Source organism: Pseudomonas sp. C2B4 (assembly GCF_013359695.1).
GTDB lineage: Bacteria > Pseudomonadota > Gammaproteobacteria > Pseudomonadales > Pseudomonadaceae > Aquipseudomonas.
Genome location: NZ_JABFMU010000038.1, coordinates 1 through 54,395 on the forward strand (window position 1 = coordinate 1; position 54,395 = coordinate 54,395).

Annotated in this window: 59 protein-coding genes, 2 tRNA genes and 2 pseudogenes (1 of these 63 running past the window's edge); 36 read left to right on the top strand and 27 right to left on the bottom strand. The window is 57.9% G+C overall.

Annotated features, from left to right (window positions below; all coding sequences use genetic code 11):
• Positions 1-245: 245 nt before the first annotated feature.
• Genes aldA through HNQ83_RS21200 form a run of 4 tightly spaced genes read right to left on the bottom strand, consistent with a single transcriptional unit; the run spans position 246 to position 5,011 of the window.
• Positions 246-1,679: an aldehyde dehydrogenase gene (aldA, locus tag HNQ83_RS21185; protein ID WP_175390739.1), complete on the bottom strand. Its 1,434-nt coding sequence runs from the start codon at positions 1,677-1,679 to the stop codon at positions 246-248.
• A gap of 19 nt (positions 1,680-1,698) precedes the next feature.
• On the bottom strand, positions 1,699-2,499 hold the full coding sequence (locus HNQ83_RS21190) for an aldolase/citrate lyase family protein (protein ID WP_175390740.1): 801 nt from the start codon (positions 2,497-2,499) through the stop codon (positions 1,699-1,701).
• Between the two features lie 14 nt (positions 2,500-2,513).
• Positions 2,514-3,698: an L-rhamnonate dehydratase gene (rhmD, locus tag HNQ83_RS21195; protein WP_175390741.1), complete on the bottom strand. Its 1,185-nt coding sequence runs from the start codon at positions 3,696-3,698 to the stop codon at positions 2,514-2,516.
• A 17-nt stretch (positions 3,699-3,715) separates the two neighbouring features.
• A complete protein-coding gene (locus tag HNQ83_RS21200) occupies positions 3,716-5,011 on the bottom strand; it encodes an MFS transporter (RefSeq protein ID WP_175390742.1) in 1,296 nt (431 codons plus the stop codon).
• Between the two features lie 126 nt (positions 5,012-5,137).
• Between HNQ83_RS21200 and HNQ83_RS21205 the strand changes: the two genes are divergently transcribed.
• From HNQ83_RS21205 to HNQ83_RS21225, 5 genes are all read left to right on the top strand, one after another.
• The gene (locus tag HNQ83_RS21205; protein WP_175390743.1) at positions 5,138-6,079 is read left to right on the top strand and encodes a LysR family transcriptional regulator; all 942 of its coding nucleotides are present in this window, start codon (positions 5,138-5,140) and stop codon (positions 6,077-6,079) included.
• Between the two features lie 186 nt (positions 6,080-6,265).
• A complete protein-coding gene (locus tag HNQ83_RS21210; protein ID WP_175390744.1) occupies positions 6,266-9,097 on the top strand; it encodes a xanthine dehydrogenase family protein molybdopterin-binding subunit in 2,832 nt (943 codons plus the stop codon).
• Entirely contained in the window at positions 9,090-9,629 is a 540-nt protein-coding gene (locus tag HNQ83_RS21215; protein ID WP_175390745.1) for a (2Fe-2S)-binding protein, read from the top strand. The genes HNQ83_RS21210 and HNQ83_RS21215 overlap by 8 nt, the downstream gene beginning before the upstream one ends.
• 2 nt (positions 9,630-9,631) lie before the next feature.
• On the top strand, positions 9,632-10,867 hold the full coding sequence (locus HNQ83_RS21220) for a cytochrome c (RefSeq protein WP_175390746.1): 1,236 nt from the start codon (positions 9,632-9,634) through the stop codon (positions 10,865-10,867).
• Between the two features lies 1 nt (position 10,868).
• On the top strand, positions 10,869-11,840 hold the full coding sequence (locus tag HNQ83_RS21225; protein ID WP_175390747.1) for an XdhC family protein: 972 nt from the start codon (positions 10,869-10,871) through the stop codon (positions 11,838-11,840).
• 118 nt (positions 11,841-11,958) lie between these two features.
• Here the strand turns inward: HNQ83_RS21225 and HNQ83_RS21230 are convergent, their stop codons facing one another.
• Positions 11,959-13,242, bottom strand: a complete 1,284-nt coding sequence (locus HNQ83_RS21230; RefSeq protein ID WP_175390748.1) for an FAD-binding oxidoreductase — start codon at positions 13,240-13,242, stop codon at positions 11,959-11,961.
• A gap of 183 nt (positions 13,243-13,425) precedes the next feature.
• On the opposite strand from HNQ83_RS21230, the gene HNQ83_RS21235 reads away from it, so the two are divergent.
• Positions 13,426-13,502: transfer RNA gene (locus HNQ83_RS21235), tRNA-Val, on the top strand.
• A gap of 90 nt (positions 13,503-13,592) precedes the next feature.
• Here HNQ83_RS21235 and HNQ83_RS21240 read toward each other — a convergent pair.
• Entirely contained in the window at positions 13,593-13,985 is a 393-nt protein-coding gene (locus HNQ83_RS21240; RefSeq protein WP_256669107.1) for a tyrosine-type recombinase/integrase, read from the bottom strand.
• A gap of 171 nt (positions 13,986-14,156) precedes the next feature.
• On the opposite strand from HNQ83_RS21240, the gene HNQ83_RS21245 reads away from it, so the two are divergent.
• Both HNQ83_RS21245 and HNQ83_RS21250 read left to right on the top strand, forming a co-directional pair.
• Positions 14,157-15,587 carry a hypothetical protein gene (locus HNQ83_RS21245; RefSeq protein ID WP_175390749.1) on the top strand — a complete coding sequence of 477 codons (1,431 nt, stop codon included), beginning with the start codon at positions 14,157-14,159 and terminating at the stop codon, positions 15,585-15,587.
• Positions 15,588-16,100: 513 nt separating this feature from the next.
• On the top strand, positions 16,101-16,295 hold the full coding sequence (locus HNQ83_RS21250) for a hypothetical protein (RefSeq protein WP_175390750.1): 195 nt from the start codon (positions 16,101-16,103) through the stop codon (positions 16,293-16,295).
• A 63-nt stretch (positions 16,296-16,358) separates the two neighbouring features.
• Here the strand turns inward: HNQ83_RS21250 and HNQ83_RS21255 are convergent, their stop codons facing one another.
• Positions 16,359-17,111 carry a carbonic anhydrase gene (locus HNQ83_RS21255; RefSeq protein WP_175390751.1) on the bottom strand — a complete coding sequence of 251 codons (753 nt, stop codon included), beginning with the start codon at positions 17,109-17,111 and terminating at the stop codon, positions 16,359-16,361.
• 195 nt (positions 17,112-17,306) lie between these two features.
• Between HNQ83_RS21255 and HNQ83_RS21260 the strand changes: the two genes are divergently transcribed.
• Positions 17,307-17,762, top strand: a complete 456-nt coding sequence (locus HNQ83_RS21260) for a DUF2214 family protein (RefSeq protein ID WP_175390752.1) — start codon at positions 17,307-17,309, stop codon at positions 17,760-17,762.
• A gap of 80 nt (positions 17,763-17,842) precedes the next feature.
• On the opposite strand, the gene csrA is transcribed toward HNQ83_RS21260, so the two are convergent.
• On the bottom strand, positions 17,843-18,043 hold the full coding sequence (gene csrA / locus HNQ83_RS21265; RefSeq protein ID WP_128608931.1) for a carbon storage regulator CsrA: 201 nt from the start codon (positions 18,041-18,043) through the stop codon (positions 17,843-17,845).
• Positions 18,044-18,293: 250 nt separating this feature from the next.
• Here csrA and HNQ83_RS21270 point away from each other — a divergent pair, with 250 nt between their 5' ends.
• A complete protein-coding gene (locus tag HNQ83_RS21270; protein WP_175390753.1) occupies positions 18,294-18,659 on the top strand; it encodes an SPOR domain-containing protein in 366 nt (121 codons plus the stop codon).
• Positions 18,660-18,779: 120 nt separating this feature from the next.
• Here the strand turns inward: HNQ83_RS21270 and HNQ83_RS21275 are convergent, their stop codons facing one another.
• From HNQ83_RS21275 to HNQ83_RS21285, 3 genes are all read right to left on the bottom strand, one after another.
• Complete coding sequence (locus HNQ83_RS21275; RefSeq protein WP_175390754.1) at positions 18,780-19,469, bottom strand: endonuclease; 690 nt, start codon at positions 19,467-19,469, stop codon at positions 18,780-18,782.
• A 4-nt stretch (positions 19,470-19,473) separates the two neighbouring features.
• Positions 19,474-19,743, bottom strand: coding sequence for a DUF1654 domain-containing protein (locus tag HNQ83_RS21280; RefSeq protein ID WP_175390755.1), 270 nt, complete (start codon positions 19,741-19,743; stop codon positions 19,474-19,476).
• Between the two features lie 184 nt (positions 19,744-19,927).
• The gene (locus tag HNQ83_RS21285; protein ID WP_175390756.1) at positions 19,928-21,016 is read right to left on the bottom strand and encodes an asparaginase; all 1,089 of its coding nucleotides are present in this window, start codon (positions 21,014-21,016) and stop codon (positions 19,928-19,930) included.
• 314 nt (positions 21,017-21,330) lie between these two features.
• Here HNQ83_RS21285 and HNQ83_RS21290 point away from each other — a divergent pair, with 314 nt between their 5' ends.
• From HNQ83_RS21290 to HNQ83_RS21325, 8 genes are all read left to right on the top strand, one after another.
• Positions 21,331-21,771, top strand: coding sequence for a hypothetical protein (locus tag HNQ83_RS21290; RefSeq protein ID WP_175390757.1), 441 nt, complete (start codon positions 21,331-21,333; stop codon positions 21,769-21,771).
• A 199-nt stretch (positions 21,772-21,970) separates the two neighbouring features.
• Complete coding sequence (locus tag HNQ83_RS21295; protein WP_175390758.1) at positions 21,971-22,924, top strand: sugar ABC transporter substrate-binding protein; 954 nt, start codon at positions 21,971-21,973, stop codon at positions 22,922-22,924.
• A gap of 55 nt (positions 22,925-22,979) precedes the next feature.
• On the top strand, positions 22,980-24,533 hold the full coding sequence (locus tag HNQ83_RS21300; RefSeq protein ID WP_175390759.1) for a sugar ABC transporter ATP-binding protein: 1,554 nt from the start codon (positions 22,980-22,982) through the stop codon (positions 24,531-24,533).
• Positions 24,530-25,507 carry an ABC transporter permease gene (locus HNQ83_RS21305; protein WP_175390760.1) on the top strand — a complete coding sequence of 326 codons (978 nt, stop codon included), beginning with the start codon at positions 24,530-24,532 and terminating at the stop codon, positions 25,505-25,507. The genes HNQ83_RS21300 and HNQ83_RS21305 overlap by 4 nt, the downstream gene beginning before the upstream one ends.
• Positions 25,508-25,510: 3 nt before the next feature.
• Positions 25,511-26,530, top strand: coding sequence for a LacI family DNA-binding transcriptional regulator (locus tag HNQ83_RS21310; RefSeq protein WP_175390761.1), 1,020 nt, complete (start codon positions 25,511-25,513; stop codon positions 26,528-26,530).
• Between the two features lie 24 nt (positions 26,531-26,554).
• Positions 26,555-27,472, top strand: coding sequence for a ribokinase (rbsK, locus tag HNQ83_RS21315; RefSeq protein ID WP_175390762.1), 918 nt, complete (start codon positions 26,555-26,557; stop codon positions 27,470-27,472).
• Entirely contained in the window at positions 27,469-27,873 is a 405-nt protein-coding gene (gene rbsD, locus HNQ83_RS21320; RefSeq protein WP_175390763.1) for a D-ribose pyranase, read from the top strand. The genes rbsK and rbsD overlap by 4 nt, the downstream gene beginning before the upstream one ends.
• A gap of 97 nt (positions 27,874-27,970) precedes the next feature.
• Positions 27,971-28,939 carry a nucleoside hydrolase gene (locus HNQ83_RS21325; protein ID WP_372241921.1) on the top strand — a complete coding sequence of 323 codons (969 nt, stop codon included), beginning with the start codon at positions 27,971-27,973 and terminating at the stop codon, positions 28,937-28,939.
• Positions 28,940-28,972: 33 nt separating this feature from the next.
• On the opposite strand, the gene HNQ83_RS21330 is transcribed toward HNQ83_RS21325, so the two are convergent.
• Positions 28,973-29,185 carry a hypothetical protein gene (locus tag HNQ83_RS21330; RefSeq protein ID WP_175390764.1) on the bottom strand — a complete coding sequence of 71 codons (213 nt, stop codon included), beginning with the start codon at positions 29,183-29,185 and terminating at the stop codon, positions 28,973-28,975.
• A gap of 133 nt (positions 29,186-29,318) precedes the next feature.
• Between HNQ83_RS21330 and HNQ83_RS21335 the strand changes: the two genes are divergently transcribed.
• Together HNQ83_RS21335 and HNQ83_RS21340 are read left to right on the top strand one after the other, a co-directional pair.
• Positions 29,319-29,624, top strand: coding sequence for a hypothetical protein (locus HNQ83_RS21335; protein ID WP_096512525.1), 306 nt, complete (start codon positions 29,319-29,321; stop codon positions 29,622-29,624).
• A 168-nt stretch (positions 29,625-29,792) separates the two neighbouring features.
• Positions 29,793-30,113 (top strand): I78 family peptidase inhibitor, encoded by a 321-nt coding sequence (locus tag HNQ83_RS21340; RefSeq protein ID WP_175390765.1) that lies wholly within the window; start codon positions 29,793-29,795, stop codon positions 30,111-30,113.
• A 71-nt stretch (positions 30,114-30,184) separates the two neighbouring features.
• On the opposite strand, the gene HNQ83_RS21345 is transcribed toward HNQ83_RS21340, so the two are convergent.
• Positions 30,185-30,397, bottom strand: coding sequence for a cold-shock protein (locus HNQ83_RS21345; protein ID WP_003179963.1), 213 nt, complete (start codon positions 30,395-30,397; stop codon positions 30,185-30,187).
• A 292-nt stretch (positions 30,398-30,689) separates the two neighbouring features.
• A complete protein-coding gene (locus HNQ83_RS21350; protein ID WP_175390766.1) occupies positions 30,690-30,992 on the bottom strand; it encodes a hypothetical protein in 303 nt (100 codons plus the stop codon).
• A 374-nt stretch (positions 30,993-31,366) separates the two neighbouring features.
• Between HNQ83_RS21350 and thrS the strand changes: the two genes are divergently transcribed.
• The 9 genes from thrS to HNQ83_RS21395 all read left to right on the top strand — a co-directional run bounded on the left by thrS (position 31,367) and on the right by HNQ83_RS21395 (position 38,823).
• A complete protein-coding gene (gene thrS, locus HNQ83_RS21355; protein ID WP_175390767.1) occupies positions 31,367-33,289 on the top strand; it encodes a threonine--tRNA ligase in 1,923 nt (640 codons plus the stop codon).
• Positions 33,289-33,840 carry a translation initiation factor IF-3 gene (infC, locus tag HNQ83_RS21360; RefSeq protein ID WP_175390795.1) on the top strand — a complete coding sequence of 184 codons (552 nt, stop codon included), beginning with the start codon at positions 33,289-33,291 and terminating at the stop codon, positions 33,838-33,840. Before thrS ends, infC begins: the two co-directional genes overlap by 1 nt.
• 60 nt (positions 33,841-33,900) lie before the next feature.
• Positions 33,901-34,095, top strand: a complete 195-nt coding sequence (rpmI, locus tag HNQ83_RS21365; protein ID WP_002553160.1) for a 50S ribosomal protein L35 — start codon at positions 33,901-33,903, stop codon at positions 34,093-34,095.
• A gap of 28 nt (positions 34,096-34,123) precedes the next feature.
• Positions 34,124-34,480, top strand: a complete 357-nt coding sequence (gene rplT / locus HNQ83_RS21370; RefSeq protein WP_007905879.1) for a 50S ribosomal protein L20 — start codon at positions 34,124-34,126, stop codon at positions 34,478-34,480.
• 109 nt (positions 34,481-34,589) lie between these two features.
• Positions 34,590-35,606 carry a phenylalanine--tRNA ligase subunit alpha gene (pheS, locus tag HNQ83_RS21375; protein WP_007940232.1) on the top strand — a complete coding sequence of 339 codons (1,017 nt, stop codon included), beginning with the start codon at positions 34,590-34,592 and terminating at the stop codon, positions 35,604-35,606.
• 26 nt (positions 35,607-35,632) lie between these two features.
• Complete coding sequence (gene pheT / locus HNQ83_RS21380) at positions 35,633-38,014, top strand: phenylalanine--tRNA ligase subunit beta (protein ID WP_175390768.1); 2,382 nt, start codon at positions 35,633-35,635, stop codon at positions 38,012-38,014.
• Between the two features lie 3 nt (positions 38,015-38,017).
• Positions 38,018-38,320 (top strand): integration host factor subunit alpha, encoded by a 303-nt coding sequence (ihfA, locus tag HNQ83_RS21385; RefSeq protein ID WP_002553164.1) that lies wholly within the window; start codon positions 38,018-38,020, stop codon positions 38,318-38,320.
• Entirely contained in the window at positions 38,301-38,657 is a 357-nt protein-coding gene (locus tag HNQ83_RS21390) for a MerR family transcriptional regulator (protein ID WP_003179985.1), read from the top strand. The genes ihfA and HNQ83_RS21390 overlap by 20 nt, the downstream gene beginning before the upstream one ends.
• Before the next feature lie 89 nt (positions 38,658-38,746).
• Positions 38,747-38,823 (top strand) — tRNA-Pro (locus HNQ83_RS21395).
• Between the two features lie 69 nt (positions 38,824-38,892).
• On the opposite strand, the pseudogene HNQ83_RS31480 reads toward HNQ83_RS21395, so the two are convergent.
• The 6 genes and pseudogenes from HNQ83_RS31480 to HNQ83_RS21425 all read right to left on the bottom strand — a co-directional run bounded on the left by HNQ83_RS31480 (position 38,893) and on the right by HNQ83_RS21425 (position 42,858).
• Positions 38,893-40,089: pseudogene (locus HNQ83_RS31480) on the bottom strand (tyrosine-type recombinase/integrase).
• A 306-nt stretch (positions 40,090-40,395) separates the two neighbouring features.
• Positions 40,396-40,551 (bottom strand): hypothetical protein, encoded by a 156-nt coding sequence (locus tag HNQ83_RS21405; RefSeq protein WP_175390769.1) that lies wholly within the window; start codon positions 40,549-40,551, stop codon positions 40,396-40,398.
• Positions 40,552-40,864: 313 nt separating this feature from the next.
• Entirely contained in the window at positions 40,865-41,431 is a 567-nt protein-coding gene (locus tag HNQ83_RS21410) for a hypothetical protein (protein WP_175390770.1), read from the bottom strand.
• A gap of 73 nt (positions 41,432-41,504) precedes the next feature.
• Positions 41,505-41,951 carry a hypothetical protein gene (locus HNQ83_RS21415; RefSeq protein WP_175390771.1) on the bottom strand — a complete coding sequence of 149 codons (447 nt, stop codon included), beginning with the start codon at positions 41,949-41,951 and terminating at the stop codon, positions 41,505-41,507.
• Positions 41,952-42,107: 156 nt separating this feature from the next.
• Positions 42,108-42,455, bottom strand: a complete 348-nt coding sequence (locus tag HNQ83_RS21420) for a hypothetical protein (RefSeq protein ID WP_175390772.1) — start codon at positions 42,453-42,455, stop codon at positions 42,108-42,110.
• Positions 42,456-42,573: 118 nt separating this feature from the next.
• Entirely contained in the window at positions 42,574-42,858 is a 285-nt protein-coding gene (locus tag HNQ83_RS21425; protein ID WP_175390738.1) for a hypothetical protein, read from the bottom strand.
• Between HNQ83_RS21425 and HNQ83_RS31710 the strand changes: the two genes are divergently transcribed.
• From HNQ83_RS31710 to HNQ83_RS21450, 5 genes and pseudogenes are all read left to right on the top strand, one after another.
• Entirely contained in the window at positions 42,818-42,937 is a 120-nt protein-coding gene (locus HNQ83_RS31710) for a tail fiber assembly protein (RefSeq protein ID WP_175390773.1), read from the top strand. The genes HNQ83_RS21425 and HNQ83_RS31710 overlap by 41 nt on opposite strands.
• Positions 42,938-43,102: 165 nt before the next feature.
• Positions 43,103-44,176: an acyltransferase family protein gene (locus tag HNQ83_RS21435; protein WP_372241922.1), complete on the top strand. Its 1,074-nt coding sequence runs from the start codon at positions 43,103-43,105 to the stop codon at positions 44,174-44,176.
• Between the two features lie 90 nt (positions 44,177-44,266).
• Positions 44,267-44,800, top strand: a pseudogene (locus HNQ83_RS21440) (glycoside hydrolase family 19 protein).
• Between the two features lie 89 nt (positions 44,801-44,889).
• Positions 44,890-45,315 carry a DUF2514 family protein gene (locus HNQ83_RS21445; protein ID WP_372241923.1) on the top strand — a complete coding sequence of 142 codons (426 nt, stop codon included), beginning with the start codon at positions 44,890-44,892 and terminating at the stop codon, positions 45,313-45,315.
• A gap of 93 nt (positions 45,316-45,408) precedes the next feature.
• Complete coding sequence (locus tag HNQ83_RS21450) at positions 45,409-46,602, top strand: acyltransferase family protein (RefSeq protein WP_175390775.1); 1,194 nt, start codon at positions 45,409-45,411, stop codon at positions 46,600-46,602.
• Positions 46,603-46,672: 70 nt separating this feature from the next.
• On the opposite strand, the gene HNQ83_RS21455 is transcribed toward HNQ83_RS21450, so the two are convergent.
• The 4 genes from HNQ83_RS21455 to HNQ83_RS21470 all read right to left on the bottom strand — a co-directional run bounded on the left by HNQ83_RS21455 (position 46,673) and on the right by HNQ83_RS21470 (position 49,046).
• On the bottom strand, positions 46,673-46,885 hold the full coding sequence (locus HNQ83_RS21455) for a hypothetical protein (RefSeq protein ID WP_178132059.1): 213 nt from the start codon (positions 46,883-46,885) through the stop codon (positions 46,673-46,675).
• Between the two features lie 240 nt (positions 46,886-47,125).
• Positions 47,126-47,335 (bottom strand): hypothetical protein, encoded by a 210-nt coding sequence (locus HNQ83_RS21460; RefSeq protein WP_175390776.1) that lies wholly within the window; start codon positions 47,333-47,335, stop codon positions 47,126-47,128.
• Between the two features lie 242 nt (positions 47,336-47,577).
• Positions 47,578-47,949, bottom strand: coding sequence for a hypothetical protein (locus tag HNQ83_RS21465; protein WP_175390777.1), 372 nt, complete (start codon positions 47,947-47,949; stop codon positions 47,578-47,580).
• A gap of 350 nt (positions 47,950-48,299) precedes the next feature.
• Entirely contained in the window at positions 48,300-49,046 is a 747-nt protein-coding gene (locus HNQ83_RS21470; RefSeq protein WP_175390778.1) for a metallophosphoesterase, read from the bottom strand.
• 415 nt (positions 49,047-49,461) lie between these two features.
• Between HNQ83_RS21470 and HNQ83_RS21475 the strand changes: the two genes are divergently transcribed.
• The gene (locus tag HNQ83_RS21475) at positions 49,462-50,118 is read left to right on the top strand and encodes a trypsin-like peptidase domain-containing protein (RefSeq protein WP_175390779.1); all 657 of its coding nucleotides are present in this window, start codon (positions 49,462-49,464) and stop codon (positions 50,116-50,118) included.
• A 22-nt stretch (positions 50,119-50,140) separates the two neighbouring features.
• Here the strand turns inward: HNQ83_RS21475 and HNQ83_RS21480 are convergent, their stop codons facing one another.
• From HNQ83_RS21480 to HNQ83_RS21490, 3 genes are all read right to left on the bottom strand, one after another.
• A complete protein-coding gene (locus tag HNQ83_RS21480) occupies positions 50,141-51,424 on the bottom strand; it encodes an FAD-binding oxidoreductase (protein ID WP_175390780.1) in 1,284 nt (427 codons plus the stop codon).
• A gap of 78 nt (positions 51,425-51,502) precedes the next feature.
• Positions 51,503-52,450 (bottom strand): dihydrodipicolinate synthase family protein, encoded by a 948-nt coding sequence (locus HNQ83_RS21485; RefSeq protein ID WP_175390781.1) that lies wholly within the window; start codon positions 52,448-52,450, stop codon positions 51,503-51,505.
• A 69-nt stretch (positions 52,451-52,519) separates the two neighbouring features.
• Positions 52,520-53,446: a 4-hydroxyproline epimerase gene (locus tag HNQ83_RS21490; RefSeq protein WP_175390782.1), complete on the bottom strand. Its 927-nt coding sequence runs from the start codon at positions 53,444-53,446 to the stop codon at positions 52,520-52,522.
• A gap of 219 nt (positions 53,447-53,665) precedes the next feature.
• Here HNQ83_RS21490 and HNQ83_RS21495 point away from each other — a divergent pair, with 219 nt between their 5' ends.
• Positions 53,666-54,395, top strand: the 5' portion of a protein-coding gene (locus HNQ83_RS21495; RefSeq protein ID WP_175390783.1) for an AraC family transcriptional regulator. Its footprint extends 50 nt past the window's final position; the window shows 730 of its 780 coding nt (coding positions 1-730); the start codon lies at positions 53,666-53,668; the stop codon falls past the right edge of the window.

Here is a 54,395-nt window from a genome sequence, read left to right on the forward strand (position 1 = left end):
TACCGGCCTGTCACGCCGGGGGTCGCGGGTTCGAGTCCCGTCCGCTGCGCCATATCTGCCTCAAGGACCACTGAACGCCTTGAAGCACGGAGAAAGTCAACAGTGCTTGCTTCGAATCGATAGCAAAGACCCTGGTCGAAAGACCGGGGTTTTTTGTTTCTGAAATTTGGTTTTTTCTCTTCTTGCTCCTTTGCCCGACGATTGATTCCTGTAGGAGCGAGCTCGCTCCTACAAGAAGGGCAGCCTCAACCCTGTAAATACACCGCATGGGTATGGGTGTACTCATACAACCCATGCTTGCCATCCGCGCCGCCGATGCCGGATTTGCGTACGCCGGCATGGAAGCCCTGCATGGCTTCGAAGTTCTCGCGGTTGACGTAGGTTTCGCCAAAATCCAGTTCGCGCATGGCGTGCAGGGTTTTGTTCAGGTCGCGGGTGTAGATCGATGAGGTCAGGCCGTATTCGCAGTCGTTGGCCAGGGCGATGGCTTCGTCCAGGTCATCGATGATCTGGATCGGCAGCACCGGGCCGAAAATCTCCTGGCGCATGATCTCCATGTCGGCGCGGCAACCGGCCAGCACGGTGGGCTGGAAGTGAAAACCATTCGGCAGGTCGGCGATTTGCCCGCCGCTGATCAGGCTCGCACCCTGGCTTAACGCCGTGCGGACCTTGCTATTGACGCTGTCCAGGCCCTGGCGGTTGATCAACGGGCCCATCTCCACGTCAGGCTGGGCAATCGGATCGCCATAGCGTGTGACGCTCATTGCCGCCGCGATGCGCTCGATGAATTGATCCGCCACCTTGCGCTCGACGTACACCCGCTCGGCGCAGTTGCACACCTGGCCACTGTTGATGATTCGCGAGTCGCGGATCGCCTTTACCGCCAGCTCCAGGTCGGCATCCGCCAGCACAATGGCCGGCGCCTTCCCGCCCAGTTCCAGATTGAGCTTGGTGATATTCGGCGCAGCGGCGGCCATGATTCGCGAGCCGGTATCGACGCTGCCGGTAAAGCTGATCATGTCCACGCCTTTATGCGCGCTCAGCGCCGCACCAACCCGGCCATCACCGCACACCACGTTGAACACGCCGGGCGGCAGATCGGTTTCCGCCACCAGCCGGGCGAATTCGAAGCAATTGTTTGGGGTTTCTTCGCTGGGCTTGATGACGATGGTGTTGCCCGTCAGCAAGGCCGGGGCCATCTTGCGGGCGATCAGGAAGAACGGGAAATTCCACGGCAGGATCCCGGCCACCACGCCCAGGGGTTTGCGGAACAGAAAGATGTTCTCGTTCTGGCGGTCGCTGGTGATGATTTCGCCTTCGATGCGGCGGGCCCATTCGGCCATGTAGTCGAGGTAGTCGGCGGTGAAGTTGACTTCGACCTCGGCCAGGCCGCTGATCTTGCCTTGTTCCAGGGTGATGGTGCGCGCCAGGTGCGGCACGTTTTCGCGCAATTTGGCCGCGATCCGGCGCAAGTAACCGGCGCGCTCATTGGCCGGTTTGCGCGACCAGTCCTTTTGCGCGGCGCGGGCGGCGGCGAGGGCGCGGTCGACGTCCTCGGCGGTCGAGGCCGGGACTTTCGACAGCACCGCGCCGGTGGCGGGGTTGATCACATCGAGGTGGGCAGTGCTGGCCACAAACTGGCCGTTGATGAAGTTATCAAAGACAGGCACGGACGACATGGGACGACTCCTTGGCTGATCAGTAGGTACGCGATGGCGCTTGTTCGGTGGCCGGTGTGCGGTAGCGGGCGAGGGTGGCCATGGCGCTTTGGCGCAACAGGCTGATGTCGATGGCGACTGCGATGAACTGACAGCCCCAGCTTTGGTATCGACGCGCATCGTCTTCATTGGGGGCAAGGATGCCGCAGGCCTTGCCGGCCGCCAGCGTGGCGTCGACGGCGTGGCGAATGCGTTCCTGCACCTGCGGGTGACCCGGATTGCCGGCATGACCGAGGCCGATGGAAAGATCTGCCGGGCCGATAAACACCGCGTCGACGCCTTCGACGGCGGCAATCGCTTCGACGTTTTCCACGCCGAGTCTCGATTCCACCTGAACGATCAGGCACAGCTGTTCATGGGCGGTATTGAGGTAGTCGGGCACGCCGTCCCAGCGGGTGGCGCGGGTCAGGCCGCCGCCGACGCCGCGAATGCCGTGGGGTGGATAACGCATGGCGCGCACCAGCGCCTGGGCCTGTTCGGCGGTTTCGACCATGGGGATCATCAGGGTCTGCGCACCGATATCCAGCAGTTGCTTGATCAGGTTGGCGTCGCCATTCACCGCGCGCACCACGGGCGATGTGGGGTAGGGCGCGACGGCCTGCAGTTGGGCGAGCACGCCGGGCACGGTGTTCGGTGCGTGTTCACCGTCGATCAGCATCCAGTCGTAACCGGTGGTGGCGACGATCTCGGCGGCGTAGCCGGTGGCGAAGCCAGCCCAGATGCCGTATTGGGTCGCGGTTTTTTTCAGTGCAGCCTTGAAAGCGTTGTACGGCATGTTCATCACAGGCTCCTGTCTCAGCGGCTGTAGGGCCGATGCAGTTGGCATTCGGGGTTGAGTGTTACGCCGAAGCCAGGCTGATCCAGCTCGGACAAGCGCATTCGGCCATTGACCGGCACCGGTTCGCCGAGCAATTGCGGATGGAACATCGGCACCACTTCGTCCGCCTTCGGCGCCATCATCAGGAACTCGGCGAACGGACTGTTATGCCGGGTCGCGACGAAGTGATAGCTGTAGACCGACGAGCCGTGGGGAATGACCAGCGCGTTGTGGGCGTCGGCGAGGGCCGAAATCTTCACCAATTCAGTGAGACCGCCACACCAGCCAACGTCCGGTTGAATGATGTCGCAGCAGCCCATCTCCAGCAGCATGCGGAAGCCCCAGCGGGTCGCTTCGTGTTCGCCGGTGGTCACCAGCATGCCTTTGGGTACGTTGTTGCGTAGGGCGGCGTAGCCCCAGTAGTCGTCTGGCGGCAATGCCTCCTCGATCCATTTCAAGCCATGTTCATGGGTGCCGACCGCCAGTTTGGTCGCGTAATTGAGGTCCAGACTCATCCAGCAATCGAGCATCAGCCAGAAATCCGGGCCGACACGCTCGCGCATGGTTGCCAGTTCTTCGAGGTTCTTGCGCAGGCCTTCCTCGCCTTCGGCTGGGCCGTGGTGCAACGGCATCTTGCCGCCGATGAAACCCATTTTCTGCGCCAGGTCCGGGCGGGCGCCGGTGGCGTAGAACTGCAATTCATCGCGCACCGCGCCGCCGAGCAACTGGTGCACCGGCTCCTGGCGGATCTTGCCGAGCAAGTCCCACAGCGCCAGGTCGACCCCGGAAATCGTGTTGATCACGATGCCTTTGCGTCCGTAATACAGGGTCGACTGGTACATCTGGTCCCAGATTCTTTCAATATCGGTCACCCGTGCGCCTTCAAGGAAGCGCGCCAGGTGTTTCTCGACGATGTACGCAGCAGGCTCGCCACCGGTGGTCACGGCAAAGCCGACGGTGCCGTCACTGGCTTCGATTTCCACCACTAGGGTGCCGAGCACGTTGATGCCGAAGGTGCGCCGGCTCTGGCGGTATTCGGGGTATTTGCTCATTGGCGTGGCGATGTGGTCGTCGATCCAGTGGCCGTCCGCCTGATCGTGGTAATCCGCGCCGCCGCCTCGCAGGGTGAACGCGCGCACGTGTTTGATGGTTGGAATGCCCATGGTGTGACTCCTCAGGTTTAAACGGTGGCCGGTTTGTTCGAGGCTTTATGGCCGGGCGAACGCACGCCCAGCACCAGCAACGCGGCGATGACGGTGGTAGCGGACAGCAGGTAGAGACCGGCTGCCGGAGAGTGGAAGGCGCCTTCGGCCCAGTTTTTCAGCACCGGGGCGATGAAACCGCCGAGGGCGCCGAACGAGTTGATCAGGGCGATACCGGCCGCCGCGGCACTGCCGGCGAGGTAACTGGAAGGGAAGGTCCAGAACACCGGTTGCACGGCGATGAACCCGGAAGCGGCGAAGCACAGGGCGACGATGCCCAGGAACGGGCTGCTGAAAGTCACCGAGCAGGCAATGCCGGCGGCCGCCATCAACAGTGTCAGGCTCGCGGTGCGACGACGTTCGCCGGTGCGGTCGCTGTAGCCGGGAATCAGGTAAGCCGCCACCAGTGCGCAGATCCATGGAATCGCGGTGACCAGGCCGACCATCAGCCCGACCTTGGTGCCGAGCAATCCGCCCACTTGAGTCGGCAGGTAGAACACCACGCCATAGACGCTGGCCTGGATCAACAAATAAATCAGGCACAGGTACAGCACCGACGGCTGGCACAACACGTTGAGCAGGCTGCGGCAATGGTTCTGTTTGTGGCTGTCTTCCTGGTCGAGCAGGGTCTGGATTTGCTGGCGCTCTTCGACAGTCAGCCACTTGGCATCGGCCGGACGATTGTCCAGGTAAAAGTAAGCCCAGATACCGACCACCGAAGCCATCAAGCCTTCCACCGCAAACAGCCATTGCCAGCCGTGGAAACCGGCGAAACCGTCCAGCTCCAGCAGCAGGCCGGACAGCGGGCTGCCGAAGATGAACGCCAGTGGCGCACCGAAGTAGAAGAAACCCATGGCCTTGCCGCGCACGGCGCTGGGGAACCAGTAGGTGAGGTAGAGGATGACGCCAGGGAAGAAGCCGGCCTCGGCGACACCAAGCAGAAAACGCAGAACGTAGAAGGTGGTTTCGGTGTGCGCGAACACCATGGCCGCGGAGACCAGGCCCCAGGTGACCATGATCCGGCACATCCACAGACGGGCGCCGACGCGATGCAGGATCAGGTTGCTCGGCACTTCAAGCAGCGCGTAACCGATGAAAAACACCCCGGCACCGAAGGCGAAGGCGGCGTCACTGATGTGGGTGTCGGCTTGGAAGGCTTGCTTGGCAAACCCGACGTTGGCGCGGTCGAGGAAGGCCATGATGTACATCAACAGGAGAAACGGGAGCAGCCGCCAGGAAATTTTGGCGAGCAGAGGCGCGGGTAGAGTCTTCATCGCAGTTTTCCTTTGGTAGGGCATTTGTTCTTATGGGAATGACTGTACGGCCGCTGATCGATGCGTTACAAATCGAATCTAGCTCACAACTGATACCCTCAGGGTATCGATAAAAAAGGGCCTGTCATGACCTCGCCAATCCTCTCCCGCAGCCTGTTCAACCGCCTGCGCTACAAGCATCTGCATATGCTGGTGGCGCTCAGTACCAGCCAGAACCTGCACCGCGCCTCGCAATCCCTGAACATGTCGCAACCGGCGGCCACCCGCATGCTCCATGAAATTGAAGACATGTTTGGCTGCGACCTGTTCGAACGGTTGCCCCGGGGCATGCGCCCGACAGCGCTGGGTCAGGAGCTGATCCGCTTTGCCGAGTCGGCCCTCAGCGGCCTCGACCGTTGCGCCGAAGACTTGATGGCGCGACAACAGGGCGGTTATGGCTATCTCTCCATCGGCACCATCATGGGCGCAGCGCCGGATCTGGTGATGGATTCGATTGCCGAGATCAAGGCGCTCAACCCGCAATTGCGGATTCGCATCATGGGCGACACCAGCGACCAGGTGATCCAGTTGCTGGAACAGGGCCGCATCGACCTGGCCATCGCCCGGCGCAATGCCGCCACCGACAGCGAGCATTACGAATTCGAACAGTTGGGTAACGAACGCCTGTTGGTGGTAGTCCACGCCGGCCACCCGCTGGCCAGGCGTCAGAAACTGGAACTGGCCGAACTGGTCAGCGCCTGGCCGTGGATCCTGCAACCGGAAACCAGCCCGGCGCGCATCGGTCTGGATCAGGCCTTGCAGCGCCAGGCCTTGCCGTTGCCGGCGGACATCATCGAATGCAGTTCGGTGTATTCGATGCAGCAGCTGATTCAACTGACCGACGCGATCATGGTGCTGTCGGAAACTGCTTTGCGCGACTACCTGAGAATGGGGCTGGTGGTGGCGCTGCCGGTGGAACTGGATGTGCAGCTGGCGCCGTTCGGGCTGCTGTTGCGCAAAGGCGAACACATCAGCCGCGAATTGGGCTTGTTCATAGATTTGCTGCGCAGCAAAGCCGAAAAAATTTGATTCATTGGTCAGTTTTTTTGTGTCTGATTGTTTGCCGCGAGCGCATAAGCCTATAAACTTAACCCTTCAGTCAGCTTTGCACTCTCTTTTCAGCCCTTGAATCGTCAAGAAGGGCTTCTGCAAGACTCGAGATTCCCCAGTACATAACCAGAAGGGCGGACCCCATAACCGCCCAGAGGATGATCCATGTCCAACCGTGAAATATCCCGGCGCTCGTTCCTTCAGGGCGGGCTGGTGGCGGGTGTGAGCGTTACGCTTACACCGCTGAGCAGTCAGGCGCTGGCGGCCTTGATGGAAAACAGCGTGACCGTGCCGTCCGAGCAATGGCTCGGCAACAATGGCAAGGCCCGCGCCCGTAACGATGCCTTGTCCAAGGTCTGCGGCAGCAAGGTCTTTGCCCGCGACATCCGCGCCAAGGACATGCCGGGCTGGCCGCAACAGCAAGGCCACGCCATGCTGCTGAAAACCATCAAGGCTGATCGCATCTATGACGGTTACGACCTGTCGTGGCTGGGCGCCGAGTTGCAGCCGGACCGCATCGTCACCGCCGAAGACCTGGTCAAGGACGGCATCGTCTTTCCGGAAGAGCACGCTCCTGATCCACTGTTGCCGGCCGGCAAGGTGCCGATGTTCATCGGCCACCCGGTGGCGATCCTGATCTGGAACGACTTCGAACGCTTCCGCCAGGCCAAGGCGCAACTAAAGTTCAATGACAAAGCGATTCGTTACGGTGCCCAGGTACCGTTCTACGAAGGCGATCCGTATGGCAGCTTCCGCTACGTGCGGGTGGGCGGCGCGACCTCGGCGGACGAAGACGAATTCGCCAGCCTCAAGGATTCGATCCTGTTCCCGATGTTGCGTAATCGCCGTCCGGTGTGGAACTCGCAACCGAACCTGCACGGCAACCTGACCGAGCGTGGCCTGTTCTACGCCGAGCGCATGAAGCAGCAGATCGACACGCCGCCGGACAACTGGCTGGTGTTCGACGAACGCTACAAGACGCCGTCGATCGAACCGGCAGCGATGGAGCCGGACAACGGTAACGGCTGGTACGACCCGGCAACCAGGACCCTGCATTTTGTGGTTGCCACCCAGTGTCCGCTGGAAACCGCCACCGAGACCGCGAAGATGATCGCGCCGTCGCGTTTCGGCCTGGCCAACCTCAACATGCACCCGGGCTACACCGTGGGCTACGGCTCCAAAGACCACAACATTTTCGTCTACTACGCAGCCTTGGCGGCGTTGTACGGCGCCGGTGTGCCGGTACGCCTGGCCAACGACCGCTACGAGCAGTTCCAGAGCGGCATCAAGCGTCACCCGTTCGATATCCGCTATCAGCTGGCGGTGGACAAGACCGATCACAGCTTCAAGATTTTCCGTGCCGAGATGAGCGTCGACGGCGGCGGACGGATCAACTACAGCCCGTCGGTGGCCGCAGTAGGCGCCACGGCGGCGCAGTCGATCTACTACATGCCGCAGAACGATCTGCAGGTCACCGCCTATCATTCCCGCGCCGTTGAAGCCGGGTCGATGCGCGGTTACGGCACGCTGCAGAGCATGGCGTCCACCGAGATGATGGTCGATGAAATCGCCGATCGTCTCGGCATCGACGCCATCGACCTGCGCAAGAAAAACGCCCTGCGCTCGGGCATGAAAAACACCCAGGGCGCAGTGCCGGCCGGTGCGTTGCGCTTGCACGAAATTCTCGACAAGGCCGCCGTTAACGAGGTCTGGAAAAACCGCGACGCCATCAAGAAGCAGCGTGAAGCGGCCGATCCGGACCACTGGTACGGCGTCGGTTTCGCCATCTGCCAGAAAGACTTCGGCACCGGTTCGGAAGCGCCGATGGCCAGCATCGAATTCACCGCCGAAGGTCGCATCAACCTGCGTCATATCGGCATCGAAATCGGTACCGGCATGTCCACGTCGCAAGCCATGGTGGTGGCCGACTTCCTTGGCCTGCCGGCGCACGAAGTAAAGACTGGCGAAACCGACTGGAAAGAGATGCAGCTGATCACCGGCGGCAACCCTTACATCATGAGCCAGGCCGAGCAGGACAACTTCCTGCGAAATCCTCGCTGGGTGGGCAAGATCGCTTCGGCCTCGTCGGCGACCAACTCCGCCTACTACTTCAGCCACGCCACCCGTGAAGCGGCGCGTGTGTTGTTCAACCACGGCCTGTGGCCGGCGGCGCTGGAAATCTGGCGACAAGGCCCGTACGGCGGCCAGGCCAACCCTTATGTGGTGCGCCGTGAAGACGCCCATTGGGTCGACGGCAAGCTCACCGCCAACGGCATGGAGCCATTGCCCTTCGCGATGCTGGCCAAGCGTGCCCACGAACGCGGTCTGGTCACTGGCGCCACCGTGCACGGCTTTAACCGCTGGAGCTGGGCCGAGGCCGAGTACAGCATCGACGGCGTGCGTGAGCGTTTGCCGCTCGATGGCCTGGCGGTCAAATACGGCGACGGTGCACCCAAGGCGAAGTTGGCGCAGATGAACAGCGGCGGTTTCCATCTGCTGGATCGACAGAACATCGCTTACCCGCCAACCCAGTTGAACAACGCGGCGGTGACCTACTACAGCCCCGTGGCAACTCTGGTGGAATTGAAAGTGAACAAGGGCTCGGCGGAAGTCGAAGTACTCAACCATCACTCCTGGGTCGAGTGCGGCCGGGTGCTGGTGCCGGAACTGGTCAAGGGCCAGATCGAAGGCGGCACGGCCATGGGCATTGGCCATGCGCTGATGGAAGAAATGCCGCTGTACGAAGGCGGCCCGGGGGAGGGCGACTGGAACTTCAACCGATACCGCCTGCCGATGGCGCGGCACGTTGCGGTGTGGAAACAGACCGCTGAGATCCTGCCGCCACTGTCGCCGAGCGACCCGTCCAAGGGCATTGCCGAGGTGGTGATGATTCCGGTAGTCGGTGCCATCGGTAACGCCGTGGCTCACGCCATCGGTAAACGTGTCCGCGACCTGCCTATCACTTCTGCACGCATCAAGGAGGCCCTCAATGGCTAACCGTCCGCTTCAACTGACCCTCAACGGTCAAACCGTCGGCCCGGTGGACATCCCTGATGACCTGCCGATGATTGATTACCTGCACGAGTACAAAAACCTCACCGGTTCGCGCCTGGGCTGCGGCCAGGGCATTTGCCACGCCTGCGTGGTGATCGTCGACAACCCCGACGGCACCAGCGAGGAAGTGCGCACCTGCATCACCGGCGCGCACTATTTCGAAGGCAAGAAAGTGCGGACCATCGAAGGCCATGCGAGCCGTGACGAGCAAGGCAAGGTCACCGAGCTGAACCCGGTCCAGCAGCGCTTCGTCGACGAATTCGCCTTCCAGTGCAGCTACTGCGCCCCCGGTTTCGTCAACGCCGCGACGGTGCTGGTGGAAAAGCTGCAGCGTCAGCCGATCGTCAAAAGCCAGCTGGAAAAAGTCATCGAGGACAGCCTGGGTCATCATATTTGCCGTTGCACGGGTTATGTCCGTTATTACAACGCGACACGCAACGTGCTCACCGATCTCGGCCTGGTCAAGGAGGGTTAAGCATGAAGCATCTACTTCCCTGCCTGGCATTGGCGGTCGGCCTGGCTGCGCCTGTGTTGCTGGCGCAGGCGGATGATCAGGTCAAGCGCGGCGAATACCTGGCCCGCGCGGCTGACTGCATGGCCTGCCACACCGCGCCGGGTGGCGCGCCGTACGCGGGCGGTCTGCCGATCGTCTCGCCGTTCGGCACGATCTACGGCACTAACATCACGCCGAGCAAAGAGCACGGTATCGGTCTTTACAACGATGACGAGTTCTTTGCCGCGTTGACCGAAGGCAAGCGTCGCGATGGCGCCAACCTGTACCCGGCGATGCCGTACACCTCGTACCACCTGATGCCCCGTGAAGACTCCGACGCGATTCATGCCTACCTGAAAACCGTCGAGCCCATCGAGCGTGCGGCACCGGTGACCCGCCTGAGCTTCCCGTTCAACGTTCGTCCGGGCCTGATCGCCTGGAACATGATGTACGGCAAGGACGTGAAACTGGCGCCAACCGAAGGCAAAAGCGAAGTCTGGAAGCGCGGCCAGTACATGGTCGACGTGCTCGGTCACTGTGGCGAATGCCACACGCCACGTGGTTTGCCGGGGGCGATGCAGCAAGACAAACGCATGACCGGCGGCCTCCTCAACGGTTACCTAGCGCCGAGCCTGCTGGCTACGGACCTGGCGGCTCGCGGCTGGAATCATCAGGACCTGAGCTCGTTCCTCAAACACGGCATGAGCGCCCAGGGCACGATGTTCAATGAGATGTTCCCGGTGTTCCACAACAGCACCCAGGGCCTGAGTGATCCGGATCTGGCGGCCATGGCGACCTTCCTGCTCGGTGACCAGCCTCCGGCGGCGAAAGTGCTGAATGACGTGCCGATGGACAAACTCACTGCGAGCGCCCAGCGCGGCCGTCAGGAATATTTGAACGTCTGTGCCGGTTGTCACGCTGTCGGCGGCGAAGGTAAACCGCACATTGCGGTGGCCATGAAAGGCAACACCACGCTGCGCCTGGAGGATCCTCGCAACCTGGTGCGGGTGATCGACGATGGCATCGGCGAGCAGAAATTCGCCGGGTTCGAACACATGCAACCAATGCCGGGCTTTGCCGAGAAGCTCAGCCACGAGCAATTGACGGACCTGTTGAACTATCTCCGTCAGGGGTGGGGTGGTCAGCCGGGTGATCTGGCCGTAGCCGATGTGCAGACGTTGCGCGCCGATGCGCCACCGCTTGAGCACAAGGCCCACTGACATGCAGCATCTGGATCTGCAAGTGGTGCGCCGGGCGCTGGAATGGTCGACGGCCGGGCAGCGTGTCTGGCTGTGCACCGTGCTCGCCACATACGGCTCGGCGCCGCGTGCGCCGGGTTCGTTGCTGGCGGTGAACGCCGACGGACAGTGGATCGGTTCGCTGTCCGGCGGTTGTGTCGAGGAGGACTTCCTCGAGCGCGTTGCCGAAGGTGCGTTCGAGCAAGCGGTCAGCGTGGTGCGCTACGGCGAAGGCGATGACCCGCGCTCGCGGGTCAGTCTGCCCTGTGGCGGCGTACTGGATGTGCTGGTCGAGAAGCTCGAGTCCGATTGCGAGGTGCAGGCGCATTTGCGGGAATTGGAGTTGGCGCTGTTGGGTCGACGCCGGTTGATCCGTGAAGTCGACCTGGTCAGTGGCGCGCGCAGCCTGTTCGATGATCGCGAGCAGGGTGTGCGCGTCGAGCGCGAAATTGACCGGGTTCGCTTGCGCATTGGCGCGGCGCAGCGCTTGTTGCTCGCCGGATATTCCAGCGTTGCGCAGGCCTGTGCGGAATTTGCCGTGGGCCTGGGGTTCGAGGTGATTCTGTGTGATCCGCGTGATGAAGTGCTGCAGGGTGTGGTGCTGGATAACGTTGAGATTCGTCGCCAATTGCCATCCGTGTTCATCGCCGACGGCGGCTGTCACAGCGACACGGCGGTGGTGGCTTTGACTCACGATCCTCGTATCGATGACCTGGCGATGATGGAAGCGGTGCGCACCGAGGCGTTTTACATCGGTGTGATGGGCTCCATGCAGACCTCGCAAAAACGCTTCGAGCGTTTGCGGCGCATTGGCGGTCTGGGGGATGCGGATTTGGCGCGGATTCATGCGCCAATTGGCTTGAACCTGGGCAGCAAGACACCGGCGGAAATTGCACTGGCAGTGCTTGCCGACATCCTGCGGATTCGCAGCGGTATTGCGCGGGATCGGCTCTGACTCCAATACCCCTGTGGGAGCGAGCCTGCTCGCGAAGGGGCCGTGTCAGCCAACATTGATAGGTCTGACACACCGCTTTCGCGGGCAGGCTCGCTCCCACAAGGTGTTTCAGTGTCGATTAGTACCCAAACTTGTCCCGCAATCCGTAATACCAGGCACCCAACGCCGCGAACGGTGTGCGCAGCAATTGCCCGCCGGGGAACGGGTAGTGGGGCAGGTCGGCGAATGCGTCGAAACGCTCGGCCTGGCCACGCAACGCTTCGGCCAGTACCTTGCCCGCCAGGTGCGTGTAGGTCACACCGTGGCCGCTACAGCCCTGGGAATAGTAAATGTTGTCGCCCAGTCGCCCAACTTGCGGCAGGCGCGACAGGGTCAGCAGGAAATTGCCGGTCCAGGCGTAATCGATCTTCACATCCTTGAGTTGCGGGAAGGCCTTGAGCATCTTCGGTCGGATGATTGCTTCGATGTTCGCCGGGTCCCGCGCGCCATACACCACACCGCCGCCGAAAATCAGGCGCTTGTCGCCACTGAGGCGGTAGTAGTCGAGCAGGTAGTTGCAGTCCTCGACGCAGTAATCCTGAGGCAACAGGCTTTTCGCCAAGGCATCGCCCAAGGGTTCCGTGGTGATGACCTGGGTGCCGCATGGCATCGACTTCGCAGCCAGTTCCGGCACCAGATTGCCCAGGTAGGCATTGCCCGCCACGATGATGAATTTTGCCCGGACCTTGCCCTGTGGCGTGTGCACCACCGGATTTGCACCACGCTCGATGCGCACTGCCGGCGATTGCTCGTAGATCGTGCCACCCAGCGACTCCACGGCCGCCGCTTCACCCAGGACCAGATTGAGGGGGTGAATATGCCCGCCGCTCATGTCGAGCATGCCGCCGACGTATTGATCGCAGGCCACGACTTCCCGGATTCGGCGTTGGTCCAACAGCTCAAGCTGCGTGTGACCGAATCGTTCCCACAGGCGTTTCTGCGATTCCAGGTGACCCATCTGCTTGGCAGTGATGGCGGCGAACACACCGCCGTCCTTCAAATCGCACTGGATGTTGTACTTGGCAACCCGCTCCCGAATGATCCGCCCACCCTCGAACGCCATCTGCCCCAACAGCTGAGCCTGCTTGGGACCGACACTGCGCTCGATCACATCGATATCGCGGCTGTAACTGTTGACGATCTGGCCACCGTTACGCCCCGACGCACCAAAACCCACCTTGGCCGCTTCCAGCACCGTCACCCGAAAACCGCTCTCCAGCAGGAACAAGGCCGAGGAAAGCCCGGTGTATCCGGCGCCGATCACACAGACATCAGTCTCAACGTCATCCTGCAAAGCCGGGCGCGGCGGAACCGCATTGGCCGATGCGGCGTAGTAGGACTCTGGGTAGGGGGTGTTAGCCATCCTGCTGCCTCTGTTTAATATATTTTACGAGTGCGTTGATCCTACCCGAGTTAAAAATCGACCGCCAGCCACCGGAAAATCTTCTTTGCGGCCACAAAATTAAATATTTTGCATATTCATAGGGTTAGCTCGAAAAAAGGTGTTGACACCCCTCCGGAATTCCGTAGAATGCCGCCTCACAGCAGGCACGTAGCTCAGTTGGTTAGAGCACCACCTTGACATGGTGGGGGTCGTTGGTTCGAGTCCAATCGCGCCTACCAAACAAAATCCGCTCTGCTGGGCGGTCTAGAGGGGTCACCGGAAACGGTGACCCCTTTTTGCTTTCTGCCTTTGGGCAAACGACCACCTGGCTACACTTTCAGGTCGGCTTTGACCTTCATATAAACCACCGCTTCATCACCGTGCCCTGCCTGGTAGTGCTCGGTCATCTTCACATCCGCATGACCCATCAATCCCTGAATGTATTCCTGATCGAAACCCTGTTGATCGTACAGCCACGCACCGAGTGCTCGGATCTCATGGAACGTCGGGCGCTCGCCGACTGGGACGTCGGCATAGGCTTGCGAATCGTCTCGAGCCTGGGCGCAGGACTTGGTCAGATAATCCGCCGTCACCGCATTCCAGTGTAGCTTGGCGTCCAGCTGCGAACGCTTGCGCGCCTTTGGCGAGTAGTGGTTCAGGTACGGGCAGGCGAGCGGTGACTTCATGCATTCCATCACCACTTCACGTAACCCCTGGTCCATGACAATCGGGATCATGCAGCAGCGTGAATGCGGCGGAATCAAAGGAGGGTCTGATAACCGACTCGCTGGTCAATCATCGTCATGCAGTGTTCACGCGCGCATGCGCCATGTATTCTCTGCGCCCGTTGTAACAGACCGGCCTTTGGCCAGCATGCAAAACGGAGTAACTAAATGCAGCTTGGCTTTACCGCAGAGCAAGAAGTACTGGGTGTTATCGGAGCTATGGGCCCAACGGAAGACATCCGTTTTTTCCCGGACCGTCGCCGTTTCGCCGTGGCTGCCTCGGACCGTGATCTGATCTACGTCTTCGATATCGAGATTCGAATGACCCCGGCGGGTAAGCAGATTCACTTGAGCGCAGTCGTCGAGTTGTCTTCGAGCCAGTTGAAATATCCACACGGATTAGATTTCATCGACAATGAAACCCTCGTCGTGGCAAACCGGGGAGGCGATCTGGCGCTGTTCCGGATACCACCTGGGAATGGCTCAACGAAGGGCGAGCTCATCCTGCTTCAGACCATTGCGTCAAATGATATGAAGCTGTCGAGCCCAGGCTCCGTGGTTGTCTCGCAGATCGGTCCGGGGCACCACGAAGTGCTGGCATCTCGGACTTTTGCCCATCAGGTGTCCCGTGATGTGGTCGCCACCTCAGCGGACTATGCAGTCACTGAAAGGCAGGTGCTGCTGGCTAAATGGCTGGAAACTCCCGACGGTATCAGCATCGACCCCCGGCAGCGCTGGCTGGCGGTGAGTAATCACAACACCCACAGCGTGCTGATCTACTCAAAGGTCCGGGAGCAGCATGTGGAGATCGACCCTGTGGCCGTGTTGCGTGGCTCCGATTATCCCCATGGATTACGCTTCAGCGACGATGGTCGCTACATCCTGGTGACCGATGCTGGTGCGCCATATGTGTATATCTACTTTCAGGACGACGGTCACTGGCAGGGCGTCTACGATCCCAGCCTCAGCCTCCGGGTAATGAATGACCCGGTTTTCCAAAGCGGCAACACCAATCCCGAGGAAGGTGGGCCCAAGGGGCTCGACCTTGATTGCACCACCGGTCTTCTGGTTACCACCTGTCCAAACCAGCCGCTTGCCTTCTTCGATCTGAACCGGATTCTGGCCAATGTTTACCGGTCTGGCCCGCTGGATGTGCTCGATGGCACTGCCAGCGTTTCTGAGGGGGCGGGGGACGTCCGCCATGAGCTGGAAAAGCAGCAACGTCATGCACAGGCTGTAACAAGCGCCAGGCAGGCGGCTCATGCTGAGCAGCGTGCGACCCTTGCTGAGCAGCGAGCGAATCATGCCGAGCAGTATGCGGCTCAAACTGAGCAGCGAGCGACACACGCTGAGCGGTATGCGGTTCAAACTGAGCAGCGAGCGACACACGCTGAGCGGTATGCGGCTCAAACTGAGCAGCGAGCGACTCATGCTGAGCAGTATGCGGCTGAAACTGAGCAGCGTGCGGCCGGGGCAGAATCCAGGGTGCAGGCCATACTCTGCAGCAATTCCTGGCGGGTTACTGCACCGCTGCGGTGGGCGTTTGCGGCGCGTAAACCACGAGTACGGAAAAATGGCCGCAGCCATACCCAATCGTAGTGGTGTGCGTTGTATTTGGGCAGTCTAGAAGGGCTCACCGAAAGGTAGCCCTTTTTTGTTGTCTGCGATTCGCAACGCTTTCCTTTTCGACACCATTTCACCCATTGCTAAAGCGTTATGCAGTCGATCTGTATGTAAGAGGTTTTATCATTTGAGAGTGATCATTGAGTGGCGGCTCAATTTAAATGAAAACCAATTCGATTTCATTTTGAACTGTGAGCACTGAATTGCATCCAACCAGAATGCGTGACCAATTGTAACGTCGGCTTTTGAACGGGAGAGCGCTGGATGGGGAGGCGAAGCATGATCAAGTTCTTTGCGGCTTATCTGTCCATTTGCCTCTTGCTCCAATGGACGGTGGTCGAGGCGTCCTCATGGATCGCGTCTCATGTTCTTTTACGATGGATCCTGTGACCTGACATTCTGGGCACGACTTGAAAGACCGAGCCGTCACTGTCGCGGAGTCATTCAGGCGTAGAATGGGTAATGCCATCTCATCAAAAGGAGTCGACCATGATCTCCGACCAAATGAACCAGCAGGCATCCGACAGTAAAACAGTCTGGGATCAATACTTCTGCGCTGCGTTGATTGCCGAAAGCAATCTGACAGCACCGGTTGTTGGCGGCGCTACTCACGAAGACAGGCAGAATCTGTTGATCGAGAGGGCAAAAGCCCTCGCGGACAAAATGATGGAAAACAGAAAATAATCAGAGCCCAGCCATCGCGCTGGGCTCTTCGCATCTGGCACGTCTCGTCGGTGCCTAGAAAGCTCAGGCAATCAGCTCGACTTTACCGGTCGCCAGACGATAGATCCCCCCGACTATTTTCAACTTGCCGTTGCCCAATGCTTCGGTGAGCAGTGGTGCCGCTTTCTTCAGTCGGTCGACCGTGGCTTTGACATTTTGCACGGTGGCGTTTTCCACCAGATCCCCGGGCTGCTTGATCACGGCCTCGATAGAGGGCTTGAGTGCGTCAGTCAGTTTCGGGATTTGCCCTGGGAACACCGTTTGATCCTTGACGGCTTTGATGCCGGCCTCGATAGCGCCGCAGCTTTCATGCCCCAGTACCAGAATGAGCGGTGCGCCCAGTACGGCGACGCCGTATTCAAGACTTGCCAGGCCCTCATCCGTGACGAAGTTGCCGGCGACGCGTATGGCGAAAAGATCGCCTCGTGCGGTATCGAAAGCGTACTCGGGTGCGATGCGCGAGTCGGAGCAACTCAGTACTGCCACGAACGGATTCTGGCCGGAGACCAGCGCCTCGCGTTCATCCTTGAAGTCGTGTGTTTCCGAGTTGCCGCTGACGTAACGTTCATTTCCCTTCATCAGCCTTTTCAGGGCCTCATCGGGGCTGATCACGTTTTTGGGTTTGGGCGGCGCGGAGGCTTTCTCTGCTGCCTGAATGATCCGGTCGGGCAGGGCGCCGGCAAGTAGCAGGGCACCGGCTCCTAACCCGGCTACTCGAAGGAAACGGCGACGATCATTCATTTTTGAATCAGAGTTTGAATCGCATGATTCACACATGATGTTGTGTACTCAGTTCAATTCGGTGGGAATGACAGCTGTTGGGGGTAGTGCCTGCAGGCACCTGAGGCACTGGAGTGGTGAAGTCTAGTCGGTCTGCAACGTTATGTTCGAATCGTGGGGCAGGTGCAAACCGTAGATTCATGGACTACTACTGACAGGTTGATTCAACTTCATCCTGACAGGAGTTCTTTGATGCTGATTCACTGGTTTCTGGCAGCTGCACATCTTTTGGCGCTGACGCTGGGGTTCTGGGCGGTGCTGGTTCGCGGTACGAATTTTCGGCGTTTGGCAGTCGGCACAGGTGAAGCTCGCAGTGTGTTGATGGCGGACAACCTTTGGGGGCTATCTGCGCTCGTTCTGTTGGTGACCGGCGGGATGCGGGCCTTTGGCGGGTACGAGAAAGGCACGGATTACTACCTGCACCAACCGCTGTTCCACCTCAAGATGACACTGTTCGTGCTTATCCTGCTGCTGGAAGTGGCACCGATGGTGACCTTGATCAAATGGCGGGTGGCAATGGCGCGTGGCGCGACAATCGATGCCGGGCGCGCGACGTTGTTTGCGCGGATCAGTCATGTCGAGGCATTGCTGGTGTTGCTGATGGTGATAGCGGCCACTGGCATGGCGCGCGGCGTGACGTTTGGTTGATCGAGAGGGGGCAGCTGCTTCGCTGCTTGAATCTTTAGCCAGCCATCGTTCCGGAGCGAACGGGCTGGCTACTGACTGCATCAGGATTCAGGTGTTTGCGGCTTGGCCGGGGCGGTCAGGCCAGCCTGAATGCGCTGGTAAATTTCTTCGCGGTGCACCGCAACATCTTTCGGAGCGTTGATGCCAATCCTGACTTGCTGGCCGCTTACGCCGAGGATGGTGATCGTAATGTCATCACCAATGTTTATGCTTTCACCGACTTTGCGGGTGAGTATCAGCATGGTCTTCTCCTTGATTGCTTTGTGGGGCACCTGATTCGGACAGTGCAGAGGTCGGTGGTATGTATAGATTAGTGCGAAGTCTCACGTTTTGGGTGCCTCTTTCTGACGCGCAGATACAGCATTAATTCCCAAGGCGTAACTATACAGAGGCCGCAACCATCATTCTCGTTGTTTTGCGCCCATTTTGCGGCACTCGGGAAGTATTCATGAGTGTTAAAATCCGCGCTTTAAGCATTCTGAGGGAATCGCAGTGCGCAAAATGGTCTTGGTAATGGCGGTACTGGCGCTGGCGGGATGCGGTGAAGGCAAGCGTGTCGAGGCGCCCAAGCCTGCGCCTGCAACGGCCACCGCTCCTGCGCAGGCGACAGGGCCGCAATGGGATCTGGAAATACGAGGTGAAACACCTCAGGCTGTCAGCGATCTCAGTGGCTGGTTGATCGAGCACAACTTCATGTCCAATGTCGTGCGCGAAAACGGAAAGGTCCGGGTGCTGATGGGGCCGTTCAATTCGAAAGCCGAAGCCGAGGCCAAGCAAGCGGAGGTGGGGGCAGCCATCACCCGGGCGAAGAAACAGAATATAGAGTTGCTGGTCCTGGAGCGTCCGGTCGCTCAGTAGGATCGCCTTTCGGCGCAGTCTCCTGGAGAGAGTCCACGGTGACGCTGCAGCAAAGTCGGTGACTGGAAACACAAAGGCCTCGGGGTATGAAACCGAGGCCTTTGTGTTTCCAGCGTGCATTCAACCGCAGGTTTTCATGTCGACCGGGCCCACAAACTCATTGCCGCGCCCCATGACGCACGCCACGCTCTGGTTGCGTTGACGTTCCCAGGCCTGAACCGGATAGGTTTTGTCCCAGGCTTCATACAGCTGCCGATCCTGTTTCGACAGACGCAAACCATACTGCTTGCTCATGTAGAAATACGTCCGGGCGATCATGCCGCGAATGGAGGGGCGAGGCATGACCTTCTTTGCCTTGAAGTCGACTTGAGTCAGGCACGAGCCATATTGTCCCGATTGCTCCGGCAGCCAGCCGAAACTGAAATTGCTGCGGTCACCGTTGACCTCGCCAATGCTGGGTACCAGGTTATGCAGATCCGCTTCAGCCTTCTGGTAGGTGGGATCGTAGCGCGTGCAGTTCTTGCGTCCACCTTCTTGCCAGCACTGGCGCTGATGACCAATCTGCCAGGCCGGAACAATATGTTCCCACTCGATGCGGGCCGCGCGCTTGGCATTTTTGCGCGGCACATACCCGCAAGCCGCCAGATTCACCCGGTTGCCCGTGTATTTGCAGCCGCAATAGAACTCGGTGGATTGTGGCGCGTACAGCTTCCAGGCCACCTTCTTGGCTTCGGTGAAGGTGCGTGGCGCGTCGGCTTGGGCGCCCATGGCGAACAATAGAAACAGCAAAGCAAAACAGCGGACACTCATTGACTCAGTCTTCCTTCGGCACAACCCAGAAAATCTGCACGCCGCCATCGTCGCGATAGGCGAGGGTGACGTTGTCGTTCTCGTCGATTTCTTCCAGCAAGCGCTCCCACTCATCCACGGGCTCGTCCGGAAGACGGAAAATCAGGGCTGCCCTGGCTTTTTGAGCGGTGGGGGAGTTGATGATCTTCTGAACGCGCAGGCCCATGCGGACATAGGCGTCAGGTGAGGCGGAGGTGTTGTCCACGGAATTATCCCTATTAAGCTGTACGTACATACAGTATTTAACTGTAAGCAATTTCGCAACTGCTTAAAATCCAAGAAAATCCTCTGACAACAGCTTTTTCAATTTGGCGTAGGACGAAAGGAATTAATTTGTCAGGCAGGGAGGCAAACACCACTCGCCAGGGTGGCGAGTGGTGAAAACAGTGCCCGACCGGAATCGCTCGGGCGAGGGGGAATCAGTATTCCCAGAACATCCGCTGCAGCTCTTTGCTGTCGTTGGTCTTGGTCAGAGCGACCATGGCCAGGATGCGGGCCTTTTGCGGGTTCAGGTCGTGCGCGACCACCCAATCGTATTTGTCATCAGGCTGTTCAGCGTTACGCAGTACGAAGCCGCCGGCGTTGACGTGGGAGGAGCGGATAATCTGCACGCCATCCTTGCGTAGGGCTTGCAGGCTTGGCACGACGCGCGAAGATACCGAACCATTGCCGGTGCCGGCGTGGATGATGGCTTTGGCGCCCGACTGTGCCAGGGCCTTGTAAGCCGTATCGCTGACGTTGCCGTAGGAGTAGGCGATTTCCACGTCAGGCAGGCTCTTGATGGTCTTGATGTCGAACTCCGAATCCAGGGTGTGGCGCTTGGCTGGCAGGCGGAACCAGTAAGACTTGCCTTCAACCACCATCCCGAGTGGACCCCAGGCACTTTTAAACGCCTCGGTCTTGATGTTGATCATTTTGCTGACATCGCGACCCGACTGGATTTCATCGTTCATGGTCACCAGCACGCCTTTGCCGCGTGCCTCTTTGCTGCTGGCCACGGCCACGGCGTTATACAGATTCAGCATGCCGTCGGCCGACATCGCGGTGCCCGGGCGCATGGAGCCGACAACAATGATGGGCTTGTCGGTTTTTTCCACCAGGTTCAGGAAATAGGCGGTTTCTTCCAGGGTGTCGGTGCCATGGGTAATCACGATGCCATCGACGTCGTCACTGTCGGCCAGTTCGGCCACGCGGCGCCCCAGTTGCAGCAGGTTGTCGTTGGTGATGCTCTCGGACGCGATCTGCATGACCTGTTCGCCACGAACATTGGCCAATTGGCTCAGTTCCGGAACGCCGGCGATCAGTTTGTCGACGCCGACTTTCGCCGCCTGGTAGGTCGCGCTGTTGGCTGCGCTGGCACCGGCGCCGGCGATGGTGCCGCCGGTGGCCAGGATCACCACGTTCGCCAGTTTCTGTTGGGTTTCGGCTTCTTTTGCCTGGAGAGCGGTGGGCAGGAGCAGCAGGAGGGCCAAGGCGCCCGGAACAAAAGTTTTCAAAGCAGATGTCATTATTTTTCTCTCTAGTAGTGACGGTGCTGATGCAGGTTCATCTAGATGCGCCCCGAACGAATCTGAATGCTCGGGGTGCTGGAGAAGAGCAGGATCTGTACCAGTCAAGTTGGGCGTTGAGAGAAATGGCTAACTTACTGATTTCGTTGAAATATTAAACGGATTGTGTAATTGGGCATGGACTGGTACGTCCGGTTTCCCGAATATCTGTCTTTTTTGCGTTCGGCCCACCGAAGACTGGAGTCAGCGCTAAAGAAACCTGTTCGCGGGTCGATCCTTCTCCTGAGGACTATTTTTTTGTTCAGGGAGTTCACATGTCGTTGACTGTCGGTTTTCCAAGTGCATCTGTGATCAACATTGGCGGTAAACCGCCAGCGACCGTCGAGGCGTTGAATGAGGCGGCGACTGAGACTGCCGAACAGCGCCTGGGTCTGGGGGAGGGTGAGAAAAAAGCAGTCAGCCTCGGCGACGTTCGCGGTTCTGAATCCGAAAGCGGTGATAGTCAAAGCATTGCGGTGAAGACGCTGCTCAAGCGCATGCAGGAACTGCAACAGCAACTGCGCGAACAACAGCAGCAATTGGCAGCCACTCAGAAGGCTGAGTTTCCAACACCAGAAGCCAAGACAACGGCGTTGATGGCGATTCAGAGCCAGATTGCCGATACCTCGGCCGCGCTGTCACAAGTGGCTGCCGCCCTGGCGAAGGAGCTGACCACGGCCGCGAGTACCGGAAGTGTGATCAGTACAACGGCGTGAGAAAAACGCGCTGCGTTTTCTCCCCGTCGGCCCCATCAAAGGGGTTTTCGGACGTTGACAAATTTTGACAAGGTTCGCATAGTTCGATCTACGCAAACGTTTGCGCGGCGCTAACGGTGGACAAAACCCTCGCTGAGCGTCACGCAGCTTACGCCCGCGCAAGCGTTGCTCACAATAATCATAAGATCGGAGTGAACCCATGAAGCTGCCATTCGCTGGACGTCTTCTTGCTGTCGCTATGCTGGCTGCCGCATCCGCCGCGCTGCCAGTCTCTTCGGCTTTGGCTGAAACGCCTGCCAAACCCAAAGTCGCACTGGTGATGAAATCCCTGGCCAACGAATTCTTCCTGACCATGGAGGACGGCGCCAAGGCTTACCAGAAAGACCACTCCGACCAATTCGAGCTGATTTCCAACGGCATCAAGGACGAAACCGATACCGCTGGCCAGACGCGCATCGTCGAGCAAATGATTCTGGCCAAAGTCAATGCGCTGGTCATCGCACCGGCTGACTCCAAGGCGATGGTGCCGGTGATCAAGAAAGCGGTCGATGCCGGTATCACAGTGGTCAACATCGACAATCAGCTCGATCCTGCTGTAGTCAAAAGCAAGAACATCAATGTCCCATTCGTAGGCCCGGATAACCGCAAGGGCGCGCGTATGGTCGGTGAATACCTGGCCAAGCAACTCAAGGCCGGTGACGAAGTCGGCATCATCGAAGGGGTGTCCACCACCACCAACGCCCAGGCTCGCACCGCAGGGTTCAAGGACGCAATGGAAGCCGCGCAGATCAAGGTCGTTTCCGTACAGTCCGGTGACTGGGAGATCGATAAAGGCAACAAAGTGGCGGCCTCGATACTCAGCGAATATCCGCAAGTGAAAGCCTTGTTGGCCGGTAACGACAGCATGGCGGTCGGCGTAGTGTCGGCCGTGCGCGCCGCAGGCAAGGCCGGCAAGGTCCAAGTGGTCGGCTACGACAACATCAACGCCATCAAGCCGATGCTCAAGGATGGTCGTGTGCTGGCCACTGCCGACCAGTTTGCCGCCAAGCAAGCCGTTTTCGGCATCGAGACCGCGCTGAAAATCATCAAGGGCGAGAAAGTCGACAGCGCCAATGGTGTGATCGAGACTCCGGTAGAGCTGGTTACCCAGTAACCCTCAGGCGACACAACGGTGCTCGCCCGTCCGGGCGAGCGCATGGAGAGTTTTTATGTCCGTTCACGCCCCGAACGCTGTCCTTTCGGTCAGCGGTATCGGCAAGACCTACGCCCAACCGGTCCTTACCGGCATCGACCTGACGCTCATGCGCGGTGAAGTGCTGGCGCTGACCGGCGAGAACGGCGCTGGCAAAAGCACGTTGTCGAAGATCATTGGTGGACTGGTCACGCCGACCACTGGCCAGATGCAGTTTCAAGGGCAGGATTATCGCCCCGGCAGCCGCACCCAGGCTGAAGACCTGGGCATTCGCATGGTCATGCAGGAATTGAATCTGCTGCCGACCCTGTCGGTGGCGGAAAACCTGTTTCTCGACAACCTGCCCAGCAAAGGCGGCTGGATCAGTCGCAAGCAATTGCGCAAGGCTGCAATCGAAGCCATGGCCCAGGTCGGGCTCGATGCGATCGATCCGGACACCCTGGTGGGCGAACTCGGCATCGGTCATCAGCAAATGGTCGAGATCGCCCGCAACCTGATCGGTGATTGCCACGTTCTGATCCTCGACGAGCCGACCGCGATGCTCACCGCCCGTGAAGTCGAGATGCTGTTCGAGCAGATCACCCGCCTGCAGGCGCGGGGCGTATCGATCATCTATATCTCCCATCGCCTCGAAGAACTGGCCCGGGTCGCCCAACGCATTGCGGTACTGCGCGACGGCAATCTGGTGTGCGTCGAGCCGATGGCCAATTACAACAGCGAGCAACTGGTCACCTTGATGGTCGGCCGTGAGCTCGGCGAACACATCGACATGGGGCCGCGCAACATTGGCGCTCCGGCGTTGACGGTCAAGGGCCTGACCCGCGCCGACAAGGTGCGTGACGTGTCCTTCGAAGTGCGTGCCGGCGAGATCTTCGGCATTTCCGGCCTGATCGGGGCAGGGCGCACCGAATTGCTGCGCCTGATCTTCGGCGCGGACGAGGCGGATAGCGGCACGGTGGCGTTGGGTTCGCCGGCGCAGGTGGTCAGCATCCGTTCTCCGGTGGATGCGGTCGGTCATGGCATCGCCCTGATCACCGAAGACCGCAAGGGTGAAGGCTTGCTGTTGACTCAGTCGATCGGCGCCAACATCGCGCTGGGGAACATGCCCGGCATATCCAGCGGCGGGTTCGTCAATCAGAGCGGCGAGGCGGCTTTGGCCCAGCGTCAGATCGATGCCATGCGCATCCGCAGCTCTGGTCCGACACAATTGGTGTCCGAACTGTCCGGTGGTAATCAGCAGAAAGTGGTAATCGGTCGTTGGCTGGAGCGTGATTGCAACGTGCTGCTGTTCGATGAACCGACCCGGGGTATCGACGTCGGTGCCAAGTTCGATATCTATGCGCTGCTCGGTGAGCTCACTCGCCAGGGCAAGGCGCTGGTGGTGGTGTCCAGCGACCTGCGCGAATTGATGTTGATCTGCGACCGGATCGGTGTGTTGTCGGCCGGGCGCCTGATCGACACTTTCGAACGTGACCGCTGGACCCAGGATGACTTGCTTGCCGCCGCATTTGCCGGCTACCAAAAACGTGATGCGCTGCTCAATGAGGCAGCGCCTAGGGATCTTTCATGAAAACCGCATCTTTAGCCGGCAAACGCAGCGGCAACTTTTATGGCCTCGGGACTTATCTGGGCCTGGCCGGTGCCTTGCTGGCGATGGTTGTGCTGTTCTCGATCCTGAGCAGCCATTTCCTGTCTTACGACACCTTCAGTACCTTGGCCAACCAGATTCCGGATCTGATGGTGCTGGCGGTCGGCATGACGTTCGTATTGATCATCGGCGGTATCGACCTGTCGGTGGGCTCGGTGCTGGCGCTCGCCGCGTCGACGGTCAGCGTGGCGATTCTTGGCTGGGGCTGGAGCGTCCTGCCCGCGGCGTTGCTCGGCATGGCGGCGGCTGCATTGGCCGGCACCGTCACCGGTTCGATTACCGTGGCGTGGCGCATTCCGTCATTCATCGTGTCCCTCGGCGTGCTGGAAATGGCCCGTGGCGTGGCGTATCAGATGACCGGTTCGCGCACGGCGTACATCGGTGATGCCTTCGCCTGGTTGTCCAACCCCATCGCCTTCGGGATTTCGCCGTCGTTTATCATTGCCTTGCTGATTATCTTCATCGCCCAGGCTGTGCTGACCCGTACCGTGTTCGGTCGCTACCTGATCGGTATCGGCACCAATGAAGAAGCCGTGCGGCTGGCGGGGATCAATCCCAAGCCATACAAAATTCTGGTGTTCAGCCTGATGGGCTTGCTGGCCGGAATCGCGGCACTGTTTCAGATTTCGCGCCTGGAAGCGGCGGACCCGAACGCTGGCTCCGGCCTGGAGCTGCAAGTGATCGCTGCGGTGGTGATCGGTGGCACCAGCCTCATGGGGGGGCGTGGGTCGGTGATCAGTACGTTCTTCGGCGTGCTGATCATTTCCGTGTTGGCCGCCGGCCTTGCCCAGATCGGCGCCACCGAACCGACCAAACGCATCATCACCGGTGCGGTGATCGTCGTCGCGGTGGTGCTCGACACCTACCGCAGTCAACGCGCAAGCCGGCGGACCTGAATCATGGCAACGATCAAAGATGTGGCAGCCCTCGCGGGGATTTCCTACACCACGGTTTCCCACGTGGTGAACAAAACACGACCGGTCAGCGAAGAAGTGCGGATCAAGGTCGAGGCGGCGATCAAGACGCTGGATTACGTGCCCAGCGCCGTGGCCCGATCCCTCAAGGCCAAAACCACGGCCACCATCGGTTTGCTGGTGCCCAACAGCCTTAACCCGTATTTCGCCGAATTGGCCCGAGGCATCGAGGATTATTGCGAGCGCAATGGCTATTGCGTGATTCTCTGTAACTCCGACGACAACCCGGACAAGCAGCGCAGCTACCTGCGCGTGCTGCTGGAAAAGCGTATCGACGGGCTGATTGTTGCCTCGGCGGGCGGCGACAGCGGGTTGGCGCAGGGTCTGGCGGGCGTGCGCACGCCGATGGTGATTGTCGACCGCGGGCTCGAAGGCGTCGATGCCGACCTGGTGCGCATCGATCACGAATACGGCGCCTATCTGGCGACCCGGCATCTGCTGGAGTTGGGGCATCGCGATATCGCCACCATCAGCGGGCCGGCGACCACCAGCGTGGCGCAGATGCGTCTGGCCGGTTTCCGCCGGGCGCTGAAAGACGCGGGCATCGAAGTCCGGGGTGAGCGCATGCTGGAAAGTGACTTCACCAGCACCGGCGGTTACAACGCCGCCGCGATTCTGCTGGAGCGCAATCCGCCCAGCGCCATCTTCGCCGCCAACGACATGATCGGCATTGGCGTGCTGCGGGCCGCCGCCGAGCGCAACATTCGTGTACCGACAGAGCTGTCGGTGATCGGCTTCGACGATATCCAGATGAGCCGCTATGTCTATCCAGCGCTGACCACAGTCGGTCAATCCATCCTGCAACTGGGCGAGATGGCCGCCGAGGTGCTGCTGCGAAGGATTGCCAAGCCGGATTTGACGACCGAACAAAAGATCGTGACGCCAAGCATTGTCATGCGGGAATCGACCGCACCGTTGGCGGGTAATTTTGCCGAATACCGCTGAAATCGAATGAATGAGTAGCAATGTATGCCAGCAAAAGTAGTGGTTATAGGCAGCCTGAACATGGACCTGGTGACTCGGGCGCCGCGGTTGCCACGGGGCGGAGAAACGTTGATCGGCCAGTCGTTTGCCACGGTTTCCGGCGGCAAGGGCGCGAATCAGGCGGTGGCCGCCGCGCGACTGGGCGCTCAGGTGTCGATGGTGGGCTGTGTGGGCAGGGATGCCTATGGTGAGGCGCTACGTGACGCCTTGTTGGCCGAGCAGATCGATTGTCAGGCCGTCAGCACCGTGGACGATTCCAGTGGCGTGGCCTTGATTGTGGTCGACGACAACAGCCAGAACGCCATCGTGATCGTAGCCGGCGCCAATGGTGCACTGACGCCGGCGCTGGTCGGCTGCTTCGATTCGGTCCTGCAGGCCGCCGACGTGATTATTTGTCAGTTGGAAGTGCCGGATGCCACCGTGGGCCATGCACTCAAGCGCGGTCGGGAGCTGGGCAAGACCGTGATCCTCAATCCGGCGCCAGCCAGCCGTCCATTGCCTGCGCACTGGTACGCGAACATCGATTATCTGATTCCCAACGAGAGCGAGGCCTCGGCGCTGAGCGGCTTGCCGGTGGACTCTCGGCAAACCGCGCAAGTGGCGGCGACCCGCCTGATCGAGATGGGCGCCGGCAAGGTCATCATCACCCTCGGTGCCGAAGGTTCGCTATTCGCTGATGGCCAGCGCTTGGAGCATTTCCCTGCGCCGCTCGTGAAAGCGGTCGACACCACGGCGGCCGGCGATACGTTCGTTGGCGGTTTTGCCGCCGCGCTGGCGAGCGGAAAAAGCGAAGCCGAAGCGATCCGCTTCGGCCAGGTCGCCGCAGCGTTATCGGTCACGCGAGCTGGTGCGCAACCCTCGATACCCACCCTCGGCGAAGTCCAGGCGTTCAAGACACCATGAAAAAGACACCGTTGCTCAACATTGCACTGTCGCGGTTGATCGCTTCCCTTGGTCATGGCGACAAAGTGATCATCGGCGATGCGGGGTTGCCGGTGCCGCCCGGCGTAGAGCTGATCGATCTGGCCCTGACCCATGGCATTCCGGATTTCATCAGCACCCTGAAGGTTGTGCTCAGCGAAATGCAGGTTGAAAGCCATGTTCTGGCCCGTGAAATCCTGGAGAAAAAGCCAATGGCCCTGGCAACCCTGGACGAGCTGAATACCGATGGGGCGCTGGGGCAGCGTGAATGGCTCAGTCATGAGCAGTTCAAGGTGCTCAGCCAGCAGGCTCGGGCGATTGTGCGGACCGGAGAATGCCAGCCGTACTGCAATATCGTACTGATCGCCGGAGTGACGTTCTGACCTGTTCCAGTTTTTTCCCCGGCACAAGGTGTGCGCCCTGTATCGTTGTGCCCGGGAACGGCCCCGCCTGCTTTGGAGTCTGCTGCTTTTGTCCTTGATGACCGCAACCGGCGTTGACGCGGCGGAAAAGATCGATCTGATCATCGATGCCGACCCGGGTGTCGACGATATGGTTGCACTGCTGTTTGCGCTGGCTTCTACGCAGGAATTGAACATCCGTGCATTGACCACCGTCGCGGGCAATGTGCGCCTGCACAAGACGTCACGCAACGCACGACTGGCCCGCGAGTGGGCGGGGCGCGAGGAGGTGCCGGTCTACGCCGGAGCGAGCACGCCGCTGTTGCGTAAGCCCATCTATGCCGAGGACATCCATGGCAAGGAAGGGGTGTCGGGCATTACTGTCCATGAACCAGAAAAAGGCCTGGCCGAGGGCAACGCGGTCGAGTACCTGGTCAACACCCTGACGGCGGCCAGGCCGCACAGCATCACCATTGCCATGCTGGGGCCGCAGACAAACCTGGCCCTGGCGCTGGTCCAGGAGCCAAACATTGTTCAGGGCATCAAGGAGGTGGTGGTCATGGGCGGCGCCCACTTCAACGGCGGCAACATTACGCCGTTGGCAGAGTTCAACCTGTTCGCCGATCCGCAAGCGGCGGAGGTGGTGCTCAACAGTGGCGTGCCATTGACCTACCTGCCGCTGGACGTGACCCACAAAATGCTCACCAGCGATGCGCGCGTGCAGAAGATTGCCGCATTGAACAACAATGCCAGCAGGCAGGTGGTCGATATGCTGAACGACTACATCAAGGCCGATATGGAGCGCTACGGCATTGCGGGTGGCCCGGTGCATGACGCAACGGTGATTGCCTATTTGCTCAAGCCACAGCTGTTCAGCGGGCGTGCGGTGAACGTAGTGGTTGATTGTGGCGAAGGTCCGACGCTTGGCCAGACTGTTGTCGACTGGTATGACGACCTCAAGGCGCCGAAGAATGTTTTTTGGGTCGAAGGCGGCGATGCCCAGGGGTTTTTCGATCTGCTGACCGAGCGTCTGGCTCGCCTGAAGTAGCCCTCATGCCCGCCGGTAGCTTCCGGCAGGCTTTCACGCCTTCCCGGTTGGCGCTGCATCCATGTGATCAAGGGCGTACTTTTCGAAAATTTGCGCGATAAATTGCCGCGCTGCTTCGGTCCCCAACCCTTTGACCAGCAGGTCTATCCCAATGATTGCCAGCTCTTCCGGACTGCCTGGGCTGTAAGAGCTGTGGCCCTGCGGCCACTTGACGGTGATGTTGGCGTCGATGCTTACGGTGGTCATGATGGCGCTCGCGCAGTCGGAAATGTCTGGAGGGTCGAGTTAACCATTTTGCGGCGCTTTTGGCACTCCGACTTAGGCATGAGTGGGAGGCTATGCGACACTTGGTCTTTGAGAACTTTTCAAGGACTGCGCTGTGCAGATCGATTTGAACACCCCTGACGGCTTGACCCTTGACGCCGTACGTCAGTTGTTGGCGTCTGCCAGCGATGATGAACACACGCAGTTGCGTGTGACCAAGGGCGGCATCGCCTATATTTCATCGGGCGTCGTAGGCGGCACCGATATCGATGGGTTGCTGTTCCGTCTGGAAACCTGGGCCAAGGGTTCCGGTTATGTCGGGCGGGTCGCGGCCAGCGATGAGGTTTGGGTCATGCAGATCTTCAATGCGCTGAAGCAGAACTGGCCGAAACCGGCCTTCGACTACATCGACGTCTATTGAGTGCTGTTCATATTCAGTCACGATTGAAGGATGAAGGGCAGGGCGATGCTCAGGCAAACTTGCCGTTTGTCTGCGCAGGACGAACAGGTCGCCTACTGTTCTTGTGAAACCAATCGCCGGAATGGCGGTCGCACAATCTCAGCTTAACTCTCGAAAAAAGGAGGCTTCATGCCTTGGAAGCTCGCGTCATTGGGTACTTTGTTGGCCGTTGCCCTGCTGGCCGGTTGCAGCACGACCACCAATGAGTCGGCAACAGACCCTGTAACGACGACTGACACAGGTCACAGCCGTTGTGAGGCCAAAGCGGCTGAATTCACCCTTGGCAAACAGGCTTCGCCTGAGCTGCTGGAGCAGGCGCGTAAACGTTCCGGCGCGCAGGTTGCCCGGTTCCTGTTGCCTAACGATATGGTGACGCTGGAGTACCGTTCCGACCGTCTGAATCTCAATACCGATGCCAATCGGGTGGTCACCCGCGTCAACTGCGGCTGATCGATCAGGCTTTTGCGTTACCCACAAAAAACCCCGTCACATGGACGGGGTTTTTTTAGTGCGCCTGGAAATTACTCTGGGCGAACTTGAGCAGCTTGCATACCCTTTTGGCCTTTCTCAGCCACGAAGGAAACGGTTTGGCCTTCTTTCAGGCTTTTGAAACCGTCGCTTTCGATAGCTTTGAAGTGTACGAACAGGTCGTCACCGCCACCTTGAGGAGTGATGAAGCCGAAGCCTTTTTCATCGTTGAACCATTTAACGGTGCCGGTTTGGCGATTAGACATGGTGTATCTCCAAGAAACATATATTTTCAGTAGTACTGTGCTGCTCAGGCCAACTGGGCACACCGGGGTATCATAGTCGAAATGTTCGCTTTGGGAGCCCCCCACGGGTGCTGTTTGCCCTACAGTCGCACATTCTTTGTTGCCTGATACGGCTGAAAGCCCCGTTTTAAAAGGCTTTCAGCCGAAAGTAAAGACGATAAAAAAAGCTGTAAAACCTGCATAAATCGTAGGCAAAAGCACTTTTCACAGACCATTCATCGGCTGAAAGCACTTTTTTGGCGCTTCGACAGGCTTATTTTTTCGCCGGGTTGGTGGCCTTGCACTTGGAAATCTGGGTCAGCGCTTGTTGTTTCAGGGCGTCGCTGGCCTGGTTATCCATCAAGGACTGAAGGTCCTTGGCCGGGTAAGATTTGATCGCATCGGCGCCGCAAGCACAGTGGGCTTTTGCCGCCGCAGCGCCGATCTGTGGGGTGGCTGCCTGGGTGCACTGCGCCATGTACTTCTCGCGCTCACCCTTCGGCCATTCGGCGTGGGCGGCCAGCGGCAGCAGCAGGACGATGGGGGCGACTACAGCGAACAAACGATTCAGACGCATGCCGGGATGCTCCTTGTGGGTCAATGTCTTGTTATCTGAGAGGTGAAGCGGGGATCTAGTTCAGCACTCTGGCATAAAAACAGCGGATTTGCCGCGACAGAAAACCTCTGCGCCGCCCGACCGTTCATCTGTGCTAGCATGCCTGGCTCGAGCGTTTGCAGGCATCGGTCGACCTTCAGTCCCGTCTGCGGCAAATGCCCGAATCAATCCTGATTTGAATCCCAGTCACTCTGGTTCGGTTTTCCGGTTGGCCGCAAGGCTCCTGCCGCTGTAAGGCAGGCGTTCGTCATTGAATGGCCTGGATCGGATCTTGTACTGGCTCATCCCAACCCACGTGACCTTTGGTAGGGGTCACCACTAGGAGAGGAGGCGCCATGCCAACTATTACTCTTCCCGACGGCAGTCAACGTTCATTCGATCACCCGGTTTCAATTGCCGAGGTCGCCGCATCCATTGGTGCCGGCCTGGCCAAGGCCACTTTGGCCGGCAAGGTCAATGGCAAGCTGGCCGATGCCAGCGACATCATCGACAGCGACGCAACGCTGCAAATCATCACGCCAAAGGATGAAGAGGGGCTGGAGATCATTCGCCACTCTTGCGCCCACCTGGTAGGGCACGCTGTCAAGCAACTGTACCCGACCGCCAAAATGGTGATCGGTCCGGTCATCGACGAAGGCTTCTACTACGACATCGCGTACGAGCGTCCTTTCACCCCGGATGACCTGGCCGCCATCGAGCAGCGCATGCAGCAGCTGATCGAGAAAGATTACGACGTCATCAAGAAAGTCACTCCGCGCGCCGAAGTGATCGAAGTGTTCAAGTCCCGCGGTGAAGACTACAAGTTGCGCCTGGTCGAGGACATGCCGAACGAACAGGCCATGGGCCTGTACTATCACGAAGAATACGTCGACATGTGCCGCGGTCCGCATGTGCCGAACACCCGCTTCCTGAAATCCTTCAAGCTGACCAAACTGTCCGGTGCCTACTGGCGCGGTGATGCCAAGAACGAGCAATTGCAGCGCGTTTATGGCACTGCTTGGGCTGACAAGAAGCAGCTGGCTGCCTACATCCAGCGTATCGAAGAGGCCGAGAAACGCGATCACCGCAAGATCGGCAAGCGCCTGGGCCTGTTCCACACCCAGGAAGAGTCGCCGGGCATGGTGTTCTGGCACCCGAACGGCTGGACCCTGTATCAGGTGCTCGAGCAGTACATGCGCAAGGTGCAGCGCGACAATGGCTACCTGGAGATCAAGACGCCTCAGGTCGTTGACCGCAGCCTGTGGGAAAAATCCGGGCACTGGGCCAACTACGCCGACAACATGTTCACCACGCAGTCGGAAAACCGCGATTACGCCATCAAGCCGATGAACTGCCCTTGCCACGTGCAGGTGTTCAACCAGGGTTTGAAGAGCTACCGCGAACTGCCGATGCGTCTGGCTGAATTCGGTGCCTGCCACCGTAACGAACCATCGGGTGCGCTGCACGGTATCATGCGTGTGCGTGCGTTCACTCAGGATGACGCCCACATTTTCTGCACCGAAGAGCAGATGCAGGCCGAGTCTGCTGCGTTCATCAAGCTGACCATGGATGTCTACGCCGACTTCGGCTTCAAAGACATCGAAATGAAGCTGTCCACTCGTCCGGAAAAACGCGTCGGTTCCGATGAGTTGTGGGATCGCGCCGAAGCCGCACTGGCCTCAGCCCTTGATAGTGCTGGCCTGCCGTACGATTTGCAGCCGGGCGAGGGCGCGTTCTATGGTCCGAAAATCGAATTTTCGCTGAAAGATTGCCTCGGTCGCGTCTGGCAATGTGGTACCTTGCAGCTCGATTTTAACCTGCCTGTCCGTTTGGGCGCCGAATTTGTCTCCGAAGACAACAGTCGCAAGCATCCGGTGATGCTGCACCGTGCGATCCTGGGATCTTTCGAGCGTTTCGTCGGAATTCTGATCGAGCACTACGAGGGTGCATTCCCTGCGTGGCTGGCGCCGACCCAGGCAGTGATCATGAATATCACTGATAAACAGGCGGATTTTGTCGCTCAGGTCGAAAAAACTCTCAATGAAAGCGGGTTTCGTGCCAAGTCTGACTTGAGAAATGAAAAGATCGGCTTTAAAATCCGCGAGCATACTTTGCTCAAGGTTCCCTATCTCTTGGTTATTGGGGATAAGGAAGTCGAGATGCAGACTGTCGCTGTGCGTACTCGTGAAGGTGCTGACCTGGGCTCGATGCCCGTCGCCCAGTTCGCTGAGTTTCTCGCGCAAGCGGTTTCCCGGCGTGGTCGCCCAGATTCGGAGTAATTATTATTAAGCGTGAAATGAGACAAGATAAACGAACTGCACCGAAAGCCCCGATCAACGAGAATATCTCGGCACGCGAGGTTCGGTTAATTGGCGCTGACGGCGAGCAGATTGGCATCGTCTCGATTGATGAAGCGCTTCGTATTGCTGAAGAAGCCAAGCTTGATCTGGTAGAAATCTCCGCCGATGCCGTCCCGCCTGTATGCCGGGTGATGGACTACGGCAAATCGATCTTCGAAAAGAAGAAGCAGATTGCTGCGGCGAAGAAAAACCAGAAGCAGATTCAGGTAAAAGAAATCAAGTTTCGTCCAGGGACGGAGGAAGGGGATTACCAGGTAAAACTGCGCAACCTGGTACGTTTCCTGAGTGACGGGGACAGGGCCAAGGTATCCTTGCGATTCCGCGGCCGTGAGATGGCCCACCAGGAGCTGGGGATGGAACTCCTCAAGCGAGTTGAAGGTGACTTGCTCGAGTACGGTTCGGTCGAACAGCATCCTAAGATGGAAGGACGCCAGCTGATCATGGTCATCGCCCCGAAAAAGAAGAAGTAATCAACAGGGCACGGCAGGCCTTCTGATTATGTTTATCAACTGAATGCGGAGTATCCGAACATGCCAAAAATGAAGACCAAAAGTGGTGCTGCTAAGCGGTTTCTGAAAACTGCTAACGGTATCAAGCACAAGCACGCTTTCAAGAGCCACATCCTGACCAAAATGTCGACCAAGCGTAAGCGTCAACTGCGCGGTAGCAGCTTGCTGCATCCGTCTGACGTGGCAAAAGTCGAGCGCATGCTGCGCCTTCGTTAATTTTAGTCAAGAATAGAGGAAGTAACTCATGGCTCGTGTAAAGCGTGGCGTCATTGCCCGTAAGCGTCACAAAAAAATTCTGAAACTTGCTAAAGGCTACTACGGCGCACGCTCCCGCGTATTCCGTGTTGCCAAGCAAGCGGTAATCAAGGCAGGCCAATACGCCTACCGTGACCGTCGTCAGAAAAAACGTCAGTTCCGCGCTCTGTGGATCGCTCGTATCAACGCTGGTGCTCGTATCAACGGTCTGTCCTACAGCCGTTTCATCGCCGGCCTGAAAAAAGCGTCCATCGAGATCGACCGTAAGGTTCTGGCTGATCTGGCAGTGAACGAAAAAGCGGCGTTTGCTGCGATTGTCGAGAAAGCTAAAGCCACCTTGGCTTAAGTACCCCCGACAGTCACCTGACCTCACCTCTGTGGGGGCGGGTGTTAAACGTCATAAATAGGGGAAGAGCCTTCAAGCTCTTCCCCTATTTTGTATCTGGAGTCTGTACATGGAAAACCTGGACGCGCTCGTCTCTCAAGCACTAGAGGCTGTGCAAAGCGCTGAAGATATCAATGCCCTGGAGCAAATCCGGGTTCACTACCTTGGCAAGAAAGGTGAATTGACTCAGGTGATGAAGACCCTGGGGAATTTGCCGGCAGAAGAGCGTCCGCAAGTCGGTGCGCTGATCAACGTTGCCAAGGAGCGTGTCACAGAGGTTCTCAATGCGCGCAAGGCGTTGTTCGAGGAGGCTGATCTTGCAGCCAAGCTCGCCGCCGAATCCATTGACGTGACCCTGCCTGGCCGCGGCCAGACCTCAGGCGGTCTGCATCCGGTTACCCGGACTCTGGAACGTATCGAGCAGTTCTTCACCCACATCGGCTACGGCATCGCCGAAGGCCCTGAGGTCGAAGACGACTATCACAACTTCGAGGCGCTCAACATCCCAGGCCATCACCCGGCCCGTTCGATGCATGACACCTTCTATTTCAATGCCAATATGTTGCTGCGCACCCATACCTCGCCGGTACAGGTCCGCACCATGGAATCGAAACAGCCGCCGATCCGCATCGTCTGCCCAGGCCGTGTATACCGTAGCGACTCCGATATCACCCACTCGCCGATGTTCCACCAGGTCGAAGGCCTGCTGGTTGATCGCGACATCAACTTCGCCGACCTGAAAGGGACCATCGAAGAGTTCCTGCGCGTGTTCTTCGAAAAAGAACTGGCCGTGCGTTTCCGTCCTTCGTACTTCCCGTTCACCGAGCCATCCGCCGAAGTCGACATGGAATGCGTGATGTGCAGCGGTAAAGGCTGCCGCGTCTGCAAGCAGACCGGTTGGCTGGAAGTCATGGGCTGCGGCATGGTTCACCCGAATGTGTTGCGCATGTCCGGGATCGACCCGGAAGAGTTTTCGGGCTTTGCCTTCGGCATGGGCGTTGAGCGCCTGGCCATGCTGCGTTACGGCGTGAACGACTTGCGTCTGTTCTTCGACAACGACTTGCGGTTCCTCGCGCAATTTCGCTAGTCGTAACGAATTCTTAGGAGAGCAGGATGAAATTCAGTGAACAATGGCTGCGTGGCTGGGTAAGCCCGCAGGTAAGTCGCGACGAGCTGGTTGCTCGTCTGTCGATGGCCGGTCTTGAGGTCGATAGCGTTACGCCGGCCGCCGGTGTTTTCAGTGGCGTGATCGTGGGCGAGGTGCTGAGCACCGAACAGCACCCGGACGCCGACAAGCTGCGTGTTTGCCAGGTCAGCAATGGCTCGGAAACCTTCCAGGTCGTGTGCGGTGCGCCAAACGTGCGCCCGGGCCTGAAGATCCCGTTCGCCACCATCGGTGCCGAGCTGCCGGGCGACTTCAAAATCAAGAAAGCCAAGCTGCGTGGCGTCGAATCCAACGGCATGCTGTGCTCGCAAGCCGAGCTGCAGGTAGGCGAGGGCAACGATGGTCTGATGGAGCTGCCGGCCGATGCGCCCGTAGGTCAGGACATTCGTGAATACCTGAATCTGGACGATGCCAGCATCGAGGTCGACCTGACCCCGAACCGCGGCGACTGCCTGTCCCTGGCGGGCCTGGCCCGTGAAGTCGGCGCTCTGTATGCCGCCCCGGTCACGCGTCCAGTGGTTGCTGCCGTTCCAGCGGTGCACGATGAAGTGCGTCCGGTCGAAGTGCTGGCACCTGCTGCCTGCCCACGTTACCTGGGTCGCGTGATCCGTAATGTCGACCTGACCAAGCCTACGCCGCTGTGGATGGTCGAGCGCCTGCGTCGTGCCGATGTACGCAGCATCGATGCGGCTGTCGACATCACCAACTATGTGATGCTGGAGCTGGGTCAACCGCTGCACGCCTTCGATCTCGCCGAAATCAATGGCGGCATCCGCGTGCGCATGGCCGAAGAAGGCGAGAAGCTGGTGCTGCTCGACGGTCAGGAAGTCAGCCTGCGTAGCGATACGCTGGTGATTGCCGACCATACCCGTGCCTTGGCCATTGCTGGCGTCATGGGTGGCGAGCATAGCGGCGTCAACACCGCGACCACTCGTGACATCTTCCTGGAAAGCGCGTTTTTCGATCAGATCGCCGTCGCTGGCAAGGCCCGCTCCTATGGTCTGCACACCGACGCATCGCACCGCTACGAGCGCGGCGTGGACTGGCAACTGGCTCGTGAAGCCATGGAGCGCGCCACTGGCCTGCTGCTGGACATCACTGGCGGTGAAGCCGGCCCGATCATCGAAACCGTCAGCGAACAGCACTTGCCGTCGATCGCACCGGTGACCCTGCGTGCCCAGCGCATCACCCAGATGCTGGGTATGGAAATGGATTCGGCCGAAGTCGAGCGTCTGCTCAGCGCTTTGGGCCTGAAGATTTCCGCCGATGGAGCAGGGCAGTGGCGCGTAGAAGTGCCAAGTCATCGCTTCGACATCAGCCTGGAAGTCGACCTGATCGAAGAACTGGCCCGTCTGTACGGCTACAACCGTCTGCCGGTTCGTTACCCGCAAGCGCGTCTGGCACCGCAGGCCAAGGCTGAAGCGCGTAGCGATCTGCCTGAACTGCGCCGTTTGCTGGTCGCCCGTGGTTATCAGGAAGCTATCACCTACAGCTTTATCGATCCGAAACAGTTCGAGCTGTTTAATCCGGGTGTTGAACCGCTGTTGCTGGCCAATCCGATTTCCAACGATATGGCTGCCATGCGTTCGTCGCTGTGGCCAGGTTTGGTCAAGGCGCTTCAGCACAACTTGAACCGTCAACAGGATCGCGTTCGCCTGTTCGAGAGCGGCCTTCGTTTCGTCGGTCAACTTGACGGTCTGAAACAAGAGTCGATGCTGGCCGGTGTGGTTTGCGGTAGCCGCCTGCCGGAAGGCTGGGCACAAGGTCGCGATGTCGTCGACTTCTTCGACGTCAAGGCTGACGTGGAAGCGGTGCTGGGCTTCGCCGGTGCACTAGATGCCTTCACTTTCGTGCCGGGCAAGCACCCAGCGCTGCACCCGGGGCAAACCGCGCGAATCGAGCGTGAGGGCCGTCTGGTAGGTTTCGTCGGAGCCATCCACCCGGAATTGTCGAAAACCCTGGGTCTGGATCGTCCGGTGTTCGTGTTCGAGCTGGTTCTGGCGGAAGTGGCTAGCGGGAAAATGCCGAAATTCCACGAGTTGTCGCGCTTTCCTGAAGTGCGTCGTGACCTGGCACTGATTGCCCACAAAGACGTTGCGGCCGCAGCAGTACTGGACGTAATCCGTGAAAATGCAGGTGAATGGCTGACAGACCTCAGGCTATTTGACGTGTATCAGGGTAAAGGCATTGATCCTGATAGAAAAAGCCTTGCAGTCGGCTTGACCTGGCAGCATCCATCGCGCACTCTTAATGACGATGAGGTGAATTCCACGACACAAAACATCCTCACCTCGCTCGAACAAAGGTTGAACGCCACGTTAAGGAAGTGACGTATGGGGGCTTTGACGAAAGCTGAGATGGCGGAACGTCTGTATGAAGAGCTGGGCCTGAACAAGCGGGAAGCCAAGGAATTGGTCGAACTGTTTTTCGAGGAAATCAGGCACGCTCTTGAAGACAACGAGCAGGTCAAATTGTCCGGTTTCGGCAATTTTGACCTGCGGGACAAACGCCAGCGGCCTGGCCGCAATCCGAAAACGGGAGAAGAAATCCCGATCACGGCTCGCCGTGTGGTCACCTTTCGTCCAGGGCAGAAGTTGAAGGCCCGAGTTGAGGCTTATGCTGGAACCAAGTCATAACGACGAGCTACCCGTCATCCCAGGCAAACGCTACTTCACCATTGGTGAAGTCAGCGAGCTGTGTGCGGTAAAACCGCACGTGCTGCGCTATTGGGAGCAGGAGTTTCCTCAACTCAACCCCGTCAAACGCCGCGGAAACCGCCGGTATTATCAGCGCCAGGACGTGCTGATGATCCGGCAGATCCGCGCGCTTCTTTACGATCAAGGGTTCACCATCGGCGGCGCACGTCTGCGTCTGTCCGGTGATGAAGCCAAAGACGACACCACGCAATACAAACAAATGATTCGCCAGATGATCGCTGAGCTGGAAGATGTACTGGTGGTCCTCAAGAAATAAATTCCTGCTTTAAAATACTTCCAGTTTTCAAAAGCTTGCGATATATTCTTGAGCGTTCCTCGAGAAGAGGAACAAGATTCACGCCTAGTCGGGGCGTAGCGCAGTCCGGTAGCGCACTAGCATGGGGTGCTAGGGGTCGAGTGTTCGAATCACTCCGTCCCGACCATATTTTTCAATGACTTAGCCGAACTCTCACCAGTTCGGCTTTTTCATGCTTAGGGACTTTTGCGGGGGTTCATCCCGTTTTCCTCCTCAAGATGGTCAGAGCCGGCCCTCTCGAATCGGTCGCCGATACTTTGTTTGCCGCCTCAATCAACTGCTCGAGCTCTGCGGTAGAATAGTGGCTCGTAACGCTGCCATTTTTGTGCCCCAGAAGTGCCTTTCGATCCTCAAGTGTCACGCCAGCTGCACGAAGCCTTCTGCCAAAGGTGTGCTTGAGGTCGTGAATCCTGATCGATCTGAATCCAGGGTGTGCTGGTGACTTGTGTTCCATTTCTCACTTCGCCGCTGCTCTCACCCTGGCCTTCTTCCACGCCGAGTCATTCATCCGGAGCATAGGGGTCGGACCGCGTTCGTCCGGCTGTCCATACGGGAACACATACTTCGAATGCAGTCCGCGCTGTCCGTCGATTACCGACATCGCCACCTTGTTCAGCACCACCAACCTCTCGTCGCCGTTCTTCACACCAGATTTTTCACTCCTCCCGCCAAAGTCAGCAGGGATCAGGAACACGCTCGTTCCCAGTTCCGGCACTCGGATTTCCCAATCCCACTGAAGTTTGCAGACTTCCTGTTCCCGGCAGCCCGTGTTCACTTTGTAGAGCGACATCCTCAACAGGTGATCGGGGATCTCCGAAAACAGCATCGACTGCTCTGCCCAAGACATCGGGTAGGGCTTTCTGCTCGACTTCTTTTCCTCCAGCATCGAGATCATCGGCACGCTATCCAGCCACGGCCGTTTCTCTGCGTCTCGCCACTTCCTGTGGCACAGGTTCAAGATCCGAACGATTCGCTGTAAAGCGATGTTCACCGTCCGGTTCGAGACGCCTGGCTTCACTTTCCCTTTTTCGCTCTTCGTCGGCTTCTGCCTGTCTCGCTTGAAAGCAGCCAGGGTTCCGTCATCTATATGGGTGATCGGCAGATCCCCGATGTACGGGTCCAGCTGTTCAATGTGTGATGCGGACAGGCCGATCGACGCTTGGTCCTTGAATTCCACCAGGAATCGCGTGGCTGCTTCACGCCAGGTTCGCACCTGGCGTACGCCGTAGACCTTTTCCTGCCTGAGCTTTTCCAGCCGGTGAATCAGGTACTGCTCCGCTTCCTGCCTTTCGCTTGCTCCAGTGCTTTCCTGAAGTCGGTGACCTCTGACGACCTTGTCGATATGCCAGATTCCGTTTCTCTCGTAGAGACCGGAGATCGTTTTTCGCGCCATTTATTGACTCCTTGGCGCCCACTGCGGGGCTGATTGTTGTCCTGATTGGCCGCTTTTTCAATTGCCATGGACTCGACGTAAGCGTCTGCCCACTGGTCGAGCTTGAGCCTGTCGAAGCCGATGCCCTGTTTCCCGATCGGGAATTCACGCACGTTCGGCCTGACTGTTTTGTTGAATTCATCCCGGCACATGCCGAGGTATCCGTAGGCCTCGCCGGCTCGGATAAAGCGCGGGAGGATGGGCGCAGCCTGGGCCGCGCTTCGATTGGACATAGCTGTCTCCATGCCGCCGGCGGCGGCAGAGTGTTCAGTGAATGGTCACGCCGTCCTGCCCCGGGGTGATCGCGCGAGCCTGTTGTTCGGTACGCCGGCAGATGTGTTGGATCTTTCCGCCGCAGTCGGCGATGACCCACCAGAAGCCGCCGAAGCGGTGCGGGCCCTTGATGATCTTCGTGATGGTCATGGCAATGGGTTTCTCGCCCGCCGTGCACCGGCAGGCTTATGCTTTAATGAGGTTGTTCTTGAGTGGGGGACGCTGATGAATAAGGCTTTTCGAAACCCGTTGTTCATCACCGGGGTTCCAATGGTGATTGTTGGGCTCGGCGTTTGTCTGAACCAACTGTTTTGGGGGCGAAGTGTCGGTTACTTGGCTTTTGCCGTTTTAGTCTCAGGGTGCACGTTGGTGCTGATTGGATTGGTGCAGAGGAACAAGTGAAGTTCTCGTACTTACCGCGGCCCCTTGTAGCAGTACACGTAGGCGAACCAGGCGAGGGCGATCATGGGGTCACCTTCTGGCCGAGCAGCACGTCGCTGACGACCTCCCAGAGTTGAGCCGGCGACCACTGGAAGCGGTCGAAGTCTGTGTCGGGCTGGATACCGAACCGGCAGGTTGAGTGCGCCCCCGCCGGGTATTCGGCGCGCTTGGCCATGATCGTTGCTACTCGGCCATCGCCGCCCGGGACGGTGCGATGGTAGTCATAGGCCTTGGTGCAGTATTCATTGCCCGCGACGATCTCGTAGGATCCGGAAAACACTAAGTCAGCGCGTCCGTCTGGCGTCCACGGCCGACCACCGCCAGATGTCCGTGCTCCCTCATGCAGGTACAGCACAAAATCCCCGGCATCGTGGCAGACGAGCTCGAATGAATGATTGAATTGCGTGCCGACGATCACCCGTGAGAGAAAATTAAAGCGGTGATCGTGAATTGCCGAGTGCTCGAAACAGGCACGGCGGGGCAACTCGGGATGCCAGACGTGCAGCCGCTGATTGCCCTGGAGCTGGACTTGCACAAAGCCCAGGCCATGCAGGGTGATTTTGTCGGTCATTACGTCATCAATGATCATGAATACACCGCCGCAAAGGAGAGGTAGAGAGCGCCCCAGAAGCAGACGCTTACGATCATGGCTTTCAGGATCATCAGTAATCCCCCCAGCCCAAGCCTTGGATGTATTCGCTCGGAATGGTTACAGGGCCATCCGGAACCTGGCTTTCGACTTCGCTGTTGCCGAAGTAACCGATAGCCGCCTGGGCGCGCTCCATGGACAAACGTGCATGGCGCATCTGCCAGGACTTGCGGGCCTTGTAGGAGTCCAGTGCTCGCGACTTGTCGGTGTAGGCGAAGCGCCGGCCCCAAGTCCCGCCTTCCTTCAAAACGCGCTTGCGGCGCTTCTTCACAGCGTCTGCGGTCCAGCTGTATTGCGGGCCGTTGACCAGCTCGCACGTATGCTTGTCACCGATGTAGTAGCACTGCGCTGTTTCGCCGATCACTTGGTAGGTGATGCAGTGCACCTCAAGGCCTTCTGGCCCAATGGTGTCCATGTAGCGATAGTGCTCGGGCCAAGCCGTTTTGATTTCTTCAGGCATGACTTCGTCCTTGCCGCTATAGCGGCTGACTTTGAAGGGAGAGGGAGTATTTCGAATGTTAGATAGCCGATATGGCTATGGCGGGTACCGCGAGGTGATGGTGTAAAGCGCTGGGGATGGGAGTGAGACCTCTAGGGCGAGGTCTCCTCCTTTACTTCAGTTACAACCGTATTGGTTGCAGGTGTAGTTGTAGGGGTTTCCTTTGGAATCCATTCCGTTGTGATATGTCGTGTTTCCAATGGTTTGGCTTGTGCCATTCCATGAGTTGCCGTCCGCTGAAGTGCCGTTTTGATAAACCGTATTACCGATTTTTTGACTCGTTTGGTTCCATGAGGAGCCCGAGGCACTGTATCCCTGGACATTGGTAGTGTTACCAAACCGCTGAACGTTGTAGGTGTTGCCGCTATTGTCCGTGCATGTCTGAAAGCCGGCAGAACCAAAACACTGAGCGAATGCCAGGTGCGGGGCAACAATCAAAAGTGCGCCAATTAGCATTTTTTTCATTTGCGTCATCCATGTGGTCAGTCAACCAATGCTAAACCGAGGTATGGCATTTTGCTATTTTTGGTGGGTGGACGGAACTCCAAAGTTCGCGAGCTTTATTGCCTAACACTCCTATGAGTCATTCGCCTTGATTGGCGAGCATGTTCGGGCGCTGGAAGGATGTTCCAAGAATGCCTTGGTTTCGCTCGTCTGCTACTGGCTTGAGCTCGACGGCTTTCGCCTGGTTGCGCGCAAAGTCCAGCAGGTCGACAGACCACTCTCGACCTACGTCGTCATCGAACTCGAAGAGCATGCCGCCCAGCGCACGCTCCAGCTCATCAATCCTCTGATCCGCTGCGTTCAGGCGCAGCTGCAGGGCGTCAATGACCCCGCTTCTGTTGTCCCTGCAATTGGGCAATGCCACTGAGGACGAAACAGCCTCTGCCAAAACTTGGCAGGCATACTCACGAGCACTCCAAGGGGTTGACCTGACAGCCATTTAGCCCCAAATGGCCAGTGATGCCAGCCTGATTACCCAGCTGCCTTGACCGGTTGTGGTTGTATAGACGGGCGCGCCATATCTGATAAAGTCGTCGATCGCTTTTTCATTTAAGGCTCAGGGTAAATGGATGCTGTAAAAGGTTTTTCGCCTCAACACAATCCAGTTCATAGAATTCCTCAGAGCCCTGGCCTGCCTTATGGTGGTGTACTGTCACGTTTTTGCGCGACCACCTATAGCTCTAGGCCAGCCGTGGGCGCCGGGAACAGCGCTGACAGATTATGTCTTGAACCCGTTGGGGATTATTCAGAATTTCGGTTTTTTGGGTGTAGCTCTTTTCTTCTTGATAAGCGGCTTCATCGTCACCCATACAGGCCTAACTGAAAGTCGTTTCAGTTTTCTCGTCAAACGCGTGTTCCGTATTTACCCTGCTCTTATCGTGACTGTGGTAGGCACAATTTTATTGGTAAATTACGCTGTTTCCATTGGTATGACAGATGGCTCGATGGGGATTGGCTACGTTAGCGCTACATTGGCGGCTTTTGGTTTTGAGGCTGGGTTTACCAAGAATTCATTGATCGGAGTAAGCTGGACGATATCGATAGAGCTGTTTTTCTACGGAGTTATGCTGATCCTGTTGCCGCTACTAAAACGTTCGCCAGCATGGTGCATGGCTATCATTCTAGTTGTTTGCGCCATAGGGGCAGGTTCTCGCGTTTTGACGCCGGACATCCTCCATAAAACAATTACGCATATATTTGCCTATATGCCTATTTTCGTAATTGGCATGTCGATCTACTTTTACTGGTCTGATCGCATCAAATTGAACGTCGCAATTGTTTTTGGCGTAGCATCATTTGGAACATACCTGTTCGGAAATGCATGCGTCCACCCAGAACAAATTGAGTTGTCAGCTCTACACCCTGCGCAAGTGGTTTACGCTGCTGCCATATTTCTGGCTGTACTATGGTATTACGGTAAGCAGAATGTTAGTAACGGTCGGATTACAAAGTTCTTCGCGGGTATCAGTTATTCGCTCTACCTAATCCATGTTCAGTTAAGCATTTTCCTATCCTACGTTCTATTCCCTTTTCTCGGACTGACATTGACCATGCTCGCTTCGTTTGCGGCATGCGTTGTTCTTTCCTATGCCATGCAACTACTGGTTGAGAAGCCTGCACAAAAGGTTGGGCGAAAACTGCTTATCAAGCATGCCCAGTGGAGAGGTTTAGCCGCGGCATAGTTGCGACATGAGGTGCTGAGGCCTCATCGTTTCAATCAAGCATCACAAATTGCCCGCCAAGTGCGGGCTTTTTTTCGCCTGGAGAAAAGTATGCCCATCACTCAGCAGCAGTTGTTGCAGATTTTCCCGAACGCCGGCGGCAGAGCCGGCGTTTTTGCACCTGCTATCAACACCGCCATGCAGCGTTACCAGATTGTCGGGACAAAGCGCATGGCCGCGTTCATCGCCCAGATCGGCCATGAATCCGGCCAACTGCTCTACGAGCGCGAGATTTGGGGGCCGACTCCAGCTCAGGCCAAGTACGAGGGGTAGGCGGACCTGGGCAACACCGTGAAGGGCGACGGCGCCAAGTACCGCGGGCGAGGCCTGATCCAGATCACGGGAAGGGCGAACTACGCTGCCTGCGGTGAAGCGCTGGGACTGGACTTGATCAATCAACCAGAGCTGCTGGAGCAGCCGCAGTTCGCTTGCCTGTCGGCGGCGTGGTTTTGGGCGACCAAGGGGTTGAATACCCTGGCCGATGCCGGTGATTTCGACAAGATAACTCGGCGCATCAATGGCGGGCTGAACGGCCAGGTGGAGCGCTTGAAGTTGTGGGCGAAGGCCAAGGAAGTTCTAATATGACATCGATATGACTACGAATCCTTCCTGATGTAGCTGCGATTACCTTGATCGCCGGAGCGCTATTCGGCGCCTATCACCACGGCCTATCAGTGAAGGATGCCGAGTGGCAATCAGCCTGGAACGATCGAGACGCTCGGGATTCCCAGGCCAAGGCGGAAAACGAGGCTGCTGCTCGGGAGCGGGAGCAGGCCTACCAACAATCAATCAACAAGGCGGTTCTAGATGGCCAACGAATCATCGATAAAGCGACGGCTGATGTTGCCACTGCTCGCGCTTCTTCTGACCGCCTGCGCGGAGCAGCCGACAAACTTGCCGCTCAACTCGCAGCCAGTGAAGCAAGCGGAAATTCCTGCTCTACCGCCGCAAGCAAGGCAACTGCCCGTGCCGTAATGGTGCTTGCCGACGTGTTCAAGCGCGCTGGCCGGCGAGCGGGCGACCTGGCTGAAGTTGCTAACCAGGCCCGAGCCAGGGGAGTGGCCTGCGAGCAGGCGTATGGAGTCGTCAGGTCAAACTGATATTTGAGGAGTAGCAAGAAATTAGGAGTAGGCCTCGGTAGCTTAAGCACGTTATTATTTCATGATTCTTGAGTTGTGGGGTTAAGGTATTAAGTGGAAGTTATAAGTATAAGTGCCGCTGTTGTATCTATTTTAATTGCGTTACTAGTTGCACGATTTGCATCCGTTAGTCTGGTGGTGCCCTCTAGTCACGGTCGATTTTTAACCATAGATGGGTTGCGTGGCTTTCTTGCTCTTTTTGTTTTCTTGCATCATTCTTGTATCTGGTATTACTACCTTCAGACGGGAGTTTGGGCCGCGCCACCATCACAGCTGTTTGTTCACTTTGGTCAAGGTGGTGTTGCGCTATTTTTTATGATCACGGGGTTTCTGTTTTTTTCCAAGTTGCTGGATAGTAGAGGTCGTGGTCTCGACTGGTTACGGCTTTATGTGTCCCGATTTCTAAGATTAACGCCGCTTTATTTTTTTTCAATGGTATTAGTTTTTTTTGTGGTTTGGATGATGACAAAGGATGGTCTGGTAGAGCCAGTATCAGAAATACTTGTGGATGTTTTTAAGTGGCTAGGCTTTACAGTTTTTGGAACGCCGGAGCTAAATGGCATGAAAGGAACCAGCCTGATAAATGCAGGTGTCACATGGTCATTGCCGTATGAATGGTTCTTCTATATGGCACTCCCCCTTGTCGCTTTGGTAGTTGGATTGCGACCTCCACTTTTATACTTGATGGTCAGTGCTTTATTGGTTATTTTGATTTTCATGTATTATGAGAGTGGCAATTATTATTGGTTTTTTGTTAGCGGTATGGCAGCTGGTGTTTTGGTGCGGTTTGAAAATTTCAGGAGGTTTTCAGAGTCGCGGTTTGCAGAAGCTCTGGTTGTGATGTTGGTTTTTTATATTGTTACGAATTGCGCATCTCTTTATGGAAGTGTAAGGGCTAAGTTTTGTTTGGTGATGGTCTTTTGTCTTGTTGCGGGTGGTAGTAGTGTTTTTGGTGTTCTTAAGAGTCGCGTTTCTCGAGTGTTGGGGGAGATGGCGTATAGCGTATATCTTTTGCATGGTATTCTATTGTTTTTGATCTTTGAGTTTTTTATTGGCTTGCCTGCAGCTCAAGAATTTTCTCCTTTACAGTACTGGGCCGTAATCATAACGCTGACGCCTGTTTTGATATTGGTCTGCGGTTTTACTGTCAGATTTATCGAGAAGCCATCAATGAAAAGAGTGGGGCCATTAACCGAGTGGCTTAGATCAAAAAGAACTTCTCTACTTGCGGGTGGGAAGGCGTGCTAGGCGTACGTGCGCGAAATCAGCCGTTGATGGTTTTCGGTTTGGCAGTTAGGCCATCGAGGATCCCACGAAGTCATTCAGCTTCGCGCCGAAAGGATCGTACCGAGATATCCATGTCGTAGACCTGTTTACGCAGGCCTGCCGCCTCACCGGATTTTGTGCGCATATTCGCCATGGCTTCGTCCTGCTGCTGGATGGCTTCGGGGTGCATCTCAACCAGCTTGAAGATGTTTTGCCGAGCCTGGCGCAACTGCAGAGTGAGTTCCTCAATTTCGTTCTCGAGCATGCGCAGCTGATGTCTGCGGGTTTCAAGTGGCGTCGGGCAGCCGAGCCAATCGCTTGTGTCTTCGAAGTGTGGGTACGCGACGCTCCAGGACGCGAACGGTTTCCTCGAGCTTATCCACTCGAGATTCGGCGCTTGACTGTGCAATGGCCTGGCCGTTGGAGGCGAAGAGCAAAACGGAAAGGGCAAAAAGATTGCGATGTGAAATCACCTTGTTCTCCTGGTGTGACTTCCCGATTTTAGTCACTCTGGCGTCATCATCACCGCGAGCGTCATCTTGATGAATTCTTCGTTACGGTCGATTGCCTTCAGGGCACCTCGCACATTGTCGGCGACGTCTGCCGCGCCAGGCTGCTCAACCCAATTCGAGAGCTCCATGGTGGCGGCCTCCAATGCGAGCTGAATTTCGTTGATCTTGAAGAGTAGAGAAGGAAGCAGGTCAGAGTTTGGCATCGCGGATCCTCGGTTATGAGGTCAAGCGCAGCACTGCGTTCGAAAGATCTTTGACGGCCGGCAGGACGCCAGAGGAGAGGAACTTCTGTAGGAATATACAACGCTAAGTTATTGATTCTTATAGGGTGATGTGGCGGTTTTTTACCTCCCTTAAATCACATGTTTTCCTTTATACATCAATTACTTGCGGCGGTTTCGGGGTCACTTGATATGGTGGTCTCCTAGATTTTGAATTGGCGACTTTATTGGCATGATGCTTCTACGCCAGCCATCGAATCCTTTAACCTGTCGATCGTAGCCTTCAATCGATCCAAGTTTTGACCCTGCGCAAAAGTAATCTCGTTTGCGTACTTAGCGATAAGTTGGGCTTTTAATTCGCTGATACGCGCTGTGCACTCATTTTCTCGGACCAATGGGTAAGTCATTCCGCCAATGAGCAATGCGCAGAGTGTGAGCATTGCCGTCCCCTTTACTGTCAGTATGCCGAAAAACTTTGTTTCATTCTCGGCAGGTTTCAGCATGTCGTCGCGAAATTTTCCACTGAAAATAAGGGCAAAGATTATGCAAGTTAAGAGTGCACTACACGTTAAAGGGACGAGCAGAATTTTTTCCATTTTCGTACCCCAGGTCGCCGAATCGCATGAGCTTTCAGTGTAGGAAGGAAAAGGGCTGCATGTGGGGTGTATCGTGCGCAAAACCCCCTCTGGAGCCCGCGTGTTTCCGTTTGCAAAACCACAAAAAAGCGGATTTTTTGCCGCGCTTGAAAGGGGTTGTATTCGTTTTAAAACAATAACTTAGTTCGCTACAGTCCCCAACATGGGGGGCTAGGGGTCGAGTGTTCGAATCGCTCCGTCCCGACCATATTTATTCAATGAACTAGCCCAATCTGAAAAGGTTGGGCTAGTTCATGCGCGTGAGATTTGCGGGATTTCCCGGTCTTCCATTCTTGAAGGGCAGAAGGTGCTTAGTTCCGGTCGTAACCGAGAGCGGGGTCGATTGGTGGCAAGCATTCAAGTGTGACTAGATCCAGCAGTGTGAAGTGCCCCCACATCCAGCCCGCAGTATCTATGTGGTAAACATTCCCGAGTACGGCCGGTTGCTTGAGCGGTGTGTGGCCCACGACTACCGCCCGTATACCCTCAACCCCTTCGTGGTTTTCGTCGGTAAGGCGCTTGCGTGACCATAGAAGCATTGCCGCAATGTGGTCGGTGTCCGCTATCGATTCAGAAAGCGCTGTGATCATCTCCCCCCAGCTCCCGCGCGGAACGTCGGCGTGTACGATGCCGATCAGGCCCTGTGCGGTCTCGACTTCGATAACCAGAGGCAAATCCTGAAAGAGGCTGGCGTAGCGGCCTTGCTCGATTCTTGATAATTCGTAAAACCACGCGCCGCCATTGATGAAGTGCAGGCTGCATTGATTGCTGGTACGGCCGGCGATGTGCGAATCAATGGCCATCTGCTCATGGTTGCCACGCACCGCATGGAACCAGGGTTTGTGCAGCAGCCATTCATCGACATCCAGCGACTCAGGCCCACGGTCGACCAGATCACCGACGCTGAACAGGCGGTCAACGGCAGGATCGAAGCCGGCTGCATCCAACGCAGCCCGCAGTCGGGTGAAGTGACCGTGAATGTCGCCAACCGCGAAATCCCGGCCAACGGTGTTTGCAGTGAAGTGCTTCACGCGCGACACCGCGCTAGGTTCGGACATCGAATACTCCGGCACTGCAGCAGTCGAGGCGATCAGGCTATCGGTTTGACGAAGGAGTCTGTCGCCCGGTATGAGTCAATGGAATTCAAACTCATGTGGCCATGACTGTCGACCGATCAAAGACCGCCGGTTTTCCTCCTTCTCTGATATACGAAAATCAGAATCACCGCGATAGCCGCGCTTGGTTTCAGTTCGAATTTCTAACCCGTTTCTGACGCCAAACATTTGCACTGAGGGGATGAACAAAAAGCAATTGGCCTTAGCACAATTTATTCATACGCACTGTTCCAACCTCAGCCATAAGTATCAAAGCGCCCAACTGGAAAAAGAGGCGAGGGGCACTGCAAACCGATAAAAGACAAAATACTGACAATAAAAAACGGTCACATTATCCCTATTAAGTCGGTGATACATCATGATCAAGATCATGGCCTGCTTTTTAATAGGAGTTCTCACTGCAGGATGCAATGGCTTTGTGAAACCCGACTTGTCGGGTCCCACTAATGATTCATACTTTTTGGTCTTCTCAGGCTTTCCTGTACCGTATCTGTACATGGCCTCGGCCGTGCAATGGAACGAAGACTATGCCGTCACCACCCGCCACACTCCGTTCATACCCGATGTGAAATACAGCTGCAGCACGAACTGTGATCTGGTTTTCATAAAGCATAAGGCCAACGGCCGCTACCCGACCTGGCGTTCACCGCGTGTTGGCGAAACCATCACTGCCGTGGGCGTGAGTCCTTACTTTGTGACCACCACCGGGAAAGGCAAGGTGTATAAAACGCCATTCGTCAACGCCGATGAACACAGTGGTGAGCTCTATGCCATCCATGATGCTCCGTTGATCAAGGGGATGTCGGGTGGACCGGTCATCGCCAATGATGGCAGCGTTGTCGGCATTAATATTGGTTTCCACTCAACCACTCTGAACGATGTAAGCGGTAATTCCGGGGTAAAGGACGCTGAGAGAATCAGTATCTTTATCCCTTACTCGATCATTCAGCGCGAGTGGGGGATGTTGCAGGCAAAACTTAACGAACCGCGCGGCATCAAGTATGTGGCGAAGTAACTTTGGCCTGCACCCCATTGGCTCAAAACCGATCAAGTCGATACGCCTTGATTGTCGGCAATCCTTGCCCCTCAATGGCCCTGGCAGGCAACGTCATCTGGGCAATGAGTTCCGCCGTAACCGCTGCCTGGGTCAGCCCCAAATGCTGATGACCAAAAGCAAGCAACACTTTGCCATCGCACACTTTGTCGATGATCGGGAGTGAATCAGGTAGCGAAGGACGAAACCCCATCCAAGGTGTTGCAGCCTCGGCGCTCAGGTCGCGTTTGAACAGACCTTTGCTCAATCGGTGCAATTGCCAGGCGCGCTCCATGCTGGGTGGACTGTCGAGGCCGGCGAATTCGACGGTGCCGGCCAGCCTCAGGCCATCGGCCATGGGGGTCATGATGAATTTGCGTTCCAGCGAGGTCACGGCGAAAGGCAGGCGCTCGTGTTCGTGAGGCAGCATCAGGTGATAGCCGCGCTCGGTGTCCAGGGGCACTTTTTTGCCGGTCAGTGCGGTGGTGAGCCTGGCGGAGTGAGCGCCACAGGCGATCAGTACCTGGCGGGCGGTCAAGTGGCCTTGATCGCTGAGCAGTGACACACCGTTCTGCTGCACATGCCCGTCCATTACCCGTTGTTTGATGAACTGCACGCCGCTGGTTTTGGCGGCCTTGACCAACTCGCAGACGACCCGGTACGGGTCAAGAAAATGCCCGGTGCGCGGGAAGAACAAGCCACCCTGGATCCGTTCGTTCAACTGCGGGGCAACTGCGCGTACGGTCTTGGCCTGCCATAAATCAACCGGCACTGCCTGATGGCGCATGCGTCCCTGCAATGCCTCGATCGCCTGTCGCGATTCGGGGCGCTCGAACACCAGCAGCGAGCCGTCCTCTTTCAGCAGGTCCGGTCGGCCAATTGCTTGCAGCAGCCGCTGCCAGGCGCCAAGGCTGCTTTCGTTGAGTGCGCGGATACCGGACACGGTGCGCTGGAACGGCGCCGGACGCAGGTTGAGCAACAATCGGGCGAACCACGGCAAGGCGCGGGGGATGTATTTCCAGTCCAGGCGCAAGGGGCCCATCGGGTCCATGAGCATTGCCGGCAGACGCTTGAGGATGGACAGGTCGGCGATGGGGAACACCTGCTCGGTGGCCAGATGCCCTGCATTGCCGAATGAAGCGCCGTGTCCCGGGTCCTGATGATCGATGACCACCACCCGCTGACCCTGGCGTGCGAGGTGCAGGGCACAGGCGACGCCGATGATGCCGGCGCCGATCACGGCGATGTCCGCTAGGTTGTCCGTATTGCCTGAGTCGAAGGATGTCATGGGCCTGGGCTTCTGTTGGGTCATCAAGCAAAAGGCGCGTCCCGCGATGTGGAGCGCGGGGCGGGCTCGCGTTGGGTGTCACACCAGGTTCTGTTCTTTCGACCAGTTCGCGTACCACTGGCGGAACAATCCGTACTGGGCTTCGGCATAACGACGCTGGGCATCGGTGAGAACATCGGTGTCGTTGAAGTGCAGGCTGTATTCCTTGTCGCCGTTGAGCACCATCAAGTGCTTGTAAAAGAGCACCAGGTCGCAGCCTTCGTCGAAGGACGAGAGCACGGCCAATGCAGATTCCAGTTCGCGCGCCAGACGACGGGCCTTGGCGTCGCCTTTGGCCGCCTGCTTGCTCAGGGCCACCAATTGCAATACCTCGCGCGGCAGTGCGTTGCCGACGCCGGTGATCGCGCCGGTGGCATTGCAGTTGACGAAACCATGAACCACCTGGGTATCGACCCCGACCATGAGAGTGACGGCATCGTCTTTGGAGGTGATGTGCTCGGCGGCGTAACGCAGGTCGGCGGCGCCACCGAATTCCTTGAAGCCGATCAGGTTGGGGTGCTCGCGGCGCAGTTCGAAGAACAGGTCGGCACGGGTGGCAAAGCCGTAGTAAGGGCTGTTGTAGATCACCGCCGGCAGATTCGGAGCGGCCTTCAGAATCGCTGCAAAATGGGCCTTTTGCGCGGTCGCCGAAGCACCACGGGACAGCACGCGAGGAATCACCATCAGGCCATGGGCACCGACCTTGGCCGCATGGGCCGCGTGGGACACCGCTTCACGGCTGTTGATCGCACCGGTACCGACGATGGTCGGAATGCCGGCGGCGACCAGGCGTGCCACGCCTTCCTGGCGCTCGGCCTCGGTCAGCAACGGCCAGTCGCCCATCGAGCCGCAATACACCACAGCGCGCATGCCGATATCGATCAGTTCGCGACCCTTGGCCACCAGGGCGTCGAAGTCCGGTTTGCGTTCGGCGGTGCACGGGGTCATCAGTGCGGGAATGCAGCCAGTGAAGACGTTATCGCTCATGGTTGAAAGCTCCTTGAAAATTCATTCAGCTCGATTGGCAGGTCTGGGGAGGGCATTCGGCATGGCGGCTCAAATGCCCCACGCGAAGGGATCCTGTTCGTCGATCAGCAACGTGCTCTCGGCGGTCATGTAGGCGCGGCCGGTGATGAATGGGCGGATGCGTTCGCCTTCCCATTCGTAGCGGCCTTCGAACTGGCTGGCGGTGATGCCGGCCTGAATCCAGCGTTCGCCCGCCGCCAGTTTTCCATCGGCCGCCAGGCACGCCAGCTTGGCGCTGGTGCCCGTGCCGCAGGGCGAGCGGTCGTAGGCCTTGCCCGGGCACATGACGAAGTTGCGGCTGTCGGCACGGTCGTCGTCGGCGAACAGCTCGACATGGTCGATGAGGGCGCCGTCTTCGCCGTGGATGCCCTGGTCTTGCAGTGCCTTGAGCATGGCCCAGGTGTATTCGGTCAAGGCGTCGACGTTGTCCATTTGCAGCACCTTTCCATGGTCCGATACCAGGAAAAACCAGTTGCCGCCCCAGGCGATATCGCCATGCACGATGCCATGCCCGGGCACCTCGACGGCTACCCGTTGACGGTAGCGGTAGGCCGGCACATTGCCCACCGTCACCGCACCGTCGTCATGCAGCGTGGCGCTGACCTGGCCGACCGGTGTATCGATCTTGTGCACGCCCGGGCTGATATGCCCAAAGTGGTGCAAGGACGCGACCAGGCCGATGGTGCCGTGACCGCACATGCCGAGGTAGCCCGCATTGTTGAAGAAAATCACACCGCAGGTGGCGTCCGGCGAGACGGGCTCGCAATACAGGGCGCCCACCAGCACGTCGTTGCCACGGGGCTCCAGCAGGCAGGCTCGACGCCACTGGTCATGCCGGTCGCGCAGGGCATCGCGTTTTTCGGTCATGGTGTCGCCGGGCAGATCGGGAAAGCCTTTCATCACCAGGCGAGTCGGTTCTCCGCCGGTATGGGAATCGATGACCTGTATTTTTTTCATAAACCTGTCCATTGGATGAGATCGAAAGGCGAGGGGTGTCTGAATCCATACGCTATGGCCACAGCGTGAACGCGTCAGCCTCCCCGCGATTGATGTTTTCCACTGGCATGGATGACGAAATCAGCACAATGCTCACGACGGTGATGTCCCCTCGACAGGGCGTCGGGGTTGGGGCAACCTGCTGGGCGTTTCGCCTGGGCGAAGAAGGAAGGGAGCTTCATGACGCAGAACACGTTTGCGATCCTGTGCCAGGGCAATGACGCCAGTCGTCCTCAGACCCTCGATGAACTATTGGCGGGCGTGGCACTGTTGTTGCCGATGCTGGACGAGATTCCCAATGCCGCGATCTTCATCAAGGATGTCCAGGCGCGCTACGTCATGGCCAACCGCACCCTGGTGCAGCGCTGCGGACTGAAGCACCTGCAACCGTTGCTCGGCAAAACCAGTGCCGAAGTCTTTCCGGCACAGTTGGGACCTGGCTATACCGAACAGGATCGGCGGGTGTTGGAGCAGGGGCTAGTGCTGGAGGATCAGCTGGAGTTGCACTTGTACGGCAGTCGGGAGCCCGGCTGGTGCCTGACGCACAAACGGCCGTTGTACAACCGTAAGGGGGACATCATCGGTCTGGCGGGAATTTCGGTGGACCTGCAATCGGCCAGCGAGAGGCACCCGGCCTACCAGCGCCTGGCGGCGGTGGACGAATACGTCCGCGCGCATTTCAACCGGCGCGTCACCCTGGGCGAGTTGACGCGGATCGCCGGCATTTCAGTGGCGCAACTGGAACGGTACTGCAAGCGGGTGTTCAACCTGACGCCCCGGCAGATGATCCAGAAGGTTCGTCTGGAACACGCCCATCGCCTGCTGCATACCGACATGCCCATCACCGAGGTGGCACTGCAGTGCGGCTACACCGACCACAGTGCGTTCACCCGCCAGTTCAAGGCATTGA

Coding starts and splice junctions, on each gene's coding strand:
- HNQ83_RS21345 (WP_003179963.1), bottom strand. CDS start 30,397: ATGTCTAATCGCCAAACCGGCACCGTTAAATGGTTCAACGATGAAAAA.
- HNQ83_RS21280 (WP_175390755.1), bottom strand. CDS start 19,743: ATGTACGTACAGCTTAATAGGGATAATTCCGTGGACAACACCTCCGCC.
- HNQ83_RS21215 (WP_175390745.1), top strand. CDS start 9,090: ATGGCTAACCGTCCGCTTCAACTGACCCTCAACGGTCAAACCGTCGGC.
- HNQ83_RS21205 (WP_175390743.1), top strand. CDS start 5,138: ATGACCTCGCCAATCCTCTCCCGCAGCCTGTTCAACCGCCTGCGCTAC.
- HNQ83_RS21330 (WP_175390764.1), bottom strand. CDS start 29,185: ATGACCACCGTAAGCATCGACGCCAACATCACCGTCAAGTGGCCGCAG.
- pheT (WP_175390768.1), top strand. CDS start 35,633: ATGAAATTCAGTGAACAATGGCTGCGTGGCTGGGTAAGCCCGCAGGTA.
- HNQ83_RS21290 (WP_175390757.1), top strand. CDS start 21,331: ATGTCGTTGACTGTCGGTTTTCCAAGTGCATCTGTGATCAACATTGGC.
- HNQ83_RS21340 (WP_175390765.1), top strand. CDS start 29,793: ATGCCTTGGAAGCTCGCGTCATTGGGTACTTTGTTGGCCGTTGCCCTG.
- rplT (WP_007905879.1), top strand. CDS start 34,124: ATGGCTCGTGTAAAGCGTGGCGTCATTGCCCGTAAGCGTCACAAAAAA.
- HNQ83_RS21230 (WP_175390748.1), bottom strand. CDS start 13,242: ATGGCTAACACCCCCTACCCAGAGTCCTACTACGCCGCATCGGCCAAT.
- HNQ83_RS21245 (WP_175390749.1), top strand. CDS start 14,157: ATGCAGCTTGGCTTTACCGCAGAGCAAGAAGTACTGGGTGTTATCGGA.
- HNQ83_RS21255 (WP_175390751.1), bottom strand. CDS start 17,111: ATGTGTGAATCATGCGATTCAAACTCTGATTCAAAAATGAATGATCGT.
- HNQ83_RS21405 (WP_175390769.1), bottom strand. CDS start 40,551: ATGACCATCACGAAGATCATCAAGGGCCCGCACCGCTTCGGCGGCTTC.
- HNQ83_RS21190 (WP_175390740.1), bottom strand. CDS start 2,499: ATGAACATGCCGTACAACGCTTTCAAGGCTGCACTGAAAAAAACCGCG.
- pheS (WP_007940232.1), top strand. CDS start 34,590: ATGGAAAACCTGGACGCGCTCGTCTCTCAAGCACTAGAGGCTGTGCAA.
- rhmD (WP_175390741.1), bottom strand. CDS start 3,698: ATGGGCATTCCAACCATCAAACACGTGCGCGCGTTCACCCTGCGAGGC.
- rpmI (WP_002553160.1), top strand. CDS start 33,901: ATGCCAAAAATGAAGACCAAAAGTGGTGCTGCTAAGCGGTTTCTGAAA.
- HNQ83_RS21260 (WP_175390752.1), top strand. CDS start 17,307: ATGCTGATTCACTGGTTTCTGGCAGCTGCACATCTTTTGGCGCTGACG.
- aldA (WP_175390739.1), bottom strand. CDS start 1,679: ATGTCGTCCGTGCCTGTCTTTGATAACTTCATCAACGGCCAGTTTGTG.
- HNQ83_RS21465 (WP_175390777.1), bottom strand. CDS start 47,949: ATGGAAAAAATTCTGCTCGTCCCTTTAACGTGTAGTGCACTCTTAACT.
- HNQ83_RS21310 (WP_175390761.1), top strand. CDS start 25,511: ATGGCAACGATCAAAGATGTGGCAGCCCTCGCGGGGATTTCCTACACC.
- HNQ83_RS21295 (WP_175390758.1), top strand. CDS start 21,971: ATGAAGCTGCCATTCGCTGGACGTCTTCTTGCTGTCGCTATGCTGGCT.
- HNQ83_RS21240 (WP_256669107.1), bottom strand. CDS start 13,985: ATGGACCAGGGGTTACGTGAAGTGGTGATGGAATGCATGAAGTCACCG.
- HNQ83_RS21455 (WP_178132059.1), bottom strand. CDS start 46,885: ATGCTCGAGAACGAAATTGAGGAACTCACTCTGCAGTTGCGCCAGGCT.
- HNQ83_RS21415 (WP_175390771.1), bottom strand. CDS start 41,951: ATGCCTGAAGAAATCAAAACGGCTTGGCCCGAGCACTATCGCTACATG.
- HNQ83_RS21390 (WP_003179985.1), top strand. CDS start 38,301: ATGCTGGAACCAAGTCATAACGACGAGCTACCCGTCATCCCAGGCAAA.
- ihfA (WP_002553164.1), top strand. CDS start 38,018: ATGGGGGCTTTGACGAAAGCTGAGATGGCGGAACGTCTGTATGAAGAG.
- csrA (WP_128608931.1), bottom strand. CDS start 18,043: ATGCTGATACTCACCCGCAAAGTCGGTGAAAGCATAAACATTGGTGAT.
- HNQ83_RS21250 (WP_175390750.1), top strand. CDS start 16,101: ATGATCTCCGACCAAATGAACCAGCAGGCATCCGACAGTAAAACAGTC.
- HNQ83_RS21350 (WP_175390766.1), bottom strand. CDS start 30,992: ATGCGTCTGAATCGTTTGTTCGCTGTAGTCGCCCCCATCGTCCTGCTG.
- HNQ83_RS21460 (WP_175390776.1), bottom strand. CDS start 47,335: ATGCCAAACTCTGACCTGCTTCCTTCTCTACTCTTCAAGATCAACGAA.
- HNQ83_RS21220 (WP_175390746.1), top strand. CDS start 9,632: ATGAAGCATCTACTTCCCTGCCTGGCATTGGCGGTCGGCCTGGCTGCG.
- HNQ83_RS21480 (WP_175390780.1), bottom strand. CDS start 51,424: ATGACATCCTTCGACTCAGGCAATACGGACAACCTAGCGGACATCGCC.
- HNQ83_RS21285 (WP_175390756.1), bottom strand. CDS start 21,016: ATGACATCTGCTTTGAAAACTTTTGTTCCGGGCGCCTTGGCCCTCCTG.
- HNQ83_RS21410 (WP_175390770.1), bottom strand. CDS start 41,431: ATGATCATTGATGACGTAATGACCGACAAAATCACCCTGCATGGCCTG.
- HNQ83_RS21275 (WP_175390754.1), bottom strand. CDS start 19,469: ATGAGTGTCCGCTGTTTTGCTTTGCTGTTTCTATTGTTCGCCATGGGC.
- HNQ83_RS21225 (WP_175390747.1), top strand. CDS start 10,869: ATGCAGCATCTGGATCTGCAAGTGGTGCGCCGGGCGCTGGAATGGTCG.
- thrS (WP_175390767.1), top strand. CDS start 31,367: ATGCCAACTATTACTCTTCCCGACGGCAGTCAACGTTCATTCGATCAC.
- rbsD (WP_175390763.1), top strand. CDS start 27,469: ATGAAAAAGACACCGTTGCTCAACATTGCACTGTCGCGGTTGATCGCT.
- HNQ83_RS21485 (WP_175390781.1), bottom strand. CDS start 52,450: ATGAGCGATAACGTCTTCACTGGCTGCATTCCCGCACTGATGACCCCG.
- HNQ83_RS31710 (WP_175390773.1), top strand. CDS start 42,818: ATGACCCCGCTTCTGTTGTCCCTGCAATTGGGCAATGCCACTGAGGAC.
- HNQ83_RS21325 (WP_372241921.1), top strand. CDS start 27,971: ATGACCGCAACCGGCGTTGACGCGGCGGAAAAGATCGATCTGATCATC.
- rbsK (WP_175390762.1), top strand. CDS start 26,555: ATGCCAGCAAAAGTAGTGGTTATAGGCAGCCTGAACATGGACCTGGTG.
- HNQ83_RS21490 (WP_175390782.1), bottom strand. CDS start 53,446: ATGAAAAAAATACAGGTCATCGATTCCCATACCGGCGGAGAACCGACT.
- HNQ83_RS21200 (WP_175390742.1), bottom strand. CDS start 5,011: ATGAAGACTCTACCCGCGCCTCTGCTCGCCAAAATTTCCTGGCGGCTG.
- HNQ83_RS21470 (WP_175390778.1), bottom strand. CDS start 49,046: ATGTCCGAACCTAGCGCGGTGTCGCGCGTGAAGCACTTCACTGCAAAC.
- HNQ83_RS21420 (WP_175390772.1), bottom strand. CDS start 42,455: ATGAAAAAAATGCTAATTGGCGCACTTTTGATTGTTGCCCCGCACCTG.
- HNQ83_RS21475 (WP_175390779.1), top strand. CDS start 49,462: ATGATCAAGATCATGGCCTGCTTTTTAATAGGAGTTCTCACTGCAGGA.
- HNQ83_RS21305 (WP_175390760.1), top strand. CDS start 24,530: ATGAAAACCGCATCTTTAGCCGGCAAACGCAGCGGCAACTTTTATGGC.
- HNQ83_RS21300 (WP_175390759.1), top strand. CDS start 22,980: ATGTCCGTTCACGCCCCGAACGCTGTCCTTTCGGTCAGCGGTATCGGC.
- HNQ83_RS21210 (WP_175390744.1), top strand. CDS start 6,266: ATGTCCAACCGTGAAATATCCCGGCGCTCGTTCCTTCAGGGCGGGCTG.